General features: G+C 71.1%; 55 protein-coding genes, 1 tRNA gene, 4 pseudogenes and 1 riboswitch (1 of these 61 running past the window's edge). Of the genes and pseudogenes, 29 read left to right on the forward strand and 31 right to left on the reverse strand.

All coding sequences use genetic code 11. From position 1 onward, the window contains the following. Positions 1-116: 116 nt before the first annotated feature. The 4 genes from ABZ562_RS12000 to ABZ562_RS12015 form a co-directional block, all read right to left on the reverse strand. Positions 117-1,658, reverse strand: a complete 1,542-nt coding sequence (locus tag ABZ562_RS12000; RefSeq protein WP_361476897.1) for a sodium:solute symporter family protein — start codon at positions 1,656-1,658, stop codon at positions 117-119. Then, entirely contained in the window at positions 1,655-1,879 is a 225-nt protein-coding gene (locus tag ABZ562_RS12005; protein WP_361476899.1) for a hypothetical protein, read from the reverse strand. The genes ABZ562_RS12000 and ABZ562_RS12005 overlap by 4 nt, the downstream gene beginning before the upstream one ends. A gap of 138 nt (positions 1,880-2,017) precedes the next feature. Continuing rightward, positions 2,018-4,225, reverse strand: a complete 2,208-nt coding sequence (locus tag ABZ562_RS12010; protein ID WP_361476901.1) for a terpene synthase family protein — start codon at positions 4,223-4,225, stop codon at positions 2,018-2,020. A 196-nt stretch (positions 4,226-4,421) separates the two neighbouring features. After that, positions 4,422-5,579: an acyltransferase family protein gene (locus ABZ562_RS12015; protein WP_361476903.1), complete on the reverse strand. Its 1,158-nt coding sequence runs from the start codon at positions 5,577-5,579 to the stop codon at positions 4,422-4,424. A gap of 319 nt (positions 5,580-5,898) precedes the next feature. Between ABZ562_RS12015 and ABZ562_RS12020 the strand changes: the two genes are divergently transcribed. Genes ABZ562_RS12020 through ABZ562_RS12030 form a run of 3 tightly spaced genes read left to right on the forward strand, consistent with a single transcriptional unit; the run spans position 5,899 to position 8,773 of the window. Continuing rightward, complete coding sequence (locus tag ABZ562_RS12020) at positions 5,899-6,108, forward strand: ferredoxin (protein ID WP_361476905.1); 210 nt, start codon at positions 5,899-5,901, stop codon at positions 6,106-6,108. After that, positions 6,098-7,492, forward strand: coding sequence for an FAD-dependent oxidoreductase (locus tag ABZ562_RS12025; RefSeq protein WP_361476907.1), 1,395 nt, complete (start codon positions 6,098-6,100; stop codon positions 7,490-7,492). Before ABZ562_RS12020 ends, ABZ562_RS12025 begins: the two co-directional genes overlap by 11 nt. Positions 7,493-7,525: 33 nt before the next feature. Beyond that, positions 7,526-8,773 (forward strand): cytochrome P450, encoded by a 1,248-nt coding sequence (locus ABZ562_RS12030; protein ID WP_361476909.1) that lies wholly within the window; start codon positions 7,526-7,528, stop codon positions 8,771-8,773. On the opposite strand, the gene ABZ562_RS12035 is transcribed toward ABZ562_RS12030, so the two are convergent. Then, complete coding sequence (locus ABZ562_RS12035) at positions 8,751-10,235, reverse strand: SDR family oxidoreductase (protein WP_361476911.1); 1,485 nt, start codon at positions 10,233-10,235, stop codon at positions 8,751-8,753. The two genes, ABZ562_RS12030 and ABZ562_RS12035, sit on opposite strands and share 23 nt — an antisense overlap. Before the next feature lie 58 nt (positions 10,236-10,293). Continuing rightward, positions 10,294-10,465: riboswitch (TPP riboswitch) on the reverse strand. Positions 10,466-10,630: 165 nt separating this feature from the next. On the opposite strand from ABZ562_RS12035, the gene ABZ562_RS12040 reads away from it, so the two are divergent. Together ABZ562_RS12040 and ABZ562_RS12045 are read left to right on the forward strand one after the other, a co-directional pair. Continuing rightward, positions 10,631-10,927 carry a type II toxin-antitoxin system VapB family antitoxin gene (locus tag ABZ562_RS12040; RefSeq protein WP_009716657.1) on the forward strand — a complete coding sequence of 99 codons (297 nt, stop codon included), beginning with the start codon at positions 10,631-10,633 and terminating at the stop codon, positions 10,925-10,927. A gap of 114 nt (positions 10,928-11,041) precedes the next feature. Next, the gene (locus ABZ562_RS12045) at positions 11,042-11,716 is read left to right on the forward strand and encodes a LytR C-terminal domain-containing protein (protein WP_361476913.1); all 675 of its coding nucleotides are present in this window, start codon (positions 11,042-11,044) and stop codon (positions 11,714-11,716) included. A 19-nt stretch (positions 11,717-11,735) separates the two neighbouring features. Here the strand turns inward: ABZ562_RS12045 and upp are convergent, their stop codons facing one another. Then, positions 11,736-12,371, reverse strand: a complete 636-nt coding sequence (gene upp, locus ABZ562_RS12050) for a uracil phosphoribosyltransferase (RefSeq protein ID WP_361476915.1) — start codon at positions 12,369-12,371, stop codon at positions 11,736-11,738. Positions 12,372-12,539: 168 nt separating this feature from the next. Between upp and ABZ562_RS12055 the strand changes: the two genes are divergently transcribed. From ABZ562_RS12055 to ABZ562_RS12070, 4 genes are all read left to right on the forward strand, one after another. Further along, entirely contained in the window at positions 12,540-12,737 is a 198-nt protein-coding gene (locus tag ABZ562_RS12055) for a hypothetical protein (RefSeq protein WP_361476917.1), read from the forward strand. Between the two features lie 188 nt (positions 12,738-12,925). Further along, positions 12,926-13,462 (forward strand): hypothetical protein, encoded by a 537-nt coding sequence (locus tag ABZ562_RS12060; protein ID WP_361476919.1) that lies wholly within the window; start codon positions 12,926-12,928, stop codon positions 13,460-13,462. A 19-nt stretch (positions 13,463-13,481) separates the two neighbouring features. Then, positions 13,482-13,982 carry a tRNA adenosine(34) deaminase TadA gene (gene tadA / locus ABZ562_RS12065; protein ID WP_361476921.1) on the forward strand — a complete coding sequence of 167 codons (501 nt, stop codon included), beginning with the start codon at positions 13,482-13,484 and terminating at the stop codon, positions 13,980-13,982. A gap of 59 nt (positions 13,983-14,041) precedes the next feature. Beyond that, positions 14,042-14,128, forward strand: a tRNA-Ser gene (locus ABZ562_RS12070). A gap of 257 nt (positions 14,129-14,385) precedes the next feature. On the opposite strand, the gene ABZ562_RS12075 is transcribed toward ABZ562_RS12070, so the two are convergent. The 11 genes from ABZ562_RS12075 to ABZ562_RS12125 all read right to left on the reverse strand — a co-directional run bounded on the left by ABZ562_RS12075 (position 14,386) and on the right by ABZ562_RS12125 (position 23,864). After that, positions 14,386-15,150: a fumarylacetoacetate hydrolase family protein gene (locus ABZ562_RS12075; RefSeq protein WP_361476923.1), complete on the reverse strand. Its 765-nt coding sequence runs from the start codon at positions 15,148-15,150 to the stop codon at positions 14,386-14,388. Continuing rightward, positions 15,147-15,935 carry a fumarylacetoacetate hydrolase family protein gene (locus tag ABZ562_RS12080; protein ID WP_361476925.1) on the reverse strand — a complete coding sequence of 263 codons (789 nt, stop codon included), beginning with the start codon at positions 15,933-15,935 and terminating at the stop codon, positions 15,147-15,149. The genes ABZ562_RS12075 and ABZ562_RS12080 overlap by 4 nt, the downstream gene beginning before the upstream one ends. Further along, on the reverse strand, positions 15,932-16,963 hold the full coding sequence (gene dmpG / locus ABZ562_RS12085) for a 4-hydroxy-2-oxovalerate aldolase (RefSeq protein ID WP_361476927.1): 1,032 nt from the start codon (positions 16,961-16,963) through the stop codon (positions 15,932-15,934). Before dmpG ends, ABZ562_RS12080 begins: the two co-directional genes overlap by 4 nt. Then, positions 16,960-17,865 (reverse strand): acetaldehyde dehydrogenase (acetylating), encoded by a 906-nt coding sequence (locus ABZ562_RS12090; RefSeq protein WP_361476929.1) that lies wholly within the window; start codon positions 17,863-17,865, stop codon positions 16,960-16,962. Before ABZ562_RS12090 ends, dmpG begins: the two co-directional genes overlap by 4 nt. A 10-nt stretch (positions 17,866-17,875) precedes the next feature. Further along, positions 17,876-18,775: a shikimate dehydrogenase gene (locus ABZ562_RS12095; RefSeq protein WP_361476931.1), complete on the reverse strand. Its 900-nt coding sequence runs from the start codon at positions 18,773-18,775 to the stop codon at positions 17,876-17,878. 97 nt (positions 18,776-18,872) lie between these two features. Beyond that, complete coding sequence (gene aroQ, locus ABZ562_RS12100; RefSeq protein WP_009719469.1) at positions 18,873-19,328, reverse strand: type II 3-dehydroquinate dehydratase; 456 nt, start codon at positions 19,326-19,328, stop codon at positions 18,873-18,875. A 9-nt stretch (positions 19,329-19,337) separates the two neighbouring features. Further along, on the reverse strand, positions 19,338-20,684 hold the full coding sequence (locus ABZ562_RS12105; RefSeq protein WP_361476933.1) for an MFS transporter: 1,347 nt from the start codon (positions 20,682-20,684) through the stop codon (positions 19,338-19,340). A 76-nt stretch (positions 20,685-20,760) separates the two neighbouring features. Next, positions 20,761-21,585 (reverse strand): TIM barrel protein, encoded by an 825-nt coding sequence (locus ABZ562_RS12110; protein WP_361476935.1) that lies wholly within the window; start codon positions 21,583-21,585, stop codon positions 20,761-20,763. After that, positions 21,582-22,550, reverse strand: coding sequence for a VOC family protein (locus tag ABZ562_RS12115; RefSeq protein ID WP_361476937.1), 969 nt, complete (start codon positions 22,548-22,550; stop codon positions 21,582-21,584). The genes ABZ562_RS12110 and ABZ562_RS12115 overlap by 4 nt, the downstream gene beginning before the upstream one ends. Then, positions 22,547-22,996 (reverse strand): carboxymuconolactone decarboxylase family protein, encoded by a 450-nt coding sequence (locus ABZ562_RS12120; RefSeq protein WP_361476939.1) that lies wholly within the window; start codon positions 22,994-22,996, stop codon positions 22,547-22,549. The genes ABZ562_RS12115 and ABZ562_RS12120 overlap by 4 nt, the downstream gene beginning before the upstream one ends. Positions 22,997-23,096: 100 nt before the next feature. After that, complete coding sequence (locus ABZ562_RS12125) at positions 23,097-23,864, reverse strand: IclR family transcriptional regulator (RefSeq protein WP_361476941.1); 768 nt, start codon at positions 23,862-23,864, stop codon at positions 23,097-23,099. A 228-nt stretch (positions 23,865-24,092) separates the two neighbouring features. Between ABZ562_RS12125 and ABZ562_RS12130 the strand changes: the two are divergent. Then, positions 24,093-24,226, forward strand: a pseudogene (locus ABZ562_RS12130) (phosphotyrosine protein phosphatase); the annotation flags it as partial. A 219-nt stretch (positions 24,227-24,445) separates the two neighbouring features. Here ABZ562_RS12130 and ABZ562_RS12135 read toward each other — a convergent pair. Further along, positions 24,446-24,742 (reverse strand): annotated as a pseudogene (locus ABZ562_RS12135) (MerR family DNA-binding transcriptional regulator); the annotation flags it as partial. Between the two features lie 566 nt (positions 24,743-25,308). Between ABZ562_RS12135 and ABZ562_RS12140 the strand changes: the two are divergent. The 3 genes from ABZ562_RS12140 (at position 25,309) to ABZ562_RS12150 (ending at position 27,562) form a co-directional block, all read left to right on the forward strand. Further along, on the forward strand, positions 25,309-25,776 hold the full coding sequence (locus ABZ562_RS12140) for a DinB family protein (protein ID WP_361476943.1): 468 nt from the start codon (positions 25,309-25,311) through the stop codon (positions 25,774-25,776). Positions 25,777-25,847: 71 nt separating this feature from the next. Continuing rightward, positions 25,848-26,966: an aminotransferase class I/II-fold pyridoxal phosphate-dependent enzyme gene (locus ABZ562_RS12145; protein ID WP_361476945.1), complete on the forward strand. Its 1,119-nt coding sequence runs from the start codon at positions 25,848-25,850 to the stop codon at positions 26,964-26,966. 35 nt (positions 26,967-27,001) lie between these two features. After that, entirely contained in the window at positions 27,002-27,562 is a 561-nt protein-coding gene (locus ABZ562_RS12150; RefSeq protein ID WP_361476947.1) for an ABATE domain-containing protein, read from the forward strand. Positions 27,563-27,852: 290 nt separating this feature from the next. Here the strand turns inward: ABZ562_RS12150 and ABZ562_RS12155 are convergent. Next, positions 27,853-27,987 (reverse strand): annotated as a pseudogene (locus ABZ562_RS12155) (ATP-binding protein); the annotation flags it as partial. A gap of 672 nt (positions 27,988-28,659) precedes the next feature. Here ABZ562_RS12155 and ABZ562_RS12160 point away from each other — a divergent pair. Continuing rightward, positions 28,660-29,049: a MerR family transcriptional regulator gene (locus ABZ562_RS12160; protein WP_361476949.1), complete on the forward strand. Its 390-nt coding sequence runs from the start codon at positions 28,660-28,662 to the stop codon at positions 29,047-29,049. Between the two features lie 273 nt (positions 29,050-29,322). Here the strand turns inward: ABZ562_RS12160 and ABZ562_RS12165 are convergent, their stop codons facing one another. Further along, on the reverse strand, positions 29,323-29,883 hold the full coding sequence (locus ABZ562_RS12165) for a hypothetical protein (RefSeq protein ID WP_361476951.1): 561 nt from the start codon (positions 29,881-29,883) through the stop codon (positions 29,323-29,325). A 403-nt stretch (positions 29,884-30,286) separates the two neighbouring features. Here ABZ562_RS12165 and ABZ562_RS12170 point away from each other — a divergent pair, with 403 nt between their 5' ends. The 4 genes and pseudogenes from ABZ562_RS12170 to ABZ562_RS12185 all read left to right on the forward strand — a co-directional run bounded on the left by ABZ562_RS12170 (position 30,287) and on the right by ABZ562_RS12185 (position 32,311). Further along, complete coding sequence (locus ABZ562_RS12170; RefSeq protein ID WP_361476954.1) at positions 30,287-30,490, forward strand: cold-shock protein; 204 nt, start codon at positions 30,287-30,289, stop codon at positions 30,488-30,490. 238 nt (positions 30,491-30,728) lie between these two features. Next, a pseudogene (locus ABZ562_RS12175) lies at positions 30,729-31,463 on the forward strand (hypothetical protein); the annotation flags it as partial. Positions 31,464-31,512: 49 nt separating this feature from the next. Then, the gene (locus ABZ562_RS12180) at positions 31,513-31,917 is read left to right on the forward strand and encodes a CBS domain-containing protein (protein WP_361476956.1); all 405 of its coding nucleotides are present in this window, start codon (positions 31,513-31,515) and stop codon (positions 31,915-31,917) included. A gap of 82 nt (positions 31,918-31,999) precedes the next feature. Further along, on the forward strand, positions 32,000-32,311 hold the full coding sequence (locus ABZ562_RS12185) for an SCO5918 family protein (protein WP_361476958.1): 312 nt from the start codon (positions 32,000-32,002) through the stop codon (positions 32,309-32,311). A gap of 107 nt (positions 32,312-32,418) precedes the next feature. Here ABZ562_RS12185 and ABZ562_RS12190 read toward each other — a convergent pair whose 3' ends face one another. Continuing rightward, positions 32,419-32,778: a hypothetical protein gene (locus ABZ562_RS12190; RefSeq protein ID WP_361476960.1), complete on the reverse strand. Its 360-nt coding sequence runs from the start codon at positions 32,776-32,778 to the stop codon at positions 32,419-32,421. Between the two features lie 145 nt (positions 32,779-32,923). On the opposite strand from ABZ562_RS12190, the gene ABZ562_RS12195 reads away from it, so the two are divergent. Together ABZ562_RS12195 and ABZ562_RS12200 are read left to right on the forward strand one after the other, a co-directional pair. After that, positions 32,924-33,463, forward strand: coding sequence for an N-acetyltransferase family protein (locus ABZ562_RS12195; RefSeq protein ID WP_361476962.1), 540 nt, complete (start codon positions 32,924-32,926; stop codon positions 33,461-33,463). 81 nt (positions 33,464-33,544) lie between these two features. After that, entirely contained in the window at positions 33,545-33,787 is a 243-nt protein-coding gene (locus ABZ562_RS12200; protein WP_361477433.1) for a DUF6411 family protein, read from the forward strand. Positions 33,788-33,819: 32 nt separating this feature from the next. On the opposite strand, the gene ABZ562_RS12205 is transcribed toward ABZ562_RS12200, so the two are convergent. Then, entirely contained in the window at positions 33,820-34,173 is a 354-nt protein-coding gene (locus ABZ562_RS12205) for a hypothetical protein (RefSeq protein ID WP_361476964.1), read from the reverse strand. A gap of 116 nt (positions 34,174-34,289) precedes the next feature. Beyond that, positions 34,290-35,525 carry a DUF6777 domain-containing protein gene (locus tag ABZ562_RS12210; RefSeq protein ID WP_361476966.1) on the reverse strand — a complete coding sequence of 412 codons (1,236 nt, stop codon included), beginning with the start codon at positions 35,523-35,525 and terminating at the stop codon, positions 34,290-34,292. A 293-nt stretch (positions 35,526-35,818) separates the two neighbouring features. On the opposite strand from ABZ562_RS12210, the gene ABZ562_RS12215 reads away from it, so the two are divergent. Beyond that, positions 35,819-36,697 (forward strand): universal stress protein, encoded by an 879-nt coding sequence (locus ABZ562_RS12215; protein WP_361476968.1) that lies wholly within the window; start codon positions 35,819-35,821, stop codon positions 36,695-36,697. A gap of 108 nt (positions 36,698-36,805) precedes the next feature. Here the strand turns inward: ABZ562_RS12215 and ABZ562_RS12220 are convergent, their stop codons facing one another. Further along, positions 36,806-37,831 (reverse strand): 6-phosphofructokinase, encoded by a 1,026-nt coding sequence (locus ABZ562_RS12220; RefSeq protein ID WP_361476971.1) that lies wholly within the window; start codon positions 37,829-37,831, stop codon positions 36,806-36,808. A gap of 159 nt (positions 37,832-37,990) precedes the next feature. Here ABZ562_RS12220 and ABZ562_RS12225 point away from each other — a divergent pair, with 159 nt between their 5' ends. From ABZ562_RS12225 to ABZ562_RS12240, 4 genes are all read left to right on the forward strand, one after another. Further along, the gene (locus ABZ562_RS12225) at positions 37,991-38,191 is read left to right on the forward strand and encodes a hypothetical protein (protein WP_361477448.1); all 201 of its coding nucleotides are present in this window, start codon (positions 37,991-37,993) and stop codon (positions 38,189-38,191) included. 213 nt (positions 38,192-38,404) lie between these two features. After that, positions 38,405-39,259 carry an RNA polymerase sigma factor SigF gene (locus tag ABZ562_RS12230; protein WP_361476974.1) on the forward strand — a complete coding sequence of 285 codons (855 nt, stop codon included), beginning with the start codon at positions 38,405-38,407 and terminating at the stop codon, positions 39,257-39,259. Positions 39,260-39,442: 183 nt separating this feature from the next. Continuing rightward, complete coding sequence (locus ABZ562_RS12235; protein ID WP_361476977.1) at positions 39,443-40,273, forward strand: RNA polymerase sigma factor SigF; 831 nt, start codon at positions 39,443-39,445, stop codon at positions 40,271-40,273. 38 nt (positions 40,274-40,311) lie between these two features. Next, positions 40,312-41,202, forward strand: coding sequence for a hypothetical protein (locus ABZ562_RS12240; RefSeq protein ID WP_361476980.1), 891 nt, complete (start codon positions 40,312-40,314; stop codon positions 41,200-41,202). Positions 41,203-41,232: 30 nt separating this feature from the next. Here ABZ562_RS12240 and ABZ562_RS12245 read toward each other — a convergent pair whose 3' ends face one another. Next, complete coding sequence (locus ABZ562_RS12245) at positions 41,233-41,433, reverse strand: hypothetical protein (protein ID WP_361476983.1); 201 nt, start codon at positions 41,431-41,433, stop codon at positions 41,233-41,235. Positions 41,434-41,635: 202 nt separating this feature from the next. Here ABZ562_RS12245 and ABZ562_RS12250 point away from each other — a divergent pair, with 202 nt between their 5' ends. From ABZ562_RS12250 to ABZ562_RS12260, 3 genes are all read left to right on the forward strand, one after another. After that, positions 41,636-42,121, forward strand: coding sequence for a MarR family transcriptional regulator (locus tag ABZ562_RS12250; protein WP_361476985.1), 486 nt, complete (start codon positions 41,636-41,638; stop codon positions 42,119-42,121). Positions 42,122-42,129: 8 nt separating this feature from the next. Then, entirely contained in the window at positions 42,130-44,748 is a 2,619-nt protein-coding gene (locus tag ABZ562_RS12255) for an MFS transporter (protein ID WP_361476988.1), read from the forward strand. A gap of 194 nt (positions 44,749-44,942) precedes the next feature. Then, positions 44,943-45,797, forward strand: coding sequence for a YceI family protein (locus ABZ562_RS12260; protein ID WP_361476991.1), 855 nt, complete (start codon positions 44,943-44,945; stop codon positions 45,795-45,797). Positions 45,798-45,820: 23 nt separating this feature from the next. On the opposite strand, the gene ABZ562_RS12265 is transcribed toward ABZ562_RS12260, so the two are convergent. The 6 genes from ABZ562_RS12265 to ABZ562_RS12290 all read right to left on the reverse strand — a co-directional run bounded on the left by ABZ562_RS12265 (position 45,821) and on the right by ABZ562_RS12290 (position 54,544). After that, the gene (locus ABZ562_RS12265) at positions 45,821-46,609 is read right to left on the reverse strand and encodes a TetR/AcrR family transcriptional regulator (RefSeq protein WP_361476994.1); all 789 of its coding nucleotides are present in this window, start codon (positions 46,607-46,609) and stop codon (positions 45,821-45,823) included. Positions 46,610-46,686: 77 nt separating this feature from the next. Further along, the gene (locus ABZ562_RS12270; RefSeq protein WP_361476997.1) at positions 46,687-48,213 is read right to left on the reverse strand and encodes an MFS transporter; all 1,527 of its coding nucleotides are present in this window, start codon (positions 48,211-48,213) and stop codon (positions 46,687-46,689) included. A 188-nt stretch (positions 48,214-48,401) separates the two neighbouring features. Beyond that, complete coding sequence (locus ABZ562_RS12275) at positions 48,402-50,651, reverse strand: glycosyltransferase family 39 protein (RefSeq protein ID WP_361477000.1); 2,250 nt, start codon at positions 50,649-50,651, stop codon at positions 48,402-48,404. Further along, complete coding sequence (locus ABZ562_RS12280; protein WP_361477003.1) at positions 50,648-51,946, reverse strand: bifunctional glycosyltransferase family 2/GtrA family protein; 1,299 nt, start codon at positions 51,944-51,946, stop codon at positions 50,648-50,650. The genes ABZ562_RS12275 and ABZ562_RS12280 overlap by 4 nt, the downstream gene beginning before the upstream one ends. Positions 51,947-51,971: 25 nt before the next feature. Further along, positions 51,972-53,801 (reverse strand): HAMP domain-containing sensor histidine kinase, encoded by a 1,830-nt coding sequence (locus tag ABZ562_RS12285; RefSeq protein WP_361477006.1) that lies wholly within the window; start codon positions 53,799-53,801, stop codon positions 51,972-51,974. Positions 53,802-53,806: 5 nt separating this feature from the next. Further along, complete coding sequence (locus tag ABZ562_RS12290) at positions 53,807-54,544, reverse strand: response regulator transcription factor (RefSeq protein WP_039938430.1); 738 nt, start codon at positions 54,542-54,544, stop codon at positions 53,807-53,809. Positions 54,545-54,677: 133 nt separating this feature from the next. Between ABZ562_RS12290 and ABZ562_RS12295 the strand changes: the two genes are divergently transcribed. Next, positions 54,678-55,157 carry the 5' portion of an LLM class F420-dependent oxidoreductase gene (locus ABZ562_RS12295; protein WP_361477010.1) on the forward strand. 402 nt of this gene lie beyond the right edge of the window, so the window shows 480 of its 882 coding nt (coding positions 1-480); its start codon is at positions 54,678-54,680; its stop codon lies off the right edge, out of view.

The raw sequence follows: 55,157 nt of genomic DNA on the forward strand, positions 1-55,157 counted from the left end.
CCGGTTTGGGTATGGGGGGGGGTGGGTAAACACCGGCGCCGCCGGGACGGCCGCCCGCGCGTGTGGCGGGCGGCCTTCTCCGGAGCAGGTGGGCGGCATGGGGGCGCAGCGGGCGGTTATCCGCGGGGGGATTCGTCGGGGTTCCGCGGGGTGGTGGCCGCGGCGGCGTGCGGGGCGGAGGCACCGTGGGGCCCGGGGGCCGGGGCACCCGGGGCGGGGGTCCGGTGGGGGGCCGGGGGCTGGTCCCCGGTTCGGGAAGGGGCGGGGTGGGGGAAGAGCAGCTGCACCAGCAGCGCCACCGCCACGTTCACCGCCACCCCCACCAGCCCGGCGTTCACGTGCCGTACGTCGATCTCGGCCAGCGTCAGCCACGTCACCACGGCCTCGCCCGCCGCCAGCCCGGCCAGCGCGGCCCGCGCGCTGAGCAGGCGGCGACCGCCGAGGGCGGCGAGCAGGCCGGGAACGAGCTGGATGAAGCCGCTCACCGTGAGGAGTTGCAGATCGGCCAGGAGCCCGGGGCGCAGGATGCCGAGAGTGAGGGCGAGGCCGATGGCCAGGACGACGACGCTGTGGTTGACCCGCATCCGGGCCGACTCCCGGCCCGGGGGCAGCAGGTTCTGGGCGACCAGGGTCGAGATGCCGATGCACATGGCCCCGGCCGGAACCATCGCCGAGGCCGCGGCGGCGACCACGACGAGCCCGGTGGCCCAGTCCGGCAGCGCGCCCTGGGCGAGGGTGAGGAGCACCCCGTCGCCGTCCCCGTCGGCCCGTACGACCACCCCCGTGAGCCCGACCATGATCGGGATCATCAGGGCGACCTGGTACAGCGGCATGAAGACGTTGTTCGTACGGATCGCCCGCGGCCCGCCCGCGGCCATCAGCGGCGGCCAGTGGTGCGGCGTCGCCATCAGCCCGCCCGCGATGGCCGAGACCAGCACGCTCGTCGTCCACCACACCTGGTCCTGCGCCCCGCCGTGCACGGTCAGCATCTGCGGTTGCGCCTCGTGGACCCGCCGGAACACCTCGCCGACACCGCCGCCGACGTAGTGCAGCGGGATGACGACGGCGAGCACGGCCATGACGCCGATGGTCAGGACGTCCTTGAAGTAGGCGCTGTTCTTCAGCCCGCGGATGCCGGACCACAGCACGAAGGCCGCGGTCAGCACGGAGGCCAGCACCATGCTCAGCCGCCCCGACGCCGTGCTGCCCGTGGCCAGCCCGACGACCATGCCGAGGCCGGTGAGCTGGAGCTGGATGTAGGGGAGCAGGAAGATCAGCCCGATGACGGCGACGACCTTGCCGAAGAGCGGGCTGCGGTAGCGGTCGGTGAAGTAGTCGGCCTGGGTGAGGTAGCCGTTCTCCTTGCCCAGCCGCCACAGCCGGGGCTGGACGAAGTAGAGCAGCAGGAAGGCGAGCGCCAGATAGACGACGGCGTACGTGGCGGCGTTGCCGCCGGTGTACGCGACCCCCGCGACCCCGAGGAAGCTGAAGGTGGTGAACACCTCGCCCGCCTGGAGGAACCACATGGCCAGGGAGCCGAAGTTGCGCCGCCCGACGGCCCATTCGGCGAGGTCGGCGGAGCGCCCGGTGCGGCCGAGGAAGCCGCAGAGGGCGAGGGCGCACATGCCCAGCAGCGATACGGCGAGGACGACGCTCACTGTCCCTCACCCGCCGTCGCCCGCTCACGGTGCCGGAACAGCCCCCACTCGACGGCGGCCAGCGCCGGGGTGAGCGCGAGCACCCAGGCGCCGACCCATACGTACAGCGAGGGCATGCCGAACCACAGCCGCTCGGCGTTGACGAAGGGCAGCCACACCGACGCGAGCAGCGCCAGCGCCGGGACCACGGGCAGAAGCACGAGCAGTTTGCGCCACGACACGGTACCTCCAGGGCGCGAGGGGACTGCGCGGCATTCAACAGACCCGCCCACGGTCCGGCATCGTCACCGGCGGCCAACATACGGCGGCCCCGCCTTGTCCGCGGGGACAAGACGGGGCCCCGAGCACCGAGCGGACTCCTACCGGAGCGCACCCATGGGAAGCCGGGCGGCCGACGTCCCCAGCCCCGTCGGGCCGGACAGCCGCCGCGGCGGCCGCGGCGCCCCGGCCTCGTACCGCGGCTCGTCCTCCCGGTACCGGGCGGCCCGCCGGTGCCAGGCCAGGATTCCGCTCATCCAGTCCTGGAGGTCGCGCACATACCCCTCCAGGGCCGCCCGGCCCTCCGCCGGCAGCCCGAAGTCCTCGTACAGCACCGGGAACTCATGGGCGGCGACGTGCTGGAACTGCCGCATCCGCGAGGTCATCAGGTCATCGACGATGGCCACCCCGGTCGGGTAGTCGCAGTCGAAGAAGTTCCGCACGACCAGGACGCCGTTGTGGACCTCGCCCTCGAACTCGATCTCCTTCCGGTACGAGAAGACGTCGTTGAGCAGGGTCGCGTAGTCCATGGCCGCGTTCTCCAGCGACCGGACCGGCCCGCTGCGGAAGATCCCGGGCGGCAGGTGCTCGCCGTACGCCGGCCGGCGCAGGCTCAGGGTGAGGTGGGGGCCGAAGGTGTGGCGGCGCGTCTCGATGTAGTCGACCGGGTCGGGGATCCGGTTCTGCGCCTGGTTCGCCAGCTCCCACAGCCAGCTGTCCAGCATGTCGTCCACGGTCCGGCGGAACTCCCGGCGCGCGCCCTCCTCCATCGGCCCCGCGGTACGGGTCCACAGGTCGGCGAGGGACCGCTCCAGCCCGCCCACCGGGTCGGGGGTGGGGCCCGCGTCGAGCGGCATGAAGGTCATGAGCCGTTCGTTGCACGCCTTGGCGCCGGTGAGGTCCCGCCGCCGGCCGAAGACCCGCGGGTAGTAGTCGTCCGCGTAGGTCGCCCAGGCGAGCCAGCCCGACGTCAGGTCCAGCTCGCCGGGGGACGCCTCCGGGCGGATGCCCGCCGCGCACAGCGGAACGTCGGCCGCGAGCAACTGGGGCCCGAAGATGCCCATCCGCCGCGACCACTCGACCAGATTGCGGCGCGCCCGGTCCAGATACGGGCTGAGCCGGGCGGTGAAGGGCATGAAGAAGTCCGGCAGCCGGGACGGTCCGACCCGCTGATGCGGCACATGGCTGAAAGTGCGCGCCCGTGCCCGCTCCGCCCGGCCGGTGGTGAGCCGGATATCGGCGGCGGATACGCCGATGCCGCCGATCCCGAGGCCGCTGACGGCGAACGGCGACCGGGCGGGCTCGCTCCCGGCCCCTCCGCCGTTCATATAGCGGCTGGACCGCATGTGCCACTCGTGGCCGCCCGACTGCCAGTCCTGGAGCCCCTTGACGTACGCCATGACGCTCGCGCGGGCCGCCACGTCCAGGCCGTGCTCGGCGAAGAGCGGGGGCAGCTCGGTGAACGTGGTGTTCTCGAACTGCTGGAGCCGCGAGGTGAGCAGGTCGTTCACGGCGTCCGCCGCCTGCTGGGTGGTGCAGCCCAGGAACGTCTCCAGGACCAGCACCCCGTTGCTCAGCTCGCCCTCCTCCTCGATCTCCCGCTGGTACGAGAACAGGTCGTTGCGCAGGTGCACCGCGTCCGAGAACGCGTCCCGCAGCACGCGCAGCGGCCGTGACTCCGCGACCACCGCGGGCACCTCGGCCCCCACCGCGTGCTCCACGAGCCCCGCCGACCACGGGGCGCCGCCGACCTTGCGGCGCATCTCGATGTACTCCACCGGGTTGGGCGTCCGGCCCGCGTTGATGTTGGACAGCTCCCAGAGCGATTCGGCCAGCAGATTCTCCGTGGACTCCCGGAACCGGGCCCGCCAGTCCGGCGACATCGTGGGCACCGTCCGCGTCCACAGGTCCTTCAGGCCCGCCTCGACCGGGTTGACCGGCTCCGGTGTCCCGGCCGCCGCCGGGTCCATCGGCATGAACAGCGGCAGCCGGTCCAGATACGCCTTGCCGCCCTCACGGTCCTGGGAGCGCTTGAACCGCTCCAGGAAGTGGTCGTCGAAGAAGAACACCCACACGTACCAGTCGGTGATCAGCGCCAGCTCGGCGGCGGAGCATTCGGGGTGGGTGTAGGCGCACAGCAGGGCGTAGTCGTGGGCGTCGAGATCCTGCTGCTCCCAGATCCCGGAGCCTTCGAGCATGCCCATCCCGCGCGCCCACCGGGTGGAGTGCTCCCGCGCCGCCTGGACATGGGGATTCAGCCGCGCCGGGTACGGCGTGTAGAAGTCGGGGAGTTGAAAGGGCTGTGTCACTGGTGCGCCGGGACCTCTCCGTGCGACGGATGCCCGCGGCCGTCAGCGGGCCCCCGGGCTGATCGGCTCGGCTCTACCCGTGGTCCTGACGGGCTATCCGACCGCCCGGCGAGTCACATAAGCGTGCGATCGTTTCCGGCCCCGCCGAGGCGGCACGGACGGGCCGCGGCGGGACCGGAACGGGCCGGCTCACGCACTAGCGCGGCGATCTGGTGGCCTGGGACGGAACGGCCGCCCGCGCCGTCTTCGCGGGCCGGAAGGCCCACTCCATCCGGGGGTCCATCGCGAAGCGGAAGACCCGCTGGACCAGCGGGGAGCACAGGGCGGTCACCACCACAGCGGCGATCACCGTGACCACGATCGCGCCCGCCGGGGTGTGCGGCCAGGGCTGGTCGTACCAGCCGGCGAAGTGGGAGCCCTTGATCAGCAGGCCGTGCAGCAGGTACCCGTACAGCGTTCCGGCGCCGAGCGCGGTGAACCACAGCGTCCGTCCGGGCACCCAGGCGAAGAAGCACGCGGTCAGCACCATGGAGCAGCCGAACAGGGCGAACGTCATCACCACCCCGCTCCACCACGGCGCCCCCAGCTCCTGGGCGCTGTCCCGGTGGTAGAACCACCCGGCGTTCATGCGCGGCACCGCCCAGTAGGCGAAGACCAGCGCGGCCGCCGTCACCGGCACCGCCAGCCGCCGCACCGCGCGGCGGCGCACCATCCGGAAGTGCTCGGGCCGCATGTGCGCCCCGGCCACGAAGAAGGGCAGGAACTGCAGCACGCGCTGGAGGTCGAGATCGTCGCCGATGTCGGGCGAGCACGAGGCGAGCGCGGCGATCACGAGCGCGACCGGCACCGGATGGCGCACGATCCGCCACACCGGGGTGGTGATCCGCCAGACGAAGAGCGCGATCAGGAACCAGGTCAGATACCAGGGGTCGAGCAGGCTGACCGGGTACGAAAGGTCGCCGCCCGCCCAGCCCTTGAGGAGGCTGTAGACGGTCTCGAAGATCACGTACGGGACGACGACCCCGGTGAGGAGGCGCTTCAGCCGGTCCGGCCGCAGGTCGAAGTTCCGCGAGAAGTAGCCGGAGATGAGGATGAACGCCGGCATGTGGAAGGCGTAGACGAACAGGTAGAGGGCGGACGCCGCCCTGCTGCCGTCCCGCAGCGGTTCCCAGGAATGCCCCATCGCGACCAGCACGATGGCCAGGTACTTGGCGTTGTCGAAGAACGCGTCACGCTGCTTCGAAGCGGGGGGAGCGGCGGGAGCGGCGGGCGCGGGAGCGGGCAGGGCGGGGACGGGGGCCGGGGAGGCGGGCGCGGGGGCGGGCCGCGCACGACGTAAGGACGAGACGTTCATCACATACGCCGCCCCGTGGAACCGACAGCGGCGATCCCGCCTCTTTGTGGGGTTGAGGAGAGGGCTGCGGAGTGGAACATTCCCCGCACGGTAGTGGCGGACACGGGGCCACGGGCGGAATGGCTCAGCTCTTGCGTACGACGGTTCACGCCCCCGCCGCCACTGGCACACTGCGCCCCCGCACCCGCCGCCCCCAGGGCCGGGAGACGCCCGTCGCCCCTTTGGCCCGGCTGTGCGCGCGGGCCCCCGCCGCCTCGCCCATGCTGGGGCCCGGAGGGGGTGACCCGACGACCCGAGCGTTGCGAAGGGCAGGGCCCCGATGAGGCTTGTCGTCGATCTCAACCGCTGCCAGGGATACGCGCAGTGCGCGTTCCTCGCCCCCGACGTCTTCGCCCTGCACGGCGAGGAGGCGCTGCTCTACGCGCCGCACGCGGACGAGTCCCAGCGGGAGAACGTGGCGCGCGCGGCGGCGGCCTGCCCGGTCCAGGCCATCCTGGTCGACGACGAGGACCTGTCCGGTGTCCGCTGACGGCGCGCCGCACACCCTGCGGCGCGAGGGGCGCATCGTGATCGTGGGTGCCTCGCTGGCCGGGCTGCGGGCCGCCGAGACGCTGCGGGAGGAGGGGTTCGCCGGGTCGCTCACGATGATCGGCGACGAGCCCCATGAGCCGTACGACCGGCCGCCGCTGTCCAAGCAGGTGCTGCTGGGCCGGGTCCCCGCCGACCGCACCGCGCTGCCCCGGCGCCGCGCGGTGGACGCGACGTGGCGGCTCGGCGTCGCCGCCACCGGGCTGGACATGACGGCCGGGCGGGTGCGGCTGGCCGACGGCGACGAGGTCGGCTACGACCGGCTCATGATCACCACAGGGGTGCGCGCCCGGCCCTGGCCGCATCCCCTGGAGGCCGAGCTGGACGGCGTCTTCGTGCTCCGTACCCGCGAGGACGCGGCCGCGCTGCACCGCCGGCTGTCGGCCGGACCGCGCCGGGTGCTGGTCATCGGCGCGGGCTTCACCGGTTCGGAGATCGCCTCCGCCTGCCGCGAGCGGGGGCTGCCGGTGACCGTCGCCGAACGCGGACCCACCCCCCTGGTCGGCGCCCTCGGCGGGGTGCTCGGCGCGGTCGCCGCCGACCTGCAGCGCGCCCATGGCGTCGATCTGCGCTGCGGCGTCATGGTCACCGCCCTGGAGGGCGACGCGGCCGGGCGGCTGCGGCGGGCCCACCTGTCCGACGGCACCGCCCTCGACGCCGATGTGGCGGTGGTCTCCCTCGGCATCACCCGCAACACCGAATGGCTGGCCGGGTCCGGGCTCGGCGCCGGGCCCCGCGGCATCGCCTGCGACGCGGGCTGCCGCGCCTTCGACGTGACGGGCATCGTCACCGACGACATCTTCGTGGCCGGCGACGTCGCCCGCTCCCCGCACCCCCTCTTCAACTACCAGTTCCTGTCCCTGGAGCACTGGGGCAACGCGCTCGCCCAGGCCGAGATCGCCGCCCACAACATGATCAGCGCGAGCGCCGACCGCCGGCCGCATCTGTGGGTCCCGGCCTTCTGGTCCTCCCAGTTCGGGGTGAACATCAAGTCGGTCGGGGTGCCCTCCCTGGGCGAGGAGGTCCTGATCGCCCAGGGTTCGCTCGCCGAGCGCCGCTTCACCGCGGTCTACGGATACCAGGGGCGCGTCATCGCCGCCGTCACCTTCGACCAGGGCAAGTGGCTGGCGTTCTACCAGCGGCTGATCGAGACCGCCGCCCCCTTCCCGCCGCCGTTCACCACCGTCGACCGCCGCGCCGAAGGGCTGCGGCCGGTCCCGGCCGACTTCCCGGACCCCACGCTGCCCACCCACGGCCCGACCGTCACGCTCAGCGGCTACTCGCCCGCCGACCGGCGGATCACCTTCACCCCCACGCGCGTCTGACCACCCTCGCCTGATCCCCGGAAGGACTCCGTCATGGCCCACGGCCCCCTCCTGCGGAAGATCACCGACTACGCCAACCGCGCCGACCCGTACCCGGTCTACGCGGAACTGCGCAAAACACCCGTGGTGCACGAGGAGGACGGCCCGTACATCGTCAGCACCTACTGGGAGATCCACGCCCTGCTGCACGACCCGCGCATCAGCTCCGACGCGCGCAACCTCGACCCCCGGGCCGCGGGCGAACCGGACGGTGCCGAGAGCGAGTCCGAGGAGGACGACCCCGGGCTGCCGCCCGCCTTCCTGAAGCTCGATCCGCCCGAACACGACCGGCTGCGCCGCCTGGCCATGACCCCCTTCGGCCCCCCGCACACCCCCCGGCGGATCCACGCCATGCGCGGCGAGCTGTCCCGCATCGTCGACGAACTGATCGACGGCTTCCAGGACCGGGACCGCGTCGACCTCGTCGACGACTTCTCGTACCCCTTCCCCGTCACCGTCATCTGCCGGCTGCTGGGCGTGCCGCGCGAGGACGAGCCCCGCTTCCACGCCTGGGCCGACATCCTCGCCGCGAGCCTCGACCCTGACCCCGAGCAGGACGCCGCGACGCGGCGCCGCGTCACCCACCAGGCGCGCGCCGAACTCGGCCGCTACCTCTCCGAACTGATCGAGGAACGCCGCCGCTCCCCCGCCGACGACATGCTCTCCGCCCTGGTCACCGAGGACGGCCCGGACGGCCGGATGAGCCATACGGAGCTGCTGAGCACGGCCGCGCTGCTGCTGGTCGCGGGCCACGAGACCACCGTCAACCTGATCACCAACGGCATGCTCGCCCTGCTCCGCAACCCCGACGTCCTGGCCCGGCTGCGCGCCAAGCCCCATCTGGCCGTCCCCCTGGTCGAGGAGCTGTTGCGCTACGACCCGCCCGTCCAGCTGCTCCCCCAGCGCACCCCGCTCTCGGACATCGACATCGCCGGGGTGACCATCCCCAAGGGCGCCCCCGTCTGGCTCGTCCTGGCCTCCGGCAACCGCGACCCGCAGCGCTTCCTCGACCCCGACCGCTTCGACCCCCAGCGCCGCGACAACCAGCACCTCGGCTTCGGCAGCGGCATCCACAGCTGCTTCGGCGCCCCGCTGGCCCGTCTGGAGGCCCAGCTGGCGCTGACCGCGCTGGCCCGGCGCCTGGAGAACCCCCGCCTCGTCGAGGACCCGCCGCCCTACCGCCGCAACGCCGTCCTCCGCGGCCCCCGCCACCTCCCCATCACCCTCGAAGGCCTGCGCTGACCGACTCCGACTTCGCGGCGATCTTGCGGACCATCCCGCCGAACACCAGCGCGTGGAACGGCGAGACGGCCCACCAGTAGGCGTGCCCGGCCAGCCCGTGCGGGTGGAACACGGCGCGCTGGCGGAAGACGGTCCGGCCCTCCGCGTCCCGGTCCACCCGCATCTCCAGCCACGCCGGCCCCGGCAGCCGCATCTCGGCCCGCAGCCGCAGCAGGCGGGGCGGCAGGACCTCCTCGACCCGCCAGAAGTCCAGGCTGTCGCCGACCCGCAGCCGGGCCGCGTCGCGGCGGCCGCGGCGGAGGCCGACGCCGCCCACCAGGGTGTCGATCCAGCCGCGCAGCGCCCAGGCGAGGGGGAGCGCGTACCAGCCGTTCTCGCCGCCGATGCCCTCCACGACCCGCCAGACGTCCTCCGGGGAGGCGTTCACGACGCGGCGGCGGTGGTCGGTGTAGAGGGTGCCGCCCGCCCAGTCGGGGTCGGTGGGCAGCGGGTCGCTGGGGGCTCCGGGGGTGGCGGCGGAGGACCAGCGGGTGGCCACGTCGGCCTCGCGGATCCGCCGCAGGGCCAGCTCCAGGGCCCGGTCCACGCCGAGGGGGCCGCCCGGCGGGTCGGGGACGTAACGCCTGATGTCCCGCTCGGCGCAGACCACCTCGTGCCGCAGGGACTCCACGAGGGGGCGCGCGAGGGCGCCGGGGACCGGGGTGATCAGCCCGACCCAGAGGCTGGAGAGCCGCGGGCTGAGCACCGGCACCGGCAGGATGCCGCGCCGGGGCAGCCCGGCGACGGCCGCGTACCGCCGCATCATGTCCCGGTAGGTGAGGACCTCGGGGCCGCCGATGTCGAAGGCCCGGCTCACCTCGTAAGGCAGTGTGGCGCAGCCGACGAGCAGCCGGAGCACATCGCGGACGGCGATCGGCTGGGTGCGGGTGCGCACCCAGCGCGGGGTCACCATGAGCGGTAGCCGCTCGGTCAGATAGCGCAGCATCTCGAACGACGCCGAGCCCGACCCGATGATCACACCGGCCCGGAGCACCGCCGTCGGCACCCCCGAGTCCAGGAGCACGCGGCCCACTTCGGCACGGGAGCGCAGATGGGGCGAGAGGTCGCGGTCCGGGACCCCGGCCGGGGTCAGCCCGCCGAGGTAGACGATCCGCCGGACCCCGGCGGCCCGCGCCCGGTCGCCGAAGACGCGGGCGGCGCGCCGGTCGGTCTCCTCGAAGCCGGGCCCGCCGCCCAGCGCGTGCACCAGGTAGTACGCGACGTCCACGCCCTCCATGGCCGCCCGGACGGACTCCTCGTCGGTCACGTCGCCGCGCACGATCTCGACCCGCCCCGCCCAGGGGTGATCGCGCAGCTTCCGGGGGGAACGGACCACACAGCGCACCGCGTACCCCGCGCCCAGCAGCTCGGGGACGAGCCTGCCGCCGATGTATCCGGTGGCCCCGGTGACCAGACAGCGCATGCGGCCATGCTTGAACGCACGGAGGCCACCCGCAACCGGGCCGGGTGCGGACAGCGCGAAACCTGCGAGGTGGGCTCCCTTCGCCGGCATTGTCCGGATCAGGTTGTGGAGGTCGCCTTCCGGTCTCCCCGACCTTCCGGCCTCTCAGCCCGGCCATCAACGAGACGTTCCGGAGAACCAAAGTCCTCTGTCCTGAGCGCCTCTCCGGTCGAGCTCCCTCGCTCGCCCCGCAGGCTGTTTTTCAGGTTACTCCTGACCCCCTTGGGGGACTAGTCCCCTTTCAAGAATTTTTCACCCTTTTGTCGGCACGTCGCGACGGCCCTCTTCCCGGGCCCCGGCCTGGTACTCCCGCGCCTTGGCTGCGCCGGAAGGCGCTTGCCCGGTAGGCTTTCCGTGTGATCTTCAAGCGCATCGGAAACGGTCGGCCCTACCCCGACCACGGCCGGGAAAGCACCCGCCAGTGGGCGGATGTCGCCCCACGCCCGGTACGTCTTGACCAACTGGTCACGACGAAGCAGCAGCTCGACCTGGAGACGCTGCTCGCCGAGGACTCGACGTTCTACGGGGACCTCTTCGCCCACGTCGTGAAGTGGGACGGCGACCTCTATCTGGAGGACGGGCTGCACCGTGCGGTGCGCGCCGCGCTCCAGCAGCGCCAGGTGCTGCACGCGCGCGTCCTGGAACTCGACTGACCCCGCCCCCGCGAGGCGCGGCCGGGCCTTCGCATTGGCCCTTTCGGGTTGGACTGCACACCAACGATTGATCATTTAGTAGGCATCGTCACCAGGCCGCACTACGCTGCGCATATGAGCATGCTGACCCCTCCTGGCATGGGCGGAAAGTACCGCATCACGGGCGACCGCTATCCGCGCATGCGCCGGCCCCGGAGCCGCCGTCGCCTGGTCTTCGCGGCCCTCGGCTCGGTCGTGGCGCTCGGCCTGGCCGGCTGGGGAACGCTTCAGCTCATCGACGTCTTCTCCGGCGGCGGCAAGGGCGGCGACACGGTGCGCGCGGCGCGCGGCAGCGCGGACTGCAAGCGCGACCCCGGCAAGGGCGGCGGCCGCGACCGGGGATCCGGGACCTCGTCCCGTACGGCGGCGGCGAAGCTGCCGAAGCCCTCCGACATCACCGTCAACGTCTACAACGCGACCAAGCGCTCCGGGCTCGCCAAGGACACCGCCGACGAGCTGAAGAAGCGCGGCTTCAAGATCGGGGACGTGGGGAACGCCCCGACCGCGTACGACAAGAAGGTCAAGGCCCCGGGGATGCTCCTGGGCGCACCGGGCTCCGCCGACGGGGCCTTCCGGGTGCTCGGCACCCAGCTGGCCGGGACCGAGACCAAGAACGACGCCCGCCGCGGCAAGGACGTCGATCTGATCATCGGCACGGAGTTCAAGGACCTGGTCCGGCAGCAGGACGCCGACAAGGCGCTCACCACGCTGACCAAGCCCTCGCCCCGCCCGTCGGGCTCGCCCTGCTGAGCGGGCCCGGACGGCCGTACTAGCCCGCGGTCCCGTACATCCGGTCGCCCGCGTCGCCGAGCCCCGGCACGATGTACCCGTGCTCGTTGAGCCGCTCGTCGATGGACGCGGTGACCACCGTCACGGGCGTGCCCGCCAGCTCGCGCTCCATCACCTCGACGCCCTCGGGCGCCGCCAGCAGGCACAGCGCGGTCACGTCGTCGGCGCCCCGCGATATGAGTTCGCGGATCGCCGCGACGAGCGTCCCGCCCGTCGCCAGCATCGGGTCCAGCACGTACACCTGACGGCCGGAGAGGTCGTCGGGCATCCGGGTGGCGTACGTGGACGCCTGGAGCGTCTCCTCGTCGCGGATCATGCCGAGGAAGCCCACCTCGGCCGTCGGCAGCAGCCGCACCATCCCGTCGAGCATCCCGAGGCCCGCCCGCAGGATCGGCACCACCAGGGGGCGCGGATGCGAGAGCCGCACCCCGGTCGTCGCCGTCACCGGGGTCTCGATGTCGACCTGCTCGGTCCGCACATCGCGGGTGGCCTCGTACGCGAGCAGGGTCACCAGCTCGTCGGCGAGCCGCCGGAAGGTGGGGGAGTCGGTGCGCTTGTCGCGCAGCGTGGTGAGTTTGTGCGCCACCAGCGGGTGGTCGACGACGTGGATCCGCATGGCAACGACACTAACGGAGCCCTCGGGCCACGGCTCCCGCCCGGTAACCCCCGGCGCGCGACGACAGTCTGTCGCCGTACTGGCATCAAAGCGCTGTTTCGGGGGAAAGTGGGCAGGAGCGCCCGGGCCCGACGTCCGGGCGAAGACCTCGGTCCGAGGGGTGAGGCCATGGCCGACACCGACATGTCCACCGGCAGGACAATGGGCGCCGCGTCCGCCGGCGAGAGCGCGGCGGACCGCCGCCGCCGTCGCGAACGCTTCCTGCGCGCGCTGAACGAGGCGCGGCAGGTGCGCGACCGCGTACGGCCGCGGCTGACCCGCGCCGCCCGGATGCGTGAGGCGATACTGCTGCGCGCGTTCCGCTGATGTTCCACCGATGAACCCGAACCCGGCGCACCGCCGATGGAGCGATCAGGTCGGTCCGTTTCGTTTCACGTGAGCCACATCTCTTTGGACTGGTGCACGACGCAGCGCGGAAGACCTCTCGCGAAGCGATGGTTTCTGCCACGATTCCGATTGGGGCTGGACACTGTCCCGCCCGCCCCGGCACGCCTATGACCAGTGGGAGAGTCACGGTGTACTTCGCCGCATTGCTCGCGCGCACCGCAGAAGGGTGGGAAGCGAGCGACACAGAGCTCGATGACGTGGAGACTCTGACCGATTTGATCGAACTGGCTCGTGGGGCCGCCAAGGACGACGACACGGTTCTGGCCTTCATCGAGCACGAAGACGCGTGGTTCGGCGTCGTCCGCGTGGACGGCGAGGACGACCCGCACATCTACGTATCGGACGCGGCCGCGGCCGCCCGCACCTCGTACGGCTCGATGCTCACCGACGAGCTGCTCGGCCGGGACCCCGACGACGACCTGGACAGCCTCGTCGACCTGGACGGCACCGAGGACGGCGAGCCCGACGAGGACGACGACACCGACCCCGGCGCACCGGTCCCCGTGGGCCCGCTCGGGGACGGCGACATCCTGGCCGACCTGGGCATGGAGGAGAAGGAGCTGAAGGCCCTCGACGGGGACGCGCTCGAATCGATCGCGGACATGCTGGGCTGCTCCATGGAGGGCCTGGAGGCGGTGCGCTGACCGCCCCCACACTGGTGTCATGACCGATCCGCTGACCGGCATCCTGCCCGGACCCGACCCCGACCCCCTGCGTGACCCCTGGCGCGCGCCGATGCGCCTCGCGCTGGAGGAGGCCGTACGGGCACCGGAGACGGGGGACGTACCGGTCGGCGCCGTCGTGCTGGGCCCGGACGGCACGGTGCTCGGCCGCGGCCGCAACGAGCGCGAGGCCCACGGCGACCCCACGGCCCACGCCGAGGTCCTCGCCCTCCGCGCCGCGGCCCGCCGCCTCGGCGGCTGGCGGCTGACCGGCTGCACCCTGGTGGTGACCCTGGAGCCGTGCGCCATGTGCGCCGGCGCCATCGTGCTGTCCCGGCTCGACCGGGTGGTCTACGGCGCGGTCGACGAAAAGGCGGGCGCCGTCGGCTCCCTCTGGGACATCGTCCGCGACCGCCGCCTCAACCACCGCCCCGAGGTCATCCACGACGTCCTCCCCGACGAGTGCGCCGCCCCCCTCACCGCCTTCTTCCGCACCTCCTGACCCACCCCCACCCGGAACCGATTTCGGATCTCGGCCCTTCGTCCGCTAGGCTCTGCCTCGGTAGCGTGTCCGAGCGGCCGAAGGAGCGCGCCTCGAAAGCGCGTGAGGGGGCAACTCCTCCGTGGGTTCAAATCCCACCGCTACCGCTCGAATCACCCCCCTGCCCTGCGGAAACGCAGGGCAGGGGGGTGTTCTGCGTGTGGACGCGTCCGCCAGTTGTACGGCAGTGGCTTCACCGAAAAGCCTGGCCGCAAGCAGGGTCCACGCGTCGAGGGGCCCGAAGTCCGCCGGGAAGTCAGTCCACATTGCTGCGATGAGCTCTGCCCCGGCGTCAGGGCGTCAGATGAGATGGCCGCCCGGAGGCTGGGCCCGCGACGTGCTCGCCCTGCTTGCCGGCGTTGGGTCACCGACAGCCCAGCTCTACCGAGCCGAGGCGATCGATGGTCGCGGTGACGACATCCCCGGGCCTGACCGGGACGGCGGCGGTGAGTCCGCCGGAGAGCACGATCTGCCCGGCAGCCAGGCCTTCGTCATCGGCGGCGAGCTGCCGGACGAGCCAGGCGACCGCGGCTGCCGGGTGGCCCAGCGACGCCGCTCCGGAGGCGGTCGCGACCACCTCACCGTTCTTCTCCAGGAGGACGCCCACCAGGCGCAGGTCGACCCCGGGCGTCGTGACCGGCACCCCGACGACGAACCGGCTCGCCGAGGTGTTGTCCGCGACAACGTCGGCCATGGTGAAGCCGTAGTCCACGAATCGGGAGTCGAGGACCTCGATACCGACGGCGACCCCCGACGACGCGGCGACGACATCGGCTGCGGTGATGTGCGGGCCTTTGAGGTCCCGACCCAGAGTGAACACGATCTCCGGCTCGCAGCGGGGCTGGATGAGCTCCGAGGTGTCCAGTGGCTCGCCGAGGTCCACTGCCCCCGTGGCCGGCAGGAAGCCGTAGATCGGGCTGTTCACTCCGACTTGGGCTTGCTTGGCACGTGAGGTGACGCCGAGCTTCCAGCCGGCGATCTGTCCGGTCGCGGACCGTAGCTCGCGCTGCACCCGATAACCGGTGGGGATGTCGAGTTCGGGGAACTCGTCGGTCAGCTTGGTGATGGCGGTACGATCCGCAACGGCCTTGCTCAGCCGGGCGGCCAACTCGCTTACGTTCACGCTCATGCGACCCTCACCGTCACCGGGCCCAGCCGGTCGAACTCGGCCCGGAACACGTCGCCCGGGTTCATGGGAAGGGCCGCGTGCAGCGCGCCCGTCAGGATCAGGTGCCCGGGCTCCAGGGCAACCCCGTGCTCGCCCAGGGTGTTCGCCAGCCACGCGACGACGGCGACCGGGTCTCCCAGCGCGGCGGCGCCGGCGCCCGTGTCGACCAATTCGCCGTTGCGGGTCAGAACCATCCCGGCCAGCCGGGGATCCCAGCTGTTCGGGCCGTCGTCGAGAGGCACGATGCGGCTCGAGGTGGCCATGGCGCCGTTCGACGCCAGGTCGGCGACGGTGTCGGCGAGTTTGATCCGCCAGTCCGCGATCCTGGAGTCGATGATCTCCATCCCGGCCACGGCACCCGCGATGGCGGCCCGGGCCTGGGTGACGGTGACACCCGGGCCCTCGAGCCGGTCGCCCAGAACGAAGACGATCTCGGCCTCGACCTTGGGTGCGACGAACGCGTCGAGCGGGACCACGTCCCCGTCGCGGTAGAGGGTGGAGGCCAGAACCGGTCCGTAATCGGGAGTGTCGATGCCGAGCGCCTTCTGCATCGGGGCAGCGGTGAGCCCGACCTTGTGCCCCACGACCCGATCGCCGTCGGCGAGCAGGAGTTGCACGAGCGCCTGCTGGATGGCGTAGCCGTCGTCCATGCCGAGACCGGGTTCTGCGTCGGTGAACGGCGGGATCGCGGTACGGGTGCGCCGGGCCTCGTAGAGAGCGTGGGCCTTGGCCGTCGTATCAGTCATGTGGTCTGCTCCTCGGCCAGCGCGATGGCGATGTCGATGATCATGTCCTCCTGGCCGCCGACGTAGCCACGCTCGCCGCAACGGCGCAAGATGGCGTGCGCGGGGACCTTGTACCGCTCGGCCGCACGCTCGGCGTGCAGCAGGAAGCTTGAGTAGACCCCTGCCCAGCCCTGCACGATCGCGTTGCGGTCCATCTTCGGCCACCGGCTCAGGTACGGCCGGACGACCTCTTCGGCAGCGTCGAGCAGCAGCCCGGCGTCGAGCCCGGTCGCGACGCCGAGCCGGTCGAACACCGCCCCGAGCACCTCGGTGGGGGAGTTTCCCGCGCCGGCACCGAGCGCGCACAGTGAGCCGTCGATGTAGCGGACGCCGGCCTGGTGCGCGATCACGGAGTTCGCGACGCCCAAACCCATGTTCTGGTGACCGTGGTAACCGACCCAGGCCTCGTCACCGGCCTCGGCGACCAGGGCCTCGAAGCGAGCGCGCGCGTCGTCCATGAGCAGAGCGCCGGCGGAGTCGGTGACGTACGGTGCCTGGCAGCCGGCGTCGATCATGATCCGGGCCTGCTTCGCCAGGTTCTCCGGGTCGGTCTTGTGAGCCATCATCAGGAACCCGGCAGTCTCCATGCCCAGCTCCCGGGCCACGGCGAAATGCTGCGGGGAGACATCGGCCTCGGTGCAGTGGGTGGCCACGCGGACCATCTCGGCGCCGGCGTCGTAGGCACGTTTGAGGTCGTCGACCGTGCCGATGCCGGGGACCAGCAGGACGGCGATCTTCGCCCGGCGAGACTCCTCGCGGGCGGCGTTGATCAGGCTCATCTCGTCGGTGCCGGAGAAACCGTAGTTGAATGAGGAACCGCCGATGCCGTCGCCGTGGCTGACCTCGATCCACTCCATCCCGGCGGCGTCCAGCGCGCGGACCGTGTCGCGGACTTGGGTTTCGGTGAAGCGGTGCGCCACGGCGTGGCTGCCGTCGCGCAAGGTGGTGTCGATGATGCGGACGTCGTCGCGCAGCACGGGGCGGGTCATGCGGAGACCTCCAGCTTGGCACGGGCCATCAGCTCGCCGATCCGGGCAGCCGCGGCGGTCATGATGTCGAGGTTCCCGGCGAAGGGCGGCAGGTAGTCGCCGTTGCCCTTCACCTCGAGGAACACCGCGACCCGGGCGTGCCCGCCCCAGGCCTCGGTCGGCTCGTCGAACTGGGGCTCGGCACGCAGCGTGTAGCCGGGCACGTATTCCTGGACCGCGGCGACCATCTCGTGGACCGAGGCGGTGATCGCTGCTCGGTCGGCGTCGTCGCCGATCATGCAGAACACGGTGTCCCGCATGATCATCGGCGGCTCGACCGGGTTGAGGATGATGATCGCCTTGCCACGGGTCGCGCCACCGACTTCGGCCACGGCCTGCCCGGTGGTGTGCGTGAACTCGTCGATGTTCGCACGGGTGCCCGCACCCGCCGAGCGGGACGCGATGGATGCGACGATCTCCGCATAGGGCACCGGTGTGATCCTGGAGACGGCGTGCACGATCGGGATGGTGGCCTGGCCGCCGCAGGTGATCATCGAGATGTTGGGCGACGCGATGTGGTCGGGGCCGTTGACGGCCGGCGAGACCATGGGGCCCAGATGCGCCGGGGTGAGGTCGACAGCCTGGATGCCCGCTTCCGCGTAGCGCGGGGCGCTGGCGGCGTGGGCCTTGGCCGAGGTTGCCTCGAACACGATCTGCGGGAGCGGGTCCTGTCGGAGCAGCCAGTCCACCCCCTCCGCGCTGGCCTCGATGCCGCGGGCGCGGGCGCGGGCCAGACCGTCGGACTCGACGATGCCCACGACATACCGGACGTCGATCACCTGGCTGTGGGCGAGCTTCGCCAGCAGGTCGGTGCCTATGTTCCCGGGGCCGACTATGGCCGCCGGGATCTTCTGCTGCCCCATGGTGGGACCGTCACATCCTCTCGATCGGGTTGGGAGAGAGCACCCCGCTCAGCGGAGCGCGGGAGGCTTCAGGGGCGACGAGTTCGCGCAGGTGGGCGTACATCCGCGAGGGATCCGGCTCCAGGCCGGTGAACAGCCGGAAGGCATCGGCGGCCTGGTGGGCGTTCATCCGTCCGCCGTCGAGGAAGACCGCGCCCGCCTCGGCGGCGGCCGCGAGCAGAGCGGTGTGGAGCGGCCGGAACACGATCTCGGCGACCCAGAGGTCGGGCCGCAGGCAGTTGCCGGGCACTGCCTGGCCGGGGTGATCAGCCATCCCGACCGGGGTCGCGTGCACGACCCCGTGCGCGTGTCCGAGCAGCGTCGGGAGCTCGGTGAGTCTGCCACCGCGGACCCGGTACGGGTCGAGGTCGGCGGCGAGGCGAGCCGCCCGGTCCGGGTCGGTGTCGACGACGTCGAGTCGCTCAGTACCCAGGTCGAGCAGCGCGTAGGCCGCCGCGGCGCCCGCCCCGCCCGCGCCGACGAGAACGACCCGGTCCAGCGGGGCGCCCGCGAGCCCGTCGACGAGGCCGCGCCGGAAGCCGGTCCAGTCGGTGTTGTGGCCCGCGAAGCCATCCTCACCGATGACCACGGTGTTCACCGCGCCGATCGCCGCCGCATCAGGGGACAGGGTGTCCAGGTGCGCGAGGACCAGCTGTTTGCAGGGATGGGTGATGTTGAGGCCCCGGTAGCCGGCGTCCCTGGCTCGCAGCAACAGGTCGCCGACATCACCCGGAGAGACCCCCAGGGCGTGGAGGTCCCACAGGTCGTAGCGCAGCTCAAGGCCGAGCACTGCGGCCTCCCGCTCGTGCATCGCAGGGGACAGCGAGAACCCGATCCCGCTTCCGATCAGGCCCGTCAGCAGAGTCGTCACGATTCCCCCTCGGGGTCGGCCGAGGCGAGCACGGGCTCGATCACCCGGATCGTGGCGACCGCGGAACGCGGGGTGACGGTGCCGGTCCGCAGCGCGCTCATAGGGCGTCCTTCCGTACGAGGGCACGGTCCAGCGCCTCGACCCCGTAGACGTAGCCCTGGATCCCGGCTCCGACGAAGACTGCCTCGGCGATGTCGGAGACGTAGGAGTGGTGCCGGAACTCCTCGCGCTTGTGCACGTTTGTGATGTGCACCTCGGCGATGAGCAGTTCGGAGGCGAGCAGCGCATCACGCAATGCCACGGACGTGTGGGTGAACGCACCCGGGTTGATCACGACGCCGTCCGTACCCCCGCGCGCCTCGTGAAGCCGGTCGACAAGCGCGCCCTCCCAATTGCTTTGCAAGAAGTCGGCTTTGTATCCGAGCGCCTCTGCGCGTTGCGCGGTGATCCGCTCGACGTCGGCGAGGGTGTCGGCACCGTAGAGGGCGGGCTCACGGGTCCCGAGCATGTTCAGGTTCGGGCCGTTCAGGATCAGCAGGCGGCCGTGCCGCATGGAGGCTCCTCACAAGGTGGTGGTCACGCGGGCTGCGGGGGCCGCTGCGGTCGTCCGCGGGGTGCGTCCCAGCTGTTGCAACGGCACGTGGGCGGTCTCGCGGCCTGCGCAGGCCGCCGCGGCGGCAAGCACGCAGAGCACGGCGAGCAGGATCGCGAGCGGAACCCAGCCGAACGCACCCGTGCCGATCATGAGCGCGGCGATGGTGGGCAGGAAGCCCTGGGGCACGTTTGCGAACTGGGTCGAGACCGCCAAACCGGTGTAGCGGACCCGGGCATCGAACATCTCCGCGTACAGCGACGGCCAGACGCCGTTCGGCGCGGCGTAGCACACCGAGCCCAGCAGGACCGAGGCCAGCACGACGAGTGACCAGTTCGAGGTCGTCATGGCCCAGAAGTAGACGAACACCGACGCGGCGCAGCCCAGGGCACCCATGGCGAACACCGGGCGGCGGCCGATCTTGTCCGACAGCTTGGCCCACAACGGGATCGTGACGACTTGGCCGATGTTGGAGATCACGATCGTCCACAGCATCGAGGAGCGCGAGATGTTCCACTGCTCCACCGCGTACCCGAGGCCGAACACGGTCACGGTGGTGGAGATCGTGGCGTAGAGGTGGCAGACGACGATCCGGAGGAACGAGCCCCAGTAGTGGCGAATGAAGACCATCAGCGGGAACCTGACGACCTCCTGGCTCTCCTTCATCTCCTTGAAGGCGGGCGGCTCCTCCAGCGTGCGACGCACGATCATCGCGACGATCACCACCACCGCGCTGGCCCAGAACGGCACCCGCCAGCCCCAGGAATAGAGGGCCTCGGTCGGCAGGGCCGCGACCGGGATGAAGGCCAGCGTCGCCACGACCAGCCCGGCCTGGGTCCCGGAGAGAGTGAAGCTGGTGAAGTAGCCGCGCCTGCCCTCGGGAGAATGCTCGAGGGTCATCGAGCTCGCGCCGCTCTGCTCGCCTGCGGCGGAGAACCCCTGCGCCACGCGGCACACAACCAGCAGGATCGGTGCCCAGACGCCGATGACGGAGTAGCTGGGAAGACAGCCGATCAGGACGGTCGAACCCCCCATGGTGGCCAGCGTGAAGATCAGGACGCGCTTGCGGCCGATCCGGTCGCCGAAGTGGCCGAGGAAGAACGAGCCGATCGGCCGGGCGATGTAGGCGACCGCGAAGGTCGCCAGCGCGGCCAGCGTGCCCGTGGCCGCGCCGGCGTCAGGGAAGAACACATGGCTGAAGACCAGCGCCGACGCCGATCCGTAAATGAAGAAGTCGTAATACTCGACCATGCTGCCCAGGAAAGACGCGAGCGCAGCCTTCCGGGGCGTTTGGCCCGTTGTCTTCGTATGGGACACGAGACACTTCCTTGTGTCAGGTTCGAGCTGGATTTTGTGACAGATTCACGCCGGGGCGACCGGAGGTCCGAACGGATCAGCCGTTGAGAACGGCGGTGGCCGAAGCGAAGGCCTGCCGGGCGGCCTCGTCGACCGGCAGGGCGCGGAACCACGGATCGTTGACCTCGACCGACCAGGGGCCGGTGTAGCCGAGGCTGCGGAGTTCCGCGACCAGCGCGCGGACGGGGAGCTCACCCCTGCCCGGCAGTAACCGGGTCGAACGGGCCTTGTGCAGCATGTCCGGGTCGTCCGGGCGGACCCGGGGACCGTCGTTGAGCTGGACGCCGGCGACTTCCCGTGCGTCGATGTCGTGGAGCACGGCGGCGTCGGCACCAGTGGCGAACCAGTGCCAGATGTCGATCATCACCCCCGCGTTCGGCGCCCCGCTGCGCCGGACCACGTCGAGTGCCGCGGGATAGTCGCACAGGGCGCCCCAGGCGAATGCCTCCACCGCCAGGGTGACGCCCAGGGGGGCCAACCGGGCAGCCAGTTCGGCGAGGCGGTCGGCCGCGCGTCCGGGGTCGGCCGGTCCGGCGGCGAACTCGCCGGAGGTGACCCGGAGCGGCCCCCAGGCGCGCGCAGCCTCAGCGAGCGTGACCTCGGCGTCCGACGGCACCGCAACCGACTCGGCGAGCGCCCACCCGCCGAGGAACTCGGCCTCGGTGACGGCGAGCCCGGTATCGGCGGCCACGGTGCGCACGGCACCGACCCCGCCGTGCGCCGCGAGGTCGGCGAACTGCACACCGATCCCGGTGAATCCCGCCCTCGCGGCAGCGGCGGCCCGCGCGGCGAAAGGAGTGCGCGCGGGATCGGTGAACCCGGCCCCGTGCAGCGTCACGTAGCTCGCGGTCAGCCCGGTCACGCGGGCGCCCCTCCGAACGGCGGGGTCGCGTGGGTGTGGAACGACTCCGGCACGCCCAGGCCCCACGCGGTGCCGCGGCCTTTCGACTCGGTGTCCCACGTGACGGTCTCGAAGTCCGGCGCGAAGATGTGGATCCCGCCGGTGAACACCTCGACGCGGTTGCCGCCGGGCTCGTACACGTAGAGGAAGAAACCTTGAGTGCGCGAGTGCTTGGCGGGACCGAACTCGATGAACACGTCGTTCTCGAGGAAGACGTCGGCGGCGCGGATCACATCCGAGGTCTCGGGCACGGCATAGGCCAGGTGGTGCAGCCGTCCAGTGGTGGGGGCGGGTTCTTTCGTGAGCGCGAGGTCGTGGGCCTTCGTCATGACCGACAGCCAAGCGCCGACCTCGTCGCCCCCGGCGGGGACGAGCCGCTCACGCAGCTTGAACCCGAGGGCCTCCTGCTGGCAGCGGCTCGCCTCGGCGACGTTCGGCACCAGCAGGTTGATGTGGTCGATGCGCGCAGCAGCGGCGCCCTGGGGGGCGAAGCGCTGCGGCTGGTTCGGAAGGGCCGGCGCCTCGCCGGGCGGCGGCACGTACTTCTCGGTCTCGAAGTACACCTCCTGGACATGTCCGCCGACGCCGGTGTAGCGGTAGGCCTTGCCGTGGCCGAAGTCGCCGTCATGCCAGGTGCCCTCGACGCCTTGCTTCTCCAGCGCGGCGACGCGTCGCTCGAGGGCCTGCGGGCTGGTCGCCCGCCACGCCACGTGGCCCAGACCGGCCTCGGGGGCGCCCGTCAGAGTGAGTGAGGTCAGGACGTCGTCGTTCCAGGCACGCAGGTGCGCCCGACCGGGGTCCTCGCCGACGAGGGTCAGTCCGTAGACCTCGGTGAAGAACGCGACGGACTCCTCGAGCCGGGGCGTGAGCAGCTCGGCGTGGCCGAGCTGGGCGATGTCGTAGATCGGCTCCGGGCGGCTGCTCATCGCACCGTGCCTTCCTCAGCGACGGCCTTGGCTTCCAGCTCGGCGACGCCCTCCAGGATGGACGGCGCGTGATTGGCGATCGAGACCCCACCGAAGAGGTAGGCGAGGTTGATCGCAGCCTGCAGCTCTTCCCAGCTCGCCCCGGCTCGCCGGGCCGCATGTCCGTGGATCTTCGCCGCGTCCCGCAGCTGCACCGCCAGCACTGCGAACAGGATCAGCTGGACGGTCTTCTGATCCAGCACATCGGTGTAGGTGACGAGGTTGCGGACCTTCTCCTGCGCGAGCAGCAGCTCTGGGTTCGTCCGGCCCAGGCTGTCGAAACGGGCCTGGATGCGCGGTGGCACGAAGCCCGCCATCTCGCGGTACGTCTGCAGGTAATGGTCGATCTCGTGCTGCTGCTCCGTGGTGGGGACCGCGCCCTCGGCGTCCGGTGTACTGCCAGTCATGGGTGACCTTCCCGTTTCGGTGGCACAGGTCACAGTCGTGGCTGCGGCAGGTGTGGCGAAAGCCTGCGTTCCCGTTGAACGGGAACGCAGAGCGGAAAAGTCAGGGATGGGAGCGAATCTGCTGGTCACGTAGCGAGCGGGAAATGGAGATGGCGGCGGTGCGTACGGCGGGCGCCAGCCGTTCCGGGCGTCCACCAGTGGTGTGCAGGACGACATCGAGTGCTGCGACAACCGCTCCCGAGGCGTCTCGAATGGGCGCGGCGACCGACAGTGACCCCAGCGTGAGCTCCTCGTAGGCGAAGGCGACGCCCGTGCCGCGTACGTCGTCGAGGACCCGGACGAGCCGGCCGGGTTCGACGATGGTGTGTCGGGTGAAGCGCGCCAGTGGTGCCGCCAGCACATTGGCCTGCACCTCTTTGGGCGCATGAGCCAGCAGCACCTTGCCGACCCCGGTGGCGTGCAGCGGCAGGCGCCCGCCGCGGCGCGACTTCACCAGCAGCGCACCGGCCCCGGAGATCTTCTCTATGTAAAGCGCCTGACTGTCCTGACAGACGGCGAGATGAACGTTCTCCTTGGTCCCCTCGAACAGGTCCTGCATGACCGAGAGGGCGACGTCGCGCAGCGACTCGCCGCGAGGGGCGAGCGATCCGAGCTCCCACATGCGTAGCCCGACCCGGTAGCCGGCACCGTCACAGCGCTCCAGTCCGCCCCACGCGACGAGCTCGGTGGCCAGCCGGTGCGCCGTCGACAAGGGCAGCCCGGTGCGGGCGCTGAGCTCGTTGAGGGTGAGCTCAGGGGAGTCAGGGCCGAAGGCGTCGAAAAGCGCGACGACCTTGCTCGTTACTGAGCGCCCCGGAATCTCGACCATGGTCCCTCCGTTCACCGCTTGAACCCGGATATCTCCAGAAACGGTGTTTACTGGACAGATCCGCGTCACCCGCAGCTCTCGCCATAGGTGGGTGTTCCAGCTGCGAGCAGCCGGCGGGTCCATTGGAATGCTGTGGTGATGTGTGTGTCCAGAGTCTCGCTCAAGACTGGGGTGGGCAGGGATGCGGCCGGCGCAAGCATGACGAATTCCCGCAGCGGTACGCGGGGCCCGGTCTTCCCCGGCGAGAAGTGCCTCGACCGGCCCTCGAAGACCCGGCGGGCAAGGGCGTCGAGGCCGTCCGCCCCATCCGCGACGAGATCCACAAGCACGTCGAATCCGTGATCGCCGAGATCGACGCGAAGGCCGGAGAGCGACGGGTCGGCTGTGGGGCGTCAGCCGCACAGTCAGCCCCCGCGCCCGACCGCCTTCGCCCGGTCACGCGCCCAGCCCGCAACAACCGCGCCGATGGCGACGGCGGGTTGAGACCGTCGTGCAGACTGCTGACGTCCCGCGGTGAAGGGGTCTTCCGCCTGGTCCTCGGCGATGTGCCGCACTACCGCACGGAAGCCGGCGTTCTGTCAGAGTTCGGCGAGTTCCACCCAGGCCCCGATCTGATCGGGGGCCGGGCCGTCGGGGAGTTGGGGCATGGCGGATCGCATCAGGGTCACGAACTCGGGATTGGCATCGAGGTCCCTGAAGGTGTCGTCGATGAAGTCGGCTACCAGTCGGCGCGGTTCGGGGCCGTGGAGCCGGTAGCCCGCCGGGCTCCGGCCGGTCGGCGGGACGATGCCCTGGTCGGAGTAGAACCGGATGGTCTTCACCGTCAGACCGGTCCGGCGGGATAACTCTCCGATGGAGTAGAGGCCGTCGCTGTCCATACACCTCAGCTTGAGGTCTCCCTTCGCAGGAGACTCAACCGATGCCGGATATTGCCGCAGGAACCCTCGCGGGATGCGGCCTCAGAGGGCGGTTCGTACGGTGATGCCCGTTTCCGGCCGAGGTGGGGCAAGGCCGCTGGTGGAGGGTCCGTCAGCTATTGCTTCCTGGCGAAGTTGCCGGTGTCGGCCTCGATGAGGACGCCGGGTTCGACCAGGCGTTTCAGCTTGGCACGGGTGCTTCGACGGCCCGGGCGGCGTCTTCCTGGAGGCCCACCTCCCTCCGGCACGGCATCTGCTGCGGTTGGCCGCGCCGGTTGGCCACGACGGGCTTGTTCACGACCGTACCCATGGACAGGGAGACGGGATCGGGGGCGCCCCGCCGACGGAGCAGCCGCGACTCGGAGACACTACCCAACCCGGTTACATTGCACTGTGGCGCAACTCGTCCTGCAGTTCTTACTCCAGTAATTACCGCGTAGAAGCCATGTTGATCAGTCGATCAGACACCGTCTTGACAGGTGTCTTACGGCTGCTGATACTGGTGCTCCCGACCGATAGGAGGCACCGTGCACGATCACGACGAGTACCTGTACTTCCTTCGCCGCGCCTTCGGCGGGATGCTCGGCGCGCTGGAAGAACTGGGTGACGACCTCGGCAACACCGCGCCGCCCCTGCCCGGCGCCAACTCCCCGTACGCCATCGCGTACCACTGCACGGCGGTGGCCGACTACTGGCTGGGGCACGTGATCGCGGGGCGCCGCGTCGACCGCGACCGGCCCTCCGAGTTCACGGCGAAGGGGGACGTGCGGAGCCTGCGGAGGGAGGTCGACGCTCTCTTCACGCGTCTGGAAGCAGACCTGCGCCAGGCGCTGCCGTCACAGCCGCCGCGCAATACGCCGCCTGCCGACTTCGAGGGCCCTGATCGTCCCCTGAGCGTGCGGGGCGTCCAGCTTCACGTACTGGAGGAACTGGCCCAGCATCACGGGCAGGTTCAGATCACCCGCGATCTGCTGCGGGCGGGGGCCCCGGCATGAAGCCCGCGCCGACTCGGGGAATTCCCGGCTTCGATGACCTCGATCCCGGCTGGCTGCGCGCTCGCGGCAGCGTGAAATGGCACCGTCCGGAGGAGGACGTCCTGCCGGCGTGGGTGGCCGACATGGACTTCCCCACCCCGCCGCCGGTGGTGGCCGCGCTGCACGAGGCCGTCGACCGCCGCGATCTCGGTTATCCGGACTGGCCGGACGGCAGTCCGTTGCGTACGGCCTTCGCCAAGCGGATGGCCGAGCGCTATGGATGGGCCGCGCCGGCCCACCGGGTGCGTGAGCAGACCGACCTGATCCAGTGTCTGCAACTCGTCCTTCACCTCGCGACGTCGGACGGGGACGCGGTGGCGGTGCAGGTTCCCAACTACCCGCCGTTCCTGGCGACGTTGCGGACGATGAACCGGCGAATCGTGCCCGTCCCGATGGAGGACACCGACGACGGCTGGCGCATGGACTTCGCCGCCCTGGACACCGCGGTGAAGCGGTCCGGCTGCACGGCACTCGTCCTGGTCAATCCGCACAACCCCACCGGCCGGGTGCTGACGCACGACGAACTCGGCGAGCTCGCGGCCATCGCGCGCCGCCACGATCTGCTCGTCGTCAGCGACGAGATCCACGCCGAGCTGACCTACGCCCCCCACCGGCACATCCCCTTCGCGAGCCTGTCCGACGACGCCGCGCGCCGCACGGTGACCCTGACCTCCGCGACCAAGGCGTTCAACCTGGCGGCCATCCGCTGTGCCGTCACGCACTATGGCCCGGACCGCCTCCTCGTGCTGCGGGACGCCCAGCCGCCCGACCTGTACGGCACCGTCTCACCGCTCGGTGTGGTCGCCACCCTGGCCGCGTGGGAGCACGGCGACGCCTGGCAGCGCGATCTTTTGACCGTGCTGGGCCGCAATCGCCGGCGCGTCCGCGACGTGGTACGTGACCGGCTCCCGTCCGTCCGCCACCACCTGCCCGAGGCCACGTACCTGGCATGGCTGGACACCCGGCCGCTCGGCCTGGGCGAACCACCGGTGGAGAAGATGCTCAGCGACGGCCGGGTCCTGCTCGACGGCGGCGTCCCCTTCGGTCCCGACGCCGCGGGGTTTGTACGGCTGAACTTCGCCGCCTCGCAGCAGGTGCTGGACGAGGTCCTGGGCCGGGTCGCCGACGCACTGGGCGGGCGGGAGGGGTGACGGCTGTGCTGGACACCACCTGGCAGCATGGCCGTGTGGATGATTTCGTCTTCGTCAGCGGACGGCTCTGCCTGGACCTCGCCGGCACCCTGCTGTGGCGGCGGAGCCGGCGCATCGAACTGCTGCGTTCCCCTGACGACCTGCGACGCTGGATCCACCAGGCCGGACTTCTCGACGCGCCCGGCCCGCTGGACGCACGCGCCCTGACGAGAATGTGCCGTCTGAGGGAATCCGTGTACACGCTGGTTGGCGCATGGCCCCTGACAGCGGCCGCGGACAGCCAGGCGCGGGAAGCCCTCGCCGAGGTGAACGAGGCGGCGCGGTTGCCGCTGCCGAGGCTCCAACTCGACGAGAACGGTCACCTGACGCGTACCGGAAGCGTCGACGAGGTGCTCGGCGCGGTGGCCCGGGACGCGGTGGATCTGCTGGGCGGCACCGACTTCGCCCGCGTGCGGGAGTGCCTCAACGAGGAGTGCACCCGGCTGTTCGTGGACCTGTCGCGGTCCGCCAACCGGCGCTGGTGCGGCATGGCCGAGTGCGGTAACCGGCACAAGGTGGCCAACTACCGCAAGCGGCGGCAGCAGGCGGCACGCTGACCGCTTCCCGGCGTCGCATGCCGCCAGGTGGGAGCCCTGCCGTACCGGTGGCCGCGGCTCCGAACCCGCCGTGCTTCGCACGGGGCGAGACGACCGCCGCCTACAGGGGGGTGCCGCCGAGTTCCCGGTGCCACAGCACCTCGCACAGCCGCTTGTGCCCTTCGGCCTGATGCCGGCGACAGGTGCGGTACGGGAGCGGACCCCTGTGACAGCGCGCCGATGTGCACGTACTCCGTGACCTTGCTGGGTCGGAGAGCCGTTGCCGCTGATGGATGACACTACGGCGGTGCCGGGGTGCGCATGCGCGGTGCCTGCGGACTGCTGTCATGCACGGCCACCTCGATGCTGTCCGGGTGCGCGGTCAGGTCCAGGGCACAGGTGCCGCCGCCGTGGCGCAGGGCGTTGGTGACGAGCTCCGAGACGACCGAGGCCGACGCAACGTCGCTGCTCAAAGCAGGTGTCCCCGATTGGAGCGGGGCCGCCACGCACCGTTCCGTGTTCAAGGTCGACTATCTATCTGACCAGCGCACGGAAATCTGCATCGGCCGGAGTAGACATTGGGCGGTGGTGTGGCTATGGTTTCTCTCGTAGCCGAGATCAAGCAGGGCCCGGCAGAGATGAACTGCCGGGCAGTAGTACACGCAGTTGAAGTTCGCAGGACGGTGCGGTGGTGGAGCTTCGAAGCCAGAGTTGCGCAAGACGGCGACGAGGCTGACGACCGGACCGGGTGGCCCGCAGTGATCAGGGGCCGCCGTGAGCAGTACCGCAGTAGCAGTTCAGTAAGTGCAGTTCGCAGTACCAGCAGTATGCAGTTCCCGTTTGGTAAGTAGTTCATCCAGAGGGAAAGAACGGAGGAGTTGAGCGCCATCAGGATCGCCCGGGCGGAAGTCTTGAGCCCGGGTACCGCGGGACATCGATAGTGAGGTGGTCTCCGGTCAAGCAACCGCGATCCCCGCACCCCCGACAGCATTCAGGTCGGGTCTGCGAAAACAGAAGGCCGGCGCAGTACCAGGGTCGGCAGATGGTGTAGCAGTTCCTTCGGGGCCCTGGTGCCATATGGCACCAGGGCCCCTCGACGCGTTCCACAGAGAGGTGCGATGACAGCAGACGACTCGTACAGCCGTCTCGACGACGACGACTACCCTGCCTACACCATGGGCCGGGCCGCCGAGATGCTCGGCACCACCCAGGGCTTCCTCCGCGCCATCGGCGAAGCCCGCCTGATCACCCCGCTCCGCTCCGAGGGCGGGCACCGCCGCTACTCCCGCTACCAACTGCGCATCGCGGCCCGCGCGCGTGAACTCGTCGACCAGGGCACCCCCATCGAGGCCGCCTGCCGCATCATCGTCCTCGAAGACCAGCTCGAAGAGGCCCAGCGCATCAACGCCGAATACCGCCGCACCGCCGAAGCGTCCGGCCACCCCCGGCCTGAGACGGTACGCCCGCCGGGTACCGGCGGGCCCCGGCAGACACACGTCACGGCATGACACATGAGTGGTTCCCTATGGTGATTTCCCGCAACGCGTGGAAGACCCTGCCGATGGATCGCGAACACCGCGTCCGGTTAGCCGCCGTCGCCGGGCGGCGAAAGGGCCTGCCATGCACAGGATCGGGGGCGCGCAGCCATGGCTGCGCGCCCCCGGCTGTTGAGGCGTATCCGGGGACGGCGCCACCTCGGCCGGGAATGCCTGAAGCCGGTCGCTTCAAGCTCGCGTGCCGCTTGCTCGGTGCGGCTGTCGTGTGGTTGGAGGAGCAGACGTTCAGACGCTCGTCCAGGCTTCGAGGAAGGCTTTCCGCCCAGCGGGATCGTCCGACCTGCGGTCGGCGTGCAAGACGCGCCAGGCGGTGAGTTCGAGATCTCGGAGCCACAGTTCTCCGATGACCTGTGTCTTGAGGTCGGGAAGATGGTCGGACTCGGCGAGGGCCTGGCCGATCACCTCCCCGGCTGCGAAGCGTTGGGGCGGGGTCATCTCATCGACAGCCGAGAGGATCTGCCGGGCCAGGGCGGTTCCTTCACCTGCCATGGATTGCAGCACCTCAGCCTTGATGTTGGCGGGTAGCAGGTAGGCGGTGCCGGAGGACCTCCACAGGTCCGCCCAGAAGCGTTCGCCTGCCTTGGTGGGGGCAGGCAGCGCGGCCAGCAGTCCGAGGAGATGGCCGATGGCCGCGTAGCCACCGGAGTGGGCGGCCGCGACGACGGCGATGCCTGCGACGCGCTCCACATCGAGGTGGCCGGCTTCGAGGTCCGGAGCCAGGCCCAACTGGTGTTCCAACTGGTCTGTGAGGGGTGCGGATACGTGGGGACGGACCTCAGGAAGCATCGGCGATCCTTGCGGGTAGGCGAGCGGAGATGTCCGTTCGGAAGCCCTGATCGTTCCCACGACCAGCCGATCTACTCGGCTTCGGGCGGCCCAATCGCGGGCCCTGCCGTCGCCTGCGGGTGGGCCAATATCTATGACCGCGAGGTGAGGGTTAAACGCGCCGCGCGGGGAGCGTTTTTACCGCAACTGACAGAGCGAAAAAAACGCACACGGACCACCACTCCATGCTAGTGTCGATCTCAGTTGCAGTTGTGGTTCCCAAAGCTTCAAGCGCCTTCGCCGGTATTTTCAGCCATCGGAAGCGTTTTCGTGTTGCCGGTCATTTTCCGGACGGGGCATCATCGCGGCGACCCGGTATCCGCGCACCGCGGATACCGGCGTACTGCCCCAAAGGAGATATGGCATGACGTCAGGCACCGTGAAGTGGTTCAACGCAGCCAAGGGTTTCGGCTTCATCGAGCAGGACGGCGGCGGCCCCGACGTGTTCGCCCACTTCTCGAACATCGCCGGTCAGGGCTTCCGTGAGCTGCTCGAAGGCCAGAGGGTCACCTTCGACATCGCGCCGACCCAGAAGGGTCCGACGGCCGAGAACATAGTTCTCGCCTGACGCGCGCCGTGCAGCTGGGGCCCGCATCCCTCGGGGATCGGGCCCCTTCGGAGCTATACCGGTCGACGTCCTGGATTTCACGTCCGCATGACGTCACTCATTTCATCGCCTGCGCCCGCACCGGATTCGCTGCAAGCCGGATGCGCTTTCGCATTCCATTCGGCCCGTTCTTGTGATTCCCGCGCCACTCTTCTGCTGCGAGAATTCCCTTGATGCGTGCCGTCGAGGAAGGTTCTGAATGAACCCCACCCGTACGAACGGCCGTATTTCCCGCCCCCGCCGGACCGACAGCCCCGCTTTCGGCTCCAGCACCGGTTCGAGGCGAGGCGCCCGCTTCGGCTCGCCCGCACCCAGCCGTTCCGGCGGTCGGAGCCGCTCGCGCGGCCACGGCCGCCGGCCCGCCACGGTGCAGGGCGAGTTAGCCCTGCCGGAGACGATCGCTCCCGCGCCGCCCGCGGTCGAGGCGTTCGCCGACCTCGGCATGCCCAAGCAGCTGCTGGCAGCGTTGACCACGCAAGGCCTGAACATCCCGTTCCCGGTCCGCCCCGAAGGCCGGCGGATGCTGTTCTCCGCCACCCTCGACCGCAACGTCGACCGACAGGTCCGCCGCTACCTCACCGACCCCGTCGTCCACTCCGTCGACCCGCCGACCGACCACAAGGACTACCTTCACCGCAACGGCCGTACCGCGCGCCGGCGAGTCCGGCAGCGTCGTTGGTCGCCCCCAACCAGCGCCGCGACGTGAACCGCCTCATGACGGCCGGCGGCATCGTGCCCCAGACCACCCAGGTCCGCTCCGGCGAAGAGGCACTCAGCCGGATCACCGGCGCCCGGACTCCCTCCGGCATCCCCGTGAGGATCACCGCGCCGGTGGCCGAGCGGCGTAAGCGCAGCGCGGCCTCACGCGGCCGACGCAGCCGCTTCGGCTGCCCGGCGCGCGACCGCGCGGAAGTCCTCCTTCGACGCGGCGGCCCAGAACCTTCTTGATCAGGAAAATGACCCACCTCTACAGGAGGCACATTGTGGCGCTGATTCAGATGCAGCCCCGCTCGGCAAACGCCGCCCCCGTGCACAGGACGGTGGCCGACGCCATGGACACCGCCGGACCACAGGTCTGCGATGACATGACCATCGAGGTCGCCCTGTCCGTCATGGCAAGCGCCCGCACCGTACACCTCCTCGTCAGCGACGACGACGGCCTGTGCACCGGTCTGATCACCCAGGCCCAGCTCACCGCAGTCCGCGACAGCTCCGCGTACACAGACCGGATCCGGCTGCGCGACGTCCTCGGCGACCGCGGCCCGTTCACCTCTCCCGTGACCACCATGGCCGAAGCCCAGCACGCGATGCGCTACCGCCAGCTCGATGCCCTGCCCGTGGTCGACGAACACGGCAGCGCCTTGGGCGTCCTCGCCCTTGCCCGGTGAACCGCCTCAACCCCCTCAACCGCCTCAACCGCCTCAACCGCGGCAGAACCATCCCCCTTCGCTCTTCTCCCTGTGAGGCAGCATGCGCTGTGTCATCGCCCGCTTCCCCTTCGACCTCACCAAAAGCGGCGTCCTGGAATCCATGAAGGGCGTCAAGCCCGAGGAAATCTTCGGCGAGTCCGTGACCATCGGCCGCCGCACCTACCCCGCCAAACAGGTCGGCCAGGTCATCACACGCCAGGACCGCCGCGATTTCAGTGCCGGCGAAGTCCTCCGGGCCATGACCCAGCTCGGCTTCACCTGCCGCGGCCTTCCCCGGGCCGCCGCGCCCGAACGAGTTCTCAGCCCGCTCCAACAGGCGTCCGCGATGCTCGGCGCCCCTGCGGCCAACTGACCGACGGGCGGGCGCGAGCCGCCATCAAAGAGCAGCGGTGAGGGTCCGACCGGAATGCACCGGTCGGACCCTCACCGCGTGACGGGGATTCTCGGCGCGGCAGTGGGTCAGTGGTCGGAGTAGCTGAAGTCGCCCATGGTCCAGGCACTGACGTCCTCGATCGCTACCCGGTACATCCCACCCGTCTCCGGGATCCCCACCGCGCCCTGCAGAATCCGCGCCACATGGAAATGCAGATGCGTGGGCGGTTCCGCCTCGCGCGTCGCAGCGGTGAAGACGGCGGAGAAATCGCTCAGGCGGGCCGAGTCCGCCAAAACCTCCGACACCCGCTGCCTCCACACGGCTTCCGGAGCCAGCCGCCCCGTGATGACAGCGCCACCCGCTACCACGGTCAGAGACATCTGATTGCTGTGCCCGGACTCCACCAGGGCGGCGATGTCAACGAGCAGTTCGTCAGGCTTCGACATGAGAGACGATTTTAATCACCGGCCGTCCGGGCAGCTGAAGCAGTGGTGCTACAGGAAAATGCAAGATCGTCCCGCGGTCCCGCTGAGCGCACCGGTTGTTCCCCGTCGCTCGCGTCAACTGCCTCCGCTGGGAAACGATGTGTACATGTCTTCTTCCGGAGCGGCCATCCGGCCCGCGAGCCACGACGACCTGAAAGCCGTGGCCGACATCTACACCCACTATGTCCGCCACAGCGTGATCACCTTCGACGAGACGCCCCGCTCCGCCACCGACTGGGAGCAGCTGCTGGGCTCCCTCACCGTCCGGGGTCTGCCCTTCCTGGTCGCCGAACTGTCGGGCGCCGTGGCCGGGTACGCGTACGCCGCTCCGTGGCGCCCCAAGCCCGCCTACCGGTACACGGTGGAGGACACGATCTACCTCGCCCCCGACGCCACCGGCCAGGGGCTGGGCACCGCCCTGCTGGGCCGCCTGATCGACGAGACCGTCCGGGCCGGGAAGCGGCGGATGATCGCGGTCATCGCGGACACCGGCGGCGACGGCACCGGCAGCGACGCGTCGACAGCGCTGCACCGGCGCTTCGGCTTCACCGAAGCGGGCCGGCTGACCGCCGTCGGCCATAAACACGGCCGCTGGGTCGACACGATGCTCCTGCAACGGTCCCTGCCGGAGCAGGACTCCGCATGAGCAGTGGGGGCCGGGCGCGCGGGCGGCATGCTGTCGGGCAGGGCGGGTAGTCGGCAGGCACGCCTCACAGAGGAGTGCTTCATCATGATTTTCGCCATCGTCGGCATCTGTGTCGTTCTGGCCGTGCTGGCCTTCCTTGTTCCCCGCCTGTCCCGCCACCCCGAACGGGGCACCCAGCGCACGCTGGGCGCCGGTTCACGCGCCGGGGGCAAGGCCCCCGGCGTCCTGGGCCGGATCCTGAGCAAGCCCTTCCGCAGCAGCTCCAAGGCAGTTGGCCGCAGCGGCTCCGCCGGTCGGCGCGCCCGGGGCCACATGCCGTTCTAGGCGGTACGGCCCTGGAGGTTACCGCCTGAGGCTCAGGAGGACGGGGGCGTGTGCGCCGCGTCCAGCTTCTCCAGCGTCCCCTGGAGCCAGCCGCGGGCCCCGCCCATGTGCAGTGCGAAGCGCGCATGGGACAGGGGCCTGGTCAACGGGTTGCGGCGGTGGGCGCGCGCCGCCTTCTCCGCGGCCCTGATGGCCTTGACGGCGAAGGAGAGGCGCAGCTGCAGATCCTCGGGCTCCGTGACGTCGACCAGTTCCGCGGCGCAGGCGACGACCTTGTCGGCGGCGCCGTCCAGTTCGTCGGCGGCGCGGCGGATGCTGGAGGGATCGTCGAAGGTCACGATCAAGTCGTGGACCTCGCGTAAGGCGGCTATGGCTGCTGTGGACATGCGCCTAGCATGCCGTAACCGGAGCCCCGGCCTCTTGCCGCGCGGTGGCGGTCGCGCACCAATCCCCGGCCCGGAGGACCGGACCAGGGACGGCTTCCGCGCGTACGACCCCGGGGTTACTGCTGGGGCGGAGGCTGCTGCGGAGGAGGCTGCTGGGGCGGAGGCTGCTGCGGAGGAGGCGGCGGGGGCGGTTGCTGCGGAGGAGGCGGCGGCGGGGGTTGCTGCTGCTGGTTCTGCTGGTTCGGGTCCGTCGGCTGCTGCGGCGGGGGCTGCTGCTGGGGCTGCTGGTTCTGTTGCCCCGGATCGGACGGCTGCTGGTTGGGCGGCGGCTGCTGGCCCGGATCGGACGGCTGCTGACCGGGATCCGTGGGCTGCTGGCCCGGATCGGACGGCTGCTGGCCCGGATCCGTGGGCTGCTGGCCCGGGTCCGTGGGCTGCTGGGACTGATCCGGCGGCTCGGACGGCTCCAATGACGGAGTATCGGACGGGGGGATCGTCTCCAGGCCCAGCGGCGAGTGGCGCTTGATCCTCTTCGGCGCCTCCGCCAGGTTCGGGGCGTTCTGCTCACCCGGCATCGCCAGGTACTTCGGGTAGTGGGACGGGGACAGCACCACGTCCCGCGCCTTCTTGCCCTTGGCGACACCGATCACCCGCCGGAACAGCTCCGACTTGCCGGACGTCACCACGGTGATCCGCTTGACCGCGTCCGGGGCCGGGCGGATGACGGTGACCGCGTTCCGGGAGAAGCCGGACCACTGGGGCCCGGTGAACGTCAGCTCGGCGCCCTTCTTCGGGGCCGCCGCACGGATGGGGTTGCCGGAGGCGCACTTCACGACCGGCATGCCCGTCCTGTCGACGAACACGGCGGTGCCCGCCTGGAGAACGGTGGCCGCGGGTTTCACCCGGCCCTGGTAGCCGTACGTCCTGGCGTAGGTGTCCGACCGCAGGACGACGCCGGAGAGCCGGTGCACATACGCCCGTATGCGCTCCGGCCGGATGTGCTGGGCCTTGCTCCAGGCGGCGGCCTTCTTCGGGGCCGCCTTGAGGTCGTGGATCAGCTCCTGCCGGTCGCAGGCCCGCCGGCCGGGGGTCCCGGCGTAGAGACCGGGGGTGTCGCCCTGGAAGGCCCGGCCTCCGTTGGAGGGCGAGACCACATGCCGGCGGTCATGGCCGACGGCGGAGGTGAACGCCGGTACCGAGGTCTTCCCGACCGGTTCGCGGCGGTATTCCGCCGTCGCGGCCCACCCGGAGGGGGTGACCGTCCCCAGGACCGCCACGGCGGACACGACGGCGACGGATCCGGCGGCAAGTCCTGATCGGCGCGAGGTGAGATGCCATGAGATCGAGCGCATGTCCGTTTCCCTTCCCTCGCCCCCATGCTGCGCTCGGCCCGCGGATCGCCGCGTCCCCCGAAACCCCGACATCCGCCCCCACCTTCGGGGGACCGGCCCCTCTCCCCCATCCGCGGAACCGGGCCCCGGCATGACGCAGAACCGCCCCCGGTCCGGTGGCCCGGACCGGGGGCGGCCGCTGCCCCTCGCGGTTCTGTGGAGGGATTCCCCGAACATCATGGAACATCGCGGATATATCCCTCCTCTTTAGACTAAACGCAAAACCCCATCCACGCTTCTGGAGGGAGAAGGCGATGACCGGCCCTGTCGTCGCTGGCGTCGACGGCTCGGAGCGCAGCCTGGTGGCGGCGGAGTGGGGCGCGCGGGAGGCCCACCGCCGAGGGGTCGGGCTGCGGCTGACGCACGCGTGTCCGCCGCTGCCACGCAGGGTCTCCCCGGTGCCCGGATGGACCGCGTGGCAGAACGTGGGCGAGCAGATGCTGCGCCGCACGGCCGACGAGTTCAGGGGCCGCCACCCCGGCCTCGACGTCGAGGGGGTGCACACCGACACCGAACCCGAGCAGGCCCTGCTCGCGGCCGCGGCGGACGCCGCGCTGCTGGTCGTCGGGGCGCGCGGCTGGGGCGGCTTCGACGGGCTCGCCGTCGGATCGGTGGCACTGTGCGTGGCGGCCACCGCGGACTGCCCCGTCGTGACGGTGCCCGACACGGCAACGCGACCGTCCGCCATGGACCAGGACGCCGACGAGGTGGTGGCCGGTGTCAACGCGCACGATCCGGCGGACGAGACGATCGGCTTCGCCTTCCGCGCCGCCCGGGAGCGGGACGCCCTGCTGCGGGTCGTCCACGCGTGGGCGCTGCCCCCGGCCTCGCCCTCCGCCTGGATGCTGACCGTGCTGGAGGAGGACCGCGGCCTGTGGGAGGACCAGGAGAGCCAGGTGGTCTCCGACGCCCTGCGGGCATGGCGGGAGAAGTGCCCGCAGGTCCCGGTGGTGCCGGATGTGGTGCTGCTGGGTCCGGCGCAGGCGCTGGTGCGGGCGTCGGAGCGGGCCCGGCTGCTGGTCGTCGGGCGCCGCACGAGCCCACGGGTGGCCGAGCGCCGCCTGGGCCCGGTCGCGCACGCGGTGCTGCACCACGCGCACTGCCCGGTGGCCGTCGTACCGCACCCCGCCTGACCGCGGGCAGACGCGCGGACATCCGCCCTCCCCCCCCCCCCCCCGGTCAGCCCATGCCGTCACCCCCCTCATCCGAAATCCGAAATCCGACTCCGCGAAGCACGCGCCTCATCCGAAGAACACGCCGAACTCCGCGTAGAGCGCGGGGTCGACGGTCCTGATCCCGGCCGCGGCCTCGGCGAGCGGTACGCGCACCACGTCCGTTCCGCGCAGCGCGACCATGACGCCGAACTCCCGGTCCATCACCGCGTCGACCGCGCGCAGCCCGAAGCGGGTGGCCAGCCAGCGGTCGAAGGCGCTGGGCGTGCCGCCGCGCTGTATGTGCCCGAGCACGGTGGTGCGGGCCTCCTTGCCCGTGCGGTCGGCTATCTCCCGGGCCAGCCACTCCCCGACGCCGGACAGCCGCACATGGCCGAACGCGTCCAGCGCCGAGTCCTTGACCACCATCTGCCCCTCCTTCGGCACGGCCCCCTCCGCCACCACCACGATCGGCGCATACCTGATCTTGAAGCGGTCCTCCACCCAGCCGCAGACCTGGTCGACGTCGAAGGGCTGCTCGGGTATGAGGATGACGTTGGCCCCGCCCGCGATGCCCGAGTACAGGGCGATCCAGCCCGCGTGGCGGCCCATCACCTCGACGACCAGGGTGCGGGTGTGGGACTCGGCGGTGGTGTGCAGCCGGTCGATGGCCTCGGTGGCGATGTTGACCGCGGTGTCGAAGCCGAAGGTGCTGTCGGTGCCCGCGACGTCGTTGTCGATGGTCTTGGGCACGCCGACGACGTCGATCCCCTCGTCCGAGAGGGCCGCGGCGACCCCGAGGGTGTCCTCGCCGCCGATGGCGATCAGGGCGTCCACGTCATGGTCGGCGAGCGTCCCCCGGACCCGGCGCACCCCGTCCTCGCTGGCCAGCGGGTTGGTGCGGGAGGAGCCGAGGATCGTCCCGCCGCGGGGCAGGATGCCGCGCACGGCCGGCACGTCCAGCGGCACGATCCCGCCGTCGAGGGCGCCGCGCCAGCCGTCCCGCACTCCGACGAAGTCGAGGCCGTGCACCTCGACGCCCTTGCGGACGATGCCGCGGATCGCCGCGTTCAGCCCAGGGCAGTCGCCACCACCGGTCAGCACCCCGACACGCATCTCCGCCTCCCTCCAGGACCTTCGATCCCGCCCCTCTCCAGAGTCCACCCATCGTCGCCCGGGCGCCCACTCCACGAAGCCCGCACCTGTGGATCACCTGCCGGATGATCGGACTGATAAGACTGATGCTTCCGCGTTGTGGATAGACTCCGCCGCGGTTTGCACCAGGGGAAACAGCGCGAGAGGCAGTACGAGATGGCCCAGGCGAAGAAAATCGCTCTCTACATGCTGATCGTTTTCGTGCTGTACACGATCATCAAGACCCCGGCGCGGGCAGCCGACCTCGTCCAGGTGGGGTTCGAGGGCATATCGGACGCCGCCAAGAGCGTCGGCGAGTTCATGAGCGAACTGGTCAACTGAGCCCGTCGCCCGGGATGAGCGGCCGGGTATCAGCAGCCGGGTGATCAGGGGCTCCGCCTTCCGGGTGCCGGCTGCCGCGTACCGACGGAAGCAACCGCCCCACTATGGGGCAATTTCGCCACCAACACGTAGTAAAGCGGTGCTTGCACACAGTGCACATGTCTTGTGATGCTATGACCGCTTTGCCGGGTGAGTACATCGTGAAGGGGTGGCGTGACCGTGTCGGCCCGTACCGCGCCCAGAACCCCGCCCCGAGGCGATGGCGGCAGAGGCGACGGCGGCAGCGAGAGCGGCAGAAGCCGCGGGGCTGACGCCAGAGCCCTCACCCAGGTGCTCTTCGCCGAGCTGTCCGGCCTCACCCCCGGCACCCCCGAGCACACCCGGGTGCGCGATGCGCTGATCGAGGCCAATTTGCCGCTGGTCCGCTACGCCGCCGCCCGCTTCCGCAGCCGCAACGAGCCCATGGAGGACGTGATCCAGGTCGGCACGATCGGCCTGATCAACGCGATCGACCGGTTCGACCCGGAGCGCGGCGTCCAGTTCCCGACCTTCGCGATGCCCACCGTGGTCGGCGAGATCAAGCGCTACTTCCGCGACAACGTCCGCACCGTGCACGTACCGCGCCGGCTGCACGAGCTGTGGGTGCAGGTCAACGGCGCGACCGAGGACCTGACGGTACTGCACGGCCGCTCGCCCACCACCGCCGAGATCGCCGAACGGCTGGGGCTGGGCGAGGACGAGGTGCTGGCCTGCATCGAGGCCGGGCGCTCGTACCACGCCACCTCGCTGGAGGCCGCCCAGGAGGGCGACGGACTGCCGGGGCTGGTCGACCGGCTCGGCTACGAGGACCCGGCGCTCGCCGGAGTCGAACACCGCGACCTGGTGCGCCACCTCCTCGTACAGCTGCCCGAGCGCGAGCAGCGTATCCTTTTGCTCCGTTACTACAGCAATCTGACTCAATCTCAGATCAGCGCCGAGTTGGGTGTCTCGCAGATGCATGTGTCCCGGCTGCTGTCCCGCAGCTTCGCCCGGCTGAGATCCGCAAATCGGATCGAACCGTCATCGTGACGGGGGACCCCCACCCCGAACCTTCGGCGCTGTAATGTCGACATGGCGCTACAGCGTGTTGCCGACATGTGACATTCTGCTGGAGTCGCGTTTGCGGCGGCCCGACCTCCGGTATTCAGGGGAAGGCTGCGTTGAACGCTTCAGAGCGCAACTGGGATCCGTCCGCGACCTCAAGGGGGTGGCATGTCCGTAGAACTGGGCAGCTCGAAGGTGCTCACCAACGACGCACCGCACGTGCTTGACGACTGCGACGCCATCGACACCCGCACCCTCTCCCGCTCCCTGTTCCTGCGGCTTTCCGCGCTCGACCGGGACAGCGAGGAAGCCGGCTATGTACGTGACACCCTCATCGAGCTGAACCTTCCGCTGGTGCGCTACGCGGCGGCCCGGTTCCGCAGCCGCAACGAGCCGATGGAGGACATCGTCCAGGTCGGCACGATCGGTCTGATCAAGGCGATCGACCGTTTCGACTGCGAACGGGGCGTGGAGTTCCCGACCTTCGCGATGCCGACCGTCGTGGGCGAGATCAAGCGCTTCTTCCGCGACACCAGCTGGTCGGTGCGCGTGCCGCGGCGGCTGCAGGAGCTGCGGCTGGCCCTGACGAAGGCCAGCGACGAGCTGGCCCAGAGCCTCGACCGCTCCCCGACCGTCACCGAGCTGGCCACGGCGCTCGGCGTCTCCGAGGAGGACGTGGTCGACGGGCTCGCGGTGGGCAACGCCTACACCGCGTCCTCGCTGGACTCCCCCTCCCCGGAGGACGAGGGCGGCGAGGGCTCCCTGGCCGACCGGCTCGGCTACGAGGACAGCGCCCTGGAGGGCGTGGAGTACCGCGAGTCGCTCAAGCCGCTCCTCGCCAAACTGCCTCCGCGCGAGCGCCAGATCATCATGCTCCGCTTCTTCGCCAACATGACGCAGTCCCAGATCGGCGAGGAGGTCGGCATCTCCCAGATGCACGTCTCCCGGCTGCTCACCCGGACGCTGGCCCAGCTGCGCGAAGGGCTCATCGCGGACTGACCCTGTACTCCTGACGGGCCGTCAGCCACACTGGCCCGATGCGACCCGCAGGGAGTCGGACAACGGGCCGCCGGGGCACGGCACTCGCCACCTCGGCGGCCGCGCTGTGCCTGGGCGCGCTGCTCGGCGGCTGTGCCGGTAGCGGCCAGGGCCATGTCGCCACCGGGGCGGCCGGACCCGGTGACGGGCGGGCCCCGACGAAGGCCGTCCCCCCGGAGGGCGGCGTCGACCTGGTGCCGCTGGACCGGGGCGACGGCTCCGGCGAGCGCCGCCGGACGGACGGGAAGAGCGCACCGGGCACGGCACCGGGCCCGGCCGGCGCGGAAGGGACGAGCGGCGCGTCCCCCACCACCGCGTCCAGTACGGGTACGCCCGGCCCGGCGGCGTCGGCGCCCTCGCGGCCCCCGAGCACCGGCTCCGTCGGCAGACGGGGCGGCGAACAGGGCGGGGATGCGAGTCCGGGCGGCGGTACGGGCCCGGGCGGCACGGGCTCCACCGGCGGACGTACGGACGACGAGCCCGCGCCTCCCGCCCCACCCGGCGGCACGTCTCCCGCGCCCTCCACGCCCTCCGGACCGGCCGCCCTGAAGGTCGGCGACCCCGAGCGCACGGCGACCGACGAGCGCTGGTGCGAGAAGGTGACCGTCGAGTTCCGCAACACCGGTGGGCTGCCCGTCGTATCGGGCGAGGTGACGCTCTCGACGCATGTCGTCGACGCGCTCGGCCTCGACTGGGCGACGCTGGAGTCGAAGCGGAAGCTGCCCGCGCCGATCGGCGCGGGTCAGAAGCGAGTACGGACCTGGAAAGTGTGCGTGGACGCCTGGCGGGTACCCCTGGGGATGCACATCGAGACCCGGGACGTCTCGGTCGACTGGAAGCCCTGGAAGCCTCCGAAGCCCCGGAAGTCCGGGGCAGCCGAGGTGTCCTGAAGGTCCGACAGGTCCCGAGGGACCGGCGGATCAGGCCAGCGCCAGCCAGGCCACCGCTGCGACGATGACGACCGCGGCGACCACACCGACGATCACGCCGACCCGCGAGCCGCCGCTCGACGTGGCGGCCGTCTGCGGCTGCCGTCCGCCGTCGTCGACGAACGCACGGAACATCTGGGTGGAGCCGGCCGGGTCGTGGTTGCCGCTGGGGCTCTGCGGGTTGTTCGCCATGGGCCCAGACCCTAGCGAACGCGCGGATTCCCGCCCACCCCTGGGTCACTTCAGGCACCTCCCACCTCAGTGGCCCCATTTGACCGATAAGAGGACAAGCCTTTAAGGGGAATTTACTACCTCAAGCCACCCAGTCATTTGCCTGTAGCAACTAACTTCCTCTATGGTTGCCTAAAGCAACCTAAAGTCTCAAGGAGGTGCGATGGCAGCGCAGAGCCAGTACGAAGAGCTGGCCCGTCAGCTCAGCGCCATCGGCACCGTCAAGCGCGGTCTGGGTCGCGTCCTCCCGGCCGACTGCCCGGCCGGCTCGGCCGTCGTCCTCATGCTCCTCGACCGCTACGGCGAGATGCGCATGAGCAAACTCGCCGAGCTGCTCGGCATCGACATGTCGGTCACCAGTCGCCACGTGGCCCATGTCGCCGATCGGGGCTGGGTGGACCGCAAGCCCGATCCGCTTGACCGGCGCTCGCGGCTGCTGAGCATCAATGCGAACGGATTGACTCTGCTCAGCCAGGTGTCGGAGCGCTACACGCAGGCGCTCGCACACTGTCTGAGCGACTGGTCGGACGAGGACGTCGGCCACCTCAACGAACTTCTCGCCCGGCTGCGGTCGAGCTTCGGTGACACCCGGCACCGGCTCCTGCCGCACCAGGTCGAAAGCACCACCCGTACACCCTCGCAAAGTTAAGGACATTCATGGCAACGACCACACCGGACGGCGGTGTGCGGGGACCCGCGGGGCACCCCGCCCACGCCAAGCACGGCGGAGGAGGACACCACGGCCATCAGGGCCAGGGTGCCGACGCCGCGGCGCCGATGACCCACCGGCAGATCATGGAGGCCCTCTCCGGGCTGCTGCTGGGCATGTTCGTCGCGATCCTGTCGTCGACCATCGTCTCCGCCGCACTACCCAAGATCATCGCTGACCTCAACGGCAGCCAGTCGTCCTACACCTGGGTGGTCACCGCAACCCTGCTGGCCATGACGGCCACCACCCCGCTGTGGGGCAAGCTGGCCGACCTCTTCAGCAAGAAGCTGCTGGTCCAGATAGCCCTGCTGATCTACGTCGCGGGCTCGGTGGTCGCCGGTCTGTCGCAGAACCCCGGCATGCTGATCGCCTGCCGCGTGGTCCAGGGCGTCGGCGTCGGCGGACTGTCCGCCCTCGCCCAGATCGTCATGGCCGCGATGATCTCCCCGCGCGAGCGCGGCCGCTACAGCGGCTACCTCGGCGCGACCTTCGCCGTCGCGACGGTCGGCGGTCCGCTGCTGGGCGGCGTGATCACCGACACCGACTGGCTGGGCTGGCGCTGGTGCTTCTACGTCGGCGTGCCGTTCGCGGTCATCGCGCTGGTCGTGCTGCAGAAGACCCTGAAGCTCCCGGTCGTGAAGCGGGACGTCAAGGTCGACTGGGGCGGCGCGTTCTTCATCAGCGCCGCGGTCTCGCTGCTGCTGATCTGGGTGACCTTCGCCGGTGACAAGTACGACTGGATCTCCTGGCAGACCTACGCGATGGTCGGCGGTGCGATCGTCCTCGGCCTGCTCTTCGTCCTGATCGAGTCCAAGGCGAGCGAACCGATCATTCCGCTGCGTCTCTTCCGCAACAAGACGATCACCCTCGCCTCGCTGGCCTCCCTCTTCGTCGGTATCGCGATGTTCGCCGGCACCGTCTTCTTCAGCCAGTACTTCCAGCTGGCGCGCGGCAAGACGCCGACGATGTCCGGCATCATGACCATCCCGATGATCGGCGGCCTGTTCGTCTCCTCGACCATCTCCGGTCAGATCATCACCAAGACCGGTCGGTGGAAGGCGTGGCTGGTCACCGGCGGTGCGCTGGTGACGGCGGGCCTCGGTCTGCTGGGCACCATCCGGTACGACACCCCGTACTGGCACATGGCGATCTACATGGCGCTCATGGGCCTCGGCATCGGGATGATGATGCAGAACCTGGTCCTGGCCACGCAGAACCAGGTTGCCCCGCAGGACCTCGGCGCGGCCAGCTCCGTCGTCACCTTCTTCCGCTCCCTGGGCGGTGCGATCGGTGTCTCGGCGCTCGGCGCGGTGCTCGCCACCCGGGTGACCGACTACGTCAAGGACGGCCTCGCCGAGCTCGGCCCCAAGGGCCGGGCGTTGGGTCACGGCGGCACCGGCGGCGGGGGCATCCCCGACGTGCAGGCGCTGCCGCAGCCCATGCGCACGATCATGGAGAGCGCCTACGGGCACGGCATCGGGGACGTCTTCCTGTTCGCCGCCCCGGCCGCGCTGCTCGCCTTCCTGCTGACCCTCTTCATCAAGGAGGTCGCGCTGCGCACCAACACGGGCTCGCCGCAGACCGCCGAGGACGTCCCGGCGGGCGACGCGGCCCCCACGACCGCCACGGCCACCGCGGAGACCGGCCACGGCCGGACCGAGGAGCGGGAGCCCGCCCTGGTGGGCGCCCCGGCCGCCGACCTGTCCACGTCGGACTCCGGGCGTGCCCCGGCCGCCGCGGTCGCCCCGCAGCGCCTGGCGGCGTACGCCTCGGCCGGTGACGGCGGATCCGGGCACCAGCCCCGGCAGGGCGTGCACGGCTTCGTGCGGAACGCGGAGGGCGGCGCCGTGCCGCGCGCCGCGGTGACGCTGATCTCGCTCGCCGGGCGGCAGCTCGGCCGTTCGGTGGCGCACACCGACGGCTCGTACGCCCTGGATGCCCCCGGCTCCGGCTCGTACGTGCTGATCGCGGCCGCCGACGGCCACCAGCCGCAGGCCTCCACGGTCGTCGTCGGCGACGAACCGCTCGGCTTCGACATCGTGCTGTCGGCCACCAGCGGGCTCGTGGGCACCGTGCGCGGCGCCGACGACGGGCAGCCGGTGGACGCGGCCATGGTCGTGGTCACCGATGTCCGCGGTGAGGTGCTGGCCACCGGCAAGACCGGTGAGCAGGGCGAGTTCAGCTTCGAGGAACTGGTCGCCGGAACCTTCACGGTCGCGGTGAACGCGCCCGGCTACCGGCCCTCCGCGCTGCCCGTCGAGGTCGGCTCCCAGGGCCTGACCCGGCTGGAGATCGCGCTCCAGGCCGGCGCCCGGGTGCAGGGCACCGTACGGGCCGGGGCCGACCGGCGCCCGCTGCCCGACGCGCGGGTCACGCTGGTCGACGCGGCCGGGAACGTGGTCGCCACCGCCACCACCGGTGAGGACGGCGCGTACGCCTTCACCGACCTGGACGCGGGCGACTACACGGTCATCGCGAGCGGCTACCCGCCGGTCGCGGGCAACCTGACGGTCGCCGGGCACGGGATCGACGGACACGACGTCGAACTCGCCCACCCCGGCGACTGAGAACTCCGGGGCGTGGGGCGTGCGCAGAGCGGAGACGCGCCCCCCGCCCCGGACCGGGCGGCGTGCGATTCCGCCGGACCCGGAACCCGGATCCGGGCAGCGGTGTACATCAGGCAGGGGACGGCCTCACACCGCTGCCCGGGTTCGGGCGCGGAAGAAACACAGCACCACGGGAGCAGGAGACGACACGCGGCATGACGACCACTGGGGCAGGAGCAGGCGGGGGAGCGGGGCTGCGGGCCCGGATCCTCACCCGCGACGGATGGGCGGTGCAGCACGCGGTGCTGACCGTCACCGATATGACGGGCGGGCAGGTGCTGCGCGCCCAGGCCACCGAGGACGGTTCGGTGCGCAGCGAGGAGCCGCTGCCCCCCGGCCCGTACACGATCATCGCCACGGCGGTGGGGTACGCACCGGTGGCGTCCACGGCGATCGTCACGGCGGCCGGGCGCGCCGATGTGGGCACGCTGGTGCTGGCCCGGCAGGGCGGGGTGGAGCTGCCGCCGCCCGGCGCGTGGACGCTGGATCCCGCGCATTCGACGGTGGGGGCCGTCGCGCAGCATCTGGGGATCTCCAGCGTGCACGGGCGGTTCACGGACTTCGGCGGGCAGATCGAGATCGCCGAGGACATCGAGAAGTCGAGGGTCGAGGCGGTGATCCAGGCGGCCAGCATCGACACCGGCAACGGAATGCGGGACGGCCATCTGAAGTCGCCCGACTTCCTCAACGTGGAGCAGTTCCCGGTCCTCACCTACACGAGCACGCATCTGAGCGCGGCCGGCCCGGACCGGTGGACGGTGCACGGGGAGCTGTCCATGCACGGTGTGGTGCGGGACGTGGACCTGGACCTGACCTATCTCGGCACCGGTCCCGACCCCTGGGGCGGAGTGCGGGCGGCGTTCCGGGCGACCGCGGAGCTGCGCCGTGAGGACTTCGCGATGAACTACAACCAGGTGGTCGCGGCGGGCATCGCGGCGATCGGTACGACCCTGCGGGTGGAGCTGGACATACAGGCCGTCCAGGGCGAGGAGCTCCCGGCGGCGGCATGACCGCCGCGGTGCCCGCTCGTGCGCTACGGGGCGTCCCGCAGGGACTCGATACCGGCGATCGCGAGGTCCAGCGCGAGGGTGAACTCCCGCTCGCGCATCTCCTCGACGGTGTATCCGCGGCTCGCTTCCATGGTCCTGCGCGATTCCTCGAACTCCGGGCGGTCCTCGACCGAGCTCATCACCTCCCGGAACAGCTCGTCCTGGGTGACCCCCAGCGTCCGGCAGAGAGCGGAGTAGCGGCCCTCGATGGTGCTGAAGCCGTAGACGAACTGGTAGACGAGGGAGAGCGCGCTGGTGATCTTCTCGTCCGGCAGTCCGCTGTGGCGCATCACCCGCTGCGCGGCGCTGGAGAAGGCCATCGCGTTCGGCCCGATGTTGAAGTACTCCCCCAGCAGCGGGGACAGCCAGGGGTGGCGCACCAGCACCTGGCGGTATTCGAAGGTGAGTTGGCGCAGCTGCTCGCGCCAGTCCCGGCCCTCGTCGGTGGCGGGCTGTTCCGGCTCCCCGGCGGGCCGGGCGGCCTCCGCGGGGAGGACGATCTCTCCCATGCAGGCGTCGAGGGCGAGTTCGAGCAGCTGGTCCTTGGTCTCCACGTACCAGTAGACCGACATGGCGGTGACGCCCAGATCCGCCGCCAGCCGGCGCATGGAGAAGCCCGCGAGCCCTTCGGCGTCCAGCAGCCGGACGGTCGCCGCGATGATCTTCACGTGGTCGAGACCGACCGGCTGCTGATCGCCCTTGCGTTTGGGGGCCTTGCGCTCGGAGAGCCAGACGCTGGACCGTGGGTGGGTGGCACGGCTGCCGGTTGCCATGGCGGCTCTCCTTCTGCGCTGCGCTGCTGCCGCGCATCAGGCGGACACGATGCGCGACGGGTCATACGTGTCCGATGCTATGCCGCCGGAGCCGCCGGTGAAGATCGTTCGGCCCGGCGCAGCAGCAGCGCGGCCAGCACGCCACCGGCGAGCACGGCCGCCGCGCCGACCAGCTGGCTGGTCTCCACCCCGGAGGCGAATGCGTCCAGGACGGCCGTCCGGTCCTCGGGGGTGCGGGCCGTGGCGAGGGCGGCCGGGAGCGAGCCCGCTCCGGCGGCGGCCGCGGGCAGCAGCGTGCCGAAGCGGGAGTTCAGCACCGCGCCCAGGACCGCGACGCCGAGCCCGTTGCCACATTCGGTCAGGGTGCCGTTGACGCCCGCGCCCACCCCGGCCTTCTCCGGCGGGATGGCCGACATGATGGCGTTCGCCATCGCGGGCATGGCGAACGCGATTCCGGCCCCCATCACCACCAGCCCCAGCAGCATCCCGCCGTAGCCGTCCGCGCCGAGGACCGCGATCAGCGCGAGACCCAGCGAGAGCATCCCCATGCCGGTGACGATCGTCAGCGGCGTCCCGAGCTTCGGCAGCAGCCGGGCCCCGACACCGGTGAGGTTGAGCGCCACGATCACCAGCGCGAGCGGCGCGGTGCGCAGCCCCGCGTCCAGCGCGTCGTAGCCGAGCACGAACTGCAGATGCTGGGTGAGCAGGAACAGCGAGCCGCCCATGCCGAAGGCGACGAGGATGCCGCCCGCGACGGCGCCCACGAAGGAGCGGTTGCGGAAGAAGTGCATGTCCAGCATCGGATAGGGGATATGACGCTCCCACAGCGCGAAACCGGTCAGCACGGCGATGCCGACGAAGGCGGACAGCAGCACCCGGTTCGAGGTCCAGCCGTGCTCGGGCCCGGCGATGATCGCGTAGACGATCCCGGTCATGCCGACCGTGGAGAGCAGCGCGCCCAGCAGATCGGGCCGGTCGCCGGCCGGGTTCTTGGACTCGGGGACGAGCCGGACCACCGCGGCGAGGCCGAGCAGCGCGACGGGGATGTTGATCAGGAAGATCGACCCCCACCAGAAGTGCTCCAGCAGACCGCCGCCGATGAGCGGCCCCGCGGCGAAGCCGAGCGAGCTGACCGCCCCCCATACACCGATCGCCTTGGTCCGCTCGGTGTCGTCGAAGATCTGCACCACGACGGCGAGCGTCGTGGTCATGAGCAGCGCGCCGCCGACCCCCATTCCGGCGCGGGCGGCGATGAGCTGACCCGCCCCCTGCGCCAGCGAGGCGATCAGCGAGCCGACGCCGAACAGGGCGAGCCCCGCGACCAGCATCTTCTTTCGCCCATAGCGGTCGGCGGCGCTGCCCGCGCTGAGCAGCAGTCCGGACTGGACCAGCGAATAGGCGTTGATCATCCACTGGATGTCGGCGGTGGTCGCGTCCATCTCCCGGGCGAGGGAGGGGACCGCCACGTTGAGGATCGTGTTGTCCAGCAACACGGTGAGCTGGGCGAGGCAGATCACGGCGAGGATCAGCCAGCGCTGGGGATGGCCACCGGAGGCGGCGCCGGGCGGGGCGGCGGGTCCGGTATCGGCGGTCGGGGCCGTCATGGGGACTCCAGGGAGACGTTTGTAGATGCGGGGCCGGGCGTTCGCCATACACCGTACGAGTGTCGCTGTACGGCGTACAGCGAATTTCCGCGCGCCGCGCCGCGCCCTGTGCGCCCGCATGGGTACGGGCCGGTGGCCGCGGGGGGGGGAACCCGGCCACCGGCCCGTACGGACGGGATGTTCGAACGTCAGCTGGAGGACTTCTTCTGCGTCAGGTCGTAGAGCGTGGTGCCGCCTACGGTGACCTTCTTGTAGGTCGCCTCGATCCAGGTGGTGATCTTGGAGGAGGTGCCGTTGCCGCCACGGCCCGGACCGCCGCCCATGCCGGTGCCCGAGGAGAGGAAGTAGTGGATCTTGCCCTGCTTCACGTACTCCTTGAACCCGGCGAGGGTCGGCGACGGGTCGCTGCCGTTGAAGCCGCCGATGGCCATCACCGGGTCCTGGGTGGCGAGCTGATAGCTCGCGGCGTTCTGCGAGCCGATGGCCGCCGCGACCCAGGTGTAGTCGTCGGCGTTCTTCTCCAGCTTCGCCTTCACCTTGGCGTTGACCTGCGCGCCGTTGAGCAGCCCGCCCATGCCGCCGCCCATACCGCGCCGGCCGCCTTCGCCCATGGCGCCGGGGAACATGCCCCGCTGACCGTTCCGGCCCTGCCCCTGCCGACCCTGCCCTTGGGCGTTGCCGTTGCCGTTGCCTTTCAGCTGCGGCCGGCCGCCGCCCGGGAAGCCGCCACCGGGATTGCCGCCCGGCATGCCCTGCTGCCCCTGGCCCTGGCCTTGGCCTTGGCCCTGCTGGCCGCCCGGCATCCCCGGCGGGCCGCCCATGCGCCCGCCGCCGGGGCGGCCGCCGCCGGGACCGCCGCCCATGCCGCCCGACACCGTGGGTCCGGCCGTGATGATCGAGCCGCTCTTCGGCGTCTCCACCGTGTTCAGCGTGTACGCCACCGGCCCGGCCAGCGCCGCCGCGAGACCGAGCGCGGCCACGCCCAGCGCGAGCGTCCGCCCCAGCCGCGCCGCGAACAGCAGCCCGATCGCGGCCGCGAGACCGGCGATCAGCACCGCCCGGCGCAGCCACGGGTGCCAGTCCGCGGACCGGCCCAGCAGCACGTATGACCACCAGGCCGTGACCGCGACCGTGACCGCCAGCACCACCGCGGCCGCGATGCCGACGCGGCCCCCGGCCTGCCGCCGCTCCCACAGCATCGTCGCGCCCATGCCCACGATCGCCGCGATGTACGGCGCGAGGGCGATGTTGTAGTACTGGTGGAAGATCCCGGACATGAAGCTGAACGTCGCGAACGTCATCAGCAGCGCCCCGCCCCAGACCAGGAACGCGGCACGCCGGGCGTCCGTCCGCCGGGCCCGCCAGGTCAGCCACACCCCCGCCACCAGCAGGATGAACGCGGCGGGCAGCAGCCAGGCGATCTGACCGCCCATGTCGGAGCCGAAGAGCCGGCCGATACCGGTCTCGCCCCACATCCCGCCGCCACCGCCACCACCGCCGCGCGCGCCACCGCCGCCGACGCTGCCGGTCTCGTTGCCGTTGATCCGGCCCAGGCCGTTGTAGCCGAAGGTCAGCTCCAGGAAGCTGTTGTTCTGCGAGCCGCCGATGTACGGCCGGGACGACGCGGGCCACAGCTCGACGATCGCGACCCACCAGCCGCCGGAGATCACCATCGCGAGCCCCGCGAGCAGCAGTTGCCCGATCCGCCGGCCCAGCCGGGCCGGGGCGCACACCGCGTACACCACCGCGAGCGGGGGCAGGATCAGCCACGCCTGGAGCGTCTTGGTGAGGAAGCCGAGGCCGAAGCAGATTCCGGCCAGCACCAGCCACTTCGTCCGGGCGTCCTCCAGCGCCCGCAGCACGCAGTAGACGGCCGCGACCATCAGCAGGCACAGCAGCGCGTCGGGGTTGTTGAAGCGGAACATCAGCGCCGCGACCGGGGTCACCGCGAGCGCGCCGCCCGCGATGAGCCCGGCGGCCGCGCTGAACCGGCGGCGTACGGCCGCGTACAGCACCCCGACCGTCGCGACGCCCATCAGCGCCTCGGGGATCAGGATCGCCCAGGAGGAGAGGCCGAAGGCGCGCACCGAGAGGGCCATCGGCCACAGCGCGGCCGGGGGCTTGTCGACGGTGATGGAGTTCGCGGCGTCCGAGGAGCCGAAGAAGAACGCCTTCCAGCTCTCGCTGCCCGCCTGCACGGCGGCCGAGTAGAACTGGTTCGCGTAACCGGAGGCGCCCAGGCTCCACAGGTAGAGCACGGTGGTTACGGCGAGCAGGGCCCACAGCGCGGGCCGCGCCCAGCGCGGGTCCTCCGGACGGCCCCGCCACGCCCGCGCCAGGCGCGAGCCGCCGGAAGCGTCGGGCGCGATGGGGGGAGCGGCGGCGGGAAGGGGCGGCGGCGCACCGGCTTCCCGGGTGCCGTGGTCGTACGTCGTCATCGGTTGGTCCTCGGGTCGTGGTCGGTGGTGGCTCCGCTGTCCGACGGGAAGACCCAGGCCCGGAAGAGCAGGAAGCGCAGAACGGTCGCGGCGAGGTTGGCCGCGATGAGCACGGCCAGTTCGGTGCCGTGCGAGGGGGAGCCGGGGGCGGTGTCCAGGGCGGCCAGGGAGCCGCTGGTCAGCACGAGGCCGATGCCGAAGACGACCAGGCCCTGGGCCTGGTGGCGGATGGCCCGGTCCCGTCCGCGGACGCCGAAGGTGAGCCTCCGGTTGGCCGCGGTGTTGCCGAGCGCGGACAGCAGCAGCGCCAGCGCGTTGGCCACCTGCGGGCCCGTACCGAGCCGGAAGAGCGTGTACAGCGCCAGATAGACGAGCGTGGACAGCCCGCCCACCACGCAGAACCCCACGAGCTGGCGGGCCAGTCCGCCCGGCACCCCGCTCAGTTCGCGGTCGCGCGGATCGTCACCGAACGGGCGGCGCAGCCGGTCCAGCGGGAGCGCGCCGGTGGCCAGCGCGCGCCCCACCCGCCAGACGCCCTTCAGGTCGTCGGTGGCGGTCTTCACGATGTGCACGGTGCTGTTCGGGTCGTCGACCCAGTCCACCGGCACCTCGTGGATGCGCAGCCCCGCCCGCTCGGCGAGCACCAGCATCTCGGTGTCGAAGAACCACCCGGTGTCCTCGACCATCGGCAGCAGCCGCTCCGCGACGTCCTTGCGGATCGCCTTGAACCCGCACTGGGCGTCCGAGAACCGGGCCGCCAGGCTGCCCCGCAGGATCAGGTTGTAGGCGCGCGAGATGAACTCCCGCTTGGTGCCGCGCACGACGCGCGAGCTGCGCGCCAGCCGCGATCCGATCGCCAGGTCCGAGTGGCCCGAGATCAGCGGGGCCACCAGCGGCAGCAGCGCGTTGAGGTCGGTGGACAGATCGACGTCCATATAGGCCAGCACCGGCGCCTCGGACAGCGACCAGACGGTGCGCAGCGCCCGCCCGCGGCCCTTCTGCTCCAGCCGGACCGCCGTCACCTCCTCGACGGTGTCGTCCAGGTAGGCCGCCACGTGGGGCGTGCGGTCCGTACTGGCGTTGTCCGCGATGGTGATCCGGAATCGGTAGGGGAAGGTGCGCGTCAGGTGGTCGTGCAGCCGGCGCACACACCGCTCGAGGTCCGCCTCTTCGTTGTAGACGGGGATCACGACGTCGAGCACCGGGCGGCTGCGGTCGACCGCGATGTGCCGGCGCGCGGGCAAGGTCTGCAGGGGTGTCTCGGGCGGCGCCTCGAGAGGGGTGTCGGTTCGCATGGAACGACATTCGCGAGCGGCGCTGTCACGGCTGTGTGGTCAGCCTGTGGCCTGGCTGTGAGTGCGTAACGCCCTGGTGAACAGGGAGATGGACGCCGAAGACGGTACGCCCCGGCACGCTGTCCACCGTCACCTGTCCCTCGTGCGCGGCGACCACCGCGTGCACGATGGCCAGCCCCAGACCGGTGCTGCCCGCGGTGCGCGAACGCGAGGCGTCACCGCGCGCGAAGCGCTCGAAGACGTGCGGCAGCAGATCGGGCGGGATGCCCGGGCCGTCGTCCTCGATCTGCAGCGAGACGTACGAGGGCGGCTGCGGCGGCCCGGAGGTGCCGGGGTGCGCGGCCGCCCGCGCCATGGCGTACGGGGATCCGTACGGCGCCGCGTAGGGCGAACCGGACCCGCCGCCGCCGGGCGGCGCGCCGTGGCCCGGGCCGTGGCCGAAGGCGTAGGGCGAGCCGGGGCCGAAGCCGTGGGCGTCGCCCGGATGGTTCTGGGGTCCGTACGACGGGCCGTGCACCATGCCGTACGGCGCCAGGTACGGCGACGGGCGCGGCGCGGTGTGCGGGCCGCCCCACAGCACGCGCGCGGTGACGGTCGTCCCGGCCGGGGTGTGGTTACGGGCGTTGCCCAGCAGGTTGACCAGGACCTGGTGCAGCCGCGCCGAGTCGCCCTGGACGAGCGCGGGTTCGTCCGGCAGCTCCAGCCGCCACTGGTGGTCGGACCCGAGCGCCCGCGCGTCGCTGACCGCGTCCACCACCAGCGGGGACAGGTCCACCTCGGCGTACTCCAGGGGCCGTCCTGCGTCCAGCCGGGCCAGCAGCAGCAGATCCTCCACCAGCCCGGTCATCCGTCCGGCCTCGGACTCCACCCGGCCCAGCGCATGCCGGGTGTCGGGCCCGATCTCCTCGCGGCCGCGCCGGGTCAGCTCGGCGTAGCCGCGGATCGAGGCGAGCGGGGTCCGCAGCTCATGGCTGGCGTCGGCGACGAACTGCCGTACCCGCGTCTCGCTCTCCTGTCGGGCCGCCAGGGCCGATTCGATGTGCCCCAGCATGCGGTTGAGCGCCGCCCCGACCTGGCCGACCTCGGTCCGCGGATCGGCCTCGGAGGCCGGGACCCGCTCCCGCAGCGCCACCTCGCCGCGGTGCAGCGGCAGCTCCGAGACCCGGGTCGCGGTCGCGGCCACCCGGCGCAGCGGGCGCAGCGAGATGCCGACCATGGTGGCCCCGGCGAGCCCGGCCGCGACCAGCCCGGCGGCGGCGACGCAGACCTCGACCAGGATGAGGGTGTTGACGGTGTCCTGGGTCTGGTTGAGCGGAAAGGCCATGATGATCCCGCCGTCCCTCGGGTTCCACTTGGCCACGGCTCGATAGCTGCCGAGGCCGGGGAGATCGACGGTGTGCACGGTGTCGTCGCGGGGGACCGCGGCGAGCGCCTTCTCCTGGCCGCTGGTCAGCTTGTCCACCCGCTGCGCGGCGTTCGAGAAGTCCGGCAGCATCGGCTCGTCGTTGCTCTTGCCGGACTTGACCACCTTGCCGTCCGTCCCCAGGCGCGCCCCGGCCGTTCCGATGGGCTGCCCGGGCCCGTTGAGGAAGAAGATGCTCTCCGGGCCGCGCGGATCGACCGAGTGCGGCTGCTCGCTCGCCTTGCGCATCGCGCCGCCCGCGGAGGAGCGCAGGTTGTTGTCGACCTGGCCCTCCAGATACGACTTCAGGGCGATCGTCGTGACCGTGCCGATCACGGCGCAGACCACGGCGATCAGCGACACCGCCGAGACGACCAGGCGGGTGCGCAGCGACCAGGGCCGCCGGGCGGCGGCCCGGGTGTTCTTCCTGCCGCGCGGGCTCGGGTGCGCCACGGTGCCTACTCCCCGGGCTTGATCAGATACCCGGCGCCGCGCCGGGTGTGGATCATCGGGCTGCGGCCCGCGTCGATCTTGCGCCGCAGGTAGGAGATGTACAGCTCGACGACGTTGGCCTGGCCGCCGAAGTCGTAACTCCACACCCGGTCCAGGATCTGCGCCTTGCTGAGCACCCGGCGCGGGTTGCGCATCAGATAGCGCAGCAGCTCGAACTCGGTCGCGGTCAGGTGGATCTCCTGCCCCGCCCGCGACACCTCGTGGCTGTCCTCGTCCAGCACCAGGTCGCCGACGGCCAGCACCGATTCGCTGCGCGCGGCCGCCGCCCCCGACCTGCGCAGCAGCCCGCGCAGCCGGGCGACGACCTCCTCCAGGCTGAACGGCTTGGTGACGTAGTCGTCGCCGCCCGCCGTCAGCCCGGCGATCCGGTCCTCGACGGCGTCCCGCGCGGTCAGGAACAGCACCGGCACCTCGGGCAGCTCACGGCGCAGCCGGCCCAGGACGGTGAGCCCGTCCATGTCGGGCAGCATGACGTCGAGGACGACCGCGTCGGGGCGCAGCTCACGGGTCGTACGGATGGCCTCGGCACCGTCGCCCGCCGTCCGCACCTCCCAGCCCTCGTAGCGCAGCGCCATCGACAGCAGGTCGGCGAGGGCCGACTCGTCGTCCACGACCAGCACCCGGACGGGGCTCCCGTCCGGTCGCAGCAGCTCGGTACGCCCATGGGGCGAGGTCGCCATCATGAACGTCAGCTTCCGGCGACGGCCTGAGAGCTTCCTTTCGGGTACCTGTGAATAACCTGAGAATCCTCTGGCCCCGGAATGGCCCTGGCACGGCTCCGGGAATAGGCGGAATCCCCCTCCGGTTCGCAGGAATATGGCTACTCAACCCGCCTTCGGCAAGATCGGCATCTGGACCGCGGCCCTGCGGGTCACGGACTCCCTATCGGCGCAGCAGGTCGGCGAGGCGGCGGCCGAGCTGGAGGAGCTGGGATACGGCACCCTCTGGCTCGGCGGCAGCCCCAGCCCGGACCAGGCCGGGGCCCTCCTGGAGGCCACCGGCCGGATCACCGTCGCGACCGGCATCCTCAGCATCTGGGACCACGACCCGGCGTTCGTGGCCGAGCGGTACGCCGCCATCGACGCGGCCCACGACGGGCGCTTCGTGCTGGGCCTCGGGGTCAGCCACAGCGCGCTCGCCGGTGAGCGGTACGCGCGCCCGTACTCCGCGATGCGGGAGTACCTGGCGGCCCTGGACGCCGCCCCGGCCCCGGTCCCCGCGTCCCGCCGGATCCTGGCCGCCCTCGGCCCGAAGATGCTCGAGCTGTCCCGCGACCACGCCGCCGGCGCCCATCCG

This window comes from Streptomyces sp. NPDC019937, assembly GCF_040631655.1.
Taxonomy (GTDB): Bacteria; Actinomycetota; Actinomycetes; order Streptomycetales; family Streptomycetaceae; genus Streptomyces.

Bases quoted from the DNA above. Each gene is read 5' to 3' on its own strand.
- ABZ562_RS12250 (WP_361476985.1), top strand. From the start codon at position 41,636: ATGGCAGCGCAGAGCCAGTACGAAGAGCTGGCCCGTCAGCTCAGCGCC.
- dmpG (WP_361476927.1), bottom strand. From the start codon at position 16,963: ATGACCCGCCCCGTGCTGCGCGACGACGTCCGCATCATCGACACCACC.
- ABZ562_RS12120 (WP_361476939.1), bottom strand. From the start codon at position 22,996: ATGACTGGCAGTACACCGGACGCCGAGGGCGCGGTCCCCACCACGGAG.
- ABZ562_RS12290 (WP_039938430.1), bottom strand. From the start codon at position 54,544: ATGATGGCGACCTCGCCCCATGGGCGTACCGAGCTGCTGCGACCGGAC.
- ABZ562_RS12275 (WP_361477000.1), bottom strand. From the start codon at position 50,651: ATGACGACGTACGACCACGGCACCCGGGAAGCCGGTGCGCCGCCGCCC.
- ABZ562_RS12055 (WP_361476917.1), top strand. From the start codon at position 12,540: ATGGCCGACACCGACATGTCCACCGGCAGGACAATGGGCGCCGCGTCC.
- ABZ562_RS12195 (WP_361476962.1), top strand. From the start codon at position 32,924: ATGTCTTCTTCCGGAGCGGCCATCCGGCCCGCGAGCCACGACGACCTG.
- ABZ562_RS12075 (WP_361476923.1), bottom strand. From the start codon at position 15,150: ATGAGCGTGAACGTAAGCGAGTTGGCCGCCCGGCTGAGCAAGGCCGTT.
- ABZ562_RS12215 (WP_361476968.1), top strand. From the start codon at position 35,819: ATGACCGGCCCTGTCGTCGCTGGCGTCGACGGCTCGGAGCGCAGCCTG.
- aroQ (WP_009719469.1), bottom strand. From the start codon at position 19,328: ATGCGGCACGGCCGCCTGCTGATCCTGAACGGCCCGAACCTGAACATG.
- ABZ562_RS12170 (WP_361476954.1), top strand. From the start codon at position 30,287: ATGACGTCAGGCACCGTGAAGTGGTTCAACGCAGCCAAGGGTTTCGGC.
- ABZ562_RS12125 (WP_361476941.1), bottom strand. From the start codon at position 23,864: ATGGTCGAGATTCCGGGGCGCTCAGTAACGAGCAAGGTCGTCGCGCTT.
- tadA (WP_361476921.1), top strand. From the start codon at position 13,482: ATGACCGATCCGCTGACCGGCATCCTGCCCGGACCCGACCCCGACCCC.
- upp (WP_361476915.1), bottom strand. From the start codon at position 12,371: ATGCGGATCCACGTCGTCGACCACCCGCTGGTGGCGCACAAACTCACC.
- ABZ562_RS12045 (WP_361476913.1), top strand. From the start codon at position 11,042: ATGAGCATGCTGACCCCTCCTGGCATGGGCGGAAAGTACCGCATCACG.
- ABZ562_RS12265 (WP_361476994.1), bottom strand. From the start codon at position 46,609: ATGGCAACCGGCAGCCGTGCCACCCACCCACGGTCCAGCGTCTGGCTC.
- ABZ562_RS12165 (WP_361476951.1), bottom strand. From the start codon at position 29,883: ATGCTTCCTGAGGTCCGTCCCCACGTATCCGCACCCCTCACAGACCAG.
- ABZ562_RS12245 (WP_361476983.1), bottom strand. From the start codon at position 41,433: ATGGCGAACAACCCGCAGAGCCCCAGCGGCAACCACGACCCGGCCGGC.
- ABZ562_RS12220 (WP_361476971.1), bottom strand. From the start codon at position 37,831: ATGCGTGTCGGGGTGCTGACCGGTGGTGGCGACTGCCCTGGGCTGAAC.
- ABZ562_RS12035 (WP_361476911.1), bottom strand. From the start codon at position 10,235: ATGCGCTGTCTGGTCACCGGGGCCACCGGATACATCGGCGGCAGGCTC.
- ABZ562_RS12160 (WP_361476949.1), top strand. From the start codon at position 28,660: ATGACAGCAGACGACTCGTACAGCCGTCTCGACGACGACGACTACCCT.
- ABZ562_RS12280 (WP_361477003.1), bottom strand. From the start codon at position 51,946: ATGCGAACCGACACCCCTCTCGAGGCGCCGCCCGAGACACCCCTGCAG.
- ABZ562_RS12255 (WP_361476988.1), top strand. From the start codon at position 42,130: ATGGCAACGACCACACCGGACGGCGGTGTGCGGGGACCCGCGGGGCAC.
- ABZ562_RS12205 (WP_361476964.1), bottom strand. From the start codon at position 34,173: ATGTCCACAGCAGCCATAGCCGCCTTACGCGAGGTCCACGACTTGATC.
- ABZ562_RS12080 (WP_361476925.1), bottom strand. From the start codon at position 15,935: ATGACTGATACGACGGCCAAGGCCCACGCTCTCTACGAGGCCCGGCGC.
- ABZ562_RS12210 (WP_361476966.1), bottom strand. From the start codon at position 35,525: ATGCGCTCGATCTCATGGCATCTCACCTCGCGCCGATCAGGACTTGCC.
- ABZ562_RS12235 (WP_361476977.1), top strand. From the start codon at position 39,443: ATGTCCGTAGAACTGGGCAGCTCGAAGGTGCTCACCAACGACGCACCG.
- ABZ562_RS12260 (WP_361476991.1), top strand. From the start codon at position 44,943: ATGACGACCACTGGGGCAGGAGCAGGCGGGGGAGCGGGGCTGCGGGCC.
- ABZ562_RS12185 (WP_361476958.1), top strand. From the start codon at position 32,000: ATGCGCTGTGTCATCGCCCGCTTCCCCTTCGACCTCACCAAAAGCGGC.
- ABZ562_RS12090 (WP_361476929.1), bottom strand. From the start codon at position 17,865: ATGGGGCAGCAGAAGATCCCGGCGGCCATAGTCGGCCCCGGGAACATA.
- ABZ562_RS12060 (WP_361476919.1), top strand. From the start codon at position 12,926: ATGACCAGTGGGAGAGTCACGGTGTACTTCGCCGCATTGCTCGCGCGC.
- ABZ562_RS12015 (WP_361476903.1), bottom strand. From the start codon at position 5,579: ATGAACGTCTCGTCCTTACGTCGTGCGCGGCCCGCCCCCGCGCCCGCC.
- ABZ562_RS12030 (WP_361476909.1), top strand. From the start codon at position 7,526: ATGGCCCACGGCCCCCTCCTGCGGAAGATCACCGACTACGCCAACCGC.
- ABZ562_RS12190 (WP_361476960.1), bottom strand. From the start codon at position 32,778: ATGTCGAAGCCTGACGAACTGCTCGTTGACATCGCCGCCCTGGTGGAG.
- ABZ562_RS12020 (WP_361476905.1), top strand. From the start codon at position 5,899: ATGAGGCTTGTCGTCGATCTCAACCGCTGCCAGGGATACGCGCAGTGC.
- ABZ562_RS12115 (WP_361476937.1), bottom strand. From the start codon at position 22,550: ATGAGCAGCCGCCCGGAGCCGATCTACGACATCGCCCAGCTCGGCCAC.
- ABZ562_RS12270 (WP_361476997.1), bottom strand. From the start codon at position 48,213: ATGACGGCCCCGACCGCCGATACCGGACCCGCCGCCCCGCCCGGCGCC.
- ABZ562_RS12240 (WP_361476980.1), top strand. From the start codon at position 40,312: ATGCGACCCGCAGGGAGTCGGACAACGGGCCGCCGGGGCACGGCACTC.